41 protein-coding genes, 1 pseudogene and 1 riboswitch (1 of these 43 running past the window's edge) are annotated in these 57,671 nt (G+C 39.3%); of the genes and pseudogenes, 18 read left to right on the forward strand and 24 right to left on the reverse strand.

The window, feature by feature from the left end; translation table 11 throughout:
- Positions 1-60: 60 nt before the first annotated feature.
- The 3 genes from ADICYQ_RS22810 to ADICYQ_RS26360 form a co-directional block, all read right to left on the reverse strand.
- Positions 61-1,263 (reverse strand): GAF domain-containing sensor histidine kinase, encoded by a 1,203-nt coding sequence (locus ADICYQ_RS22810; protein WP_040417820.1) that lies wholly within the window; start codon positions 1,261-1,263, stop codon positions 61-63.
- A 440-nt stretch (positions 1,264-1,703) separates the two neighbouring features.
- Positions 1,704-2,111: a sensor histidine kinase gene (locus ADICYQ_RS26355; protein ID WP_020889223.1), complete on the reverse strand. Its 408-nt coding sequence runs from the start codon at positions 2,109-2,111 to the stop codon at positions 1,704-1,706.
- Positions 2,108-3,454: a PAS domain-containing sensor histidine kinase gene (locus ADICYQ_RS26360; protein ID WP_020889224.1), complete on the reverse strand. Its 1,347-nt coding sequence runs from the start codon at positions 3,452-3,454 to the stop codon at positions 2,108-2,110. The genes ADICYQ_RS26355 and ADICYQ_RS26360 overlap by 4 nt, the downstream gene beginning before the upstream one ends.
- Before the next feature lie 514 nt (positions 3,455-3,968).
- Positions 3,969-4,170: riboswitch (cobalamin riboswitch) on the forward strand.
- Positions 4,171-4,320: 150 nt separating this feature from the next.
- Here ADICYQ_RS26360 and ADICYQ_RS22825 point away from each other — a divergent pair.
- Genes ADICYQ_RS22825 through ADICYQ_RS26365 form a run of 3 tightly spaced genes read left to right on the forward strand, consistent with a single transcriptional unit; the run spans position 4,321 to position 9,097 of the window.
- Positions 4,321-6,369 carry a TonB-dependent receptor gene (locus tag ADICYQ_RS22825; RefSeq protein WP_051160326.1) on the forward strand — a complete coding sequence of 683 codons (2,049 nt, stop codon included), beginning with the start codon at positions 4,321-4,323 and terminating at the stop codon, positions 6,367-6,369.
- 3 nt (positions 6,370-6,372) lie between these two features.
- Positions 6,373-7,527 carry a YncE family protein gene (locus ADICYQ_RS22830; RefSeq protein WP_020889226.1) on the forward strand — a complete coding sequence of 385 codons (1,155 nt, stop codon included), beginning with the start codon at positions 6,373-6,375 and terminating at the stop codon, positions 7,525-7,527.
- Positions 7,528-7,549: 22 nt separating this feature from the next.
- Positions 7,550-9,097 carry a PKD-like domain-containing protein gene (locus ADICYQ_RS26365; RefSeq protein WP_020889227.1) on the forward strand — a complete coding sequence of 516 codons (1,548 nt, stop codon included), beginning with the start codon at positions 7,550-7,552 and terminating at the stop codon, positions 9,095-9,097.
- 70 nt (positions 9,098-9,167) lie between these two features.
- Here ADICYQ_RS26365 and ADICYQ_RS29115 read toward each other — a convergent pair whose 3' ends face one another.
- The 15 genes and pseudogenes from ADICYQ_RS29115 to ADICYQ_RS22905 form a co-directional block, all read right to left on the reverse strand.
- On the reverse strand, positions 9,168-9,323 hold the full coding sequence (locus ADICYQ_RS29115; RefSeq protein ID WP_235114868.1) for a hypothetical protein: 156 nt from the start codon (positions 9,321-9,323) through the stop codon (positions 9,168-9,170).
- A 95-nt stretch (positions 9,324-9,418) separates the two neighbouring features.
- The gene (locus ADICYQ_RS22840; protein ID WP_020889229.1) at positions 9,419-10,798 is read right to left on the reverse strand and encodes a hypothetical protein; all 1,380 of its coding nucleotides are present in this window, start codon (positions 10,796-10,798) and stop codon (positions 9,419-9,421) included.
- Between the two features lie 465 nt (positions 10,799-11,263).
- Entirely contained in the window at positions 11,264-13,255 is a 1,992-nt protein-coding gene (locus tag ADICYQ_RS22845; RefSeq protein ID WP_020889231.1) for an LruC domain-containing protein, read from the reverse strand.
- Positions 13,256-14,319: 1,064 nt separating this feature from the next.
- Complete coding sequence (locus ADICYQ_RS22850; RefSeq protein WP_040417832.1) at positions 14,320-14,763, reverse strand: hypothetical protein; 444 nt, start codon at positions 14,761-14,763, stop codon at positions 14,320-14,322.
- Positions 14,760-15,323 (reverse strand): hypothetical protein, encoded by a 564-nt coding sequence (locus ADICYQ_RS22855; RefSeq protein WP_040417835.1) that lies wholly within the window; start codon positions 15,321-15,323, stop codon positions 14,760-14,762. Before ADICYQ_RS22855 ends, ADICYQ_RS22850 begins: the two co-directional genes overlap by 4 nt.
- Positions 15,324-15,818: 495 nt before the next feature.
- Positions 15,819-17,048, reverse strand: a complete 1,230-nt coding sequence (locus ADICYQ_RS22865; RefSeq protein ID WP_051160327.1) for an alginate lyase family protein — start codon at positions 17,046-17,048, stop codon at positions 15,819-15,821.
- A gap of 118 nt (positions 17,049-17,166) precedes the next feature.
- Entirely contained in the window at positions 17,167-19,482 is a 2,316-nt protein-coding gene (locus tag ADICYQ_RS22870) for a discoidin domain-containing protein (protein WP_040417899.1), read from the reverse strand.
- A gap of 5 nt (positions 19,483-19,487) precedes the next feature.
- Positions 19,488-21,767: an FAD-dependent oxidoreductase gene (locus ADICYQ_RS22875; RefSeq protein ID WP_020889240.1), complete on the reverse strand. Its 2,280-nt coding sequence runs from the start codon at positions 21,765-21,767 to the stop codon at positions 19,488-19,490.
- 22 nt (positions 21,768-21,789) lie between these two features.
- Positions 21,790-22,179 carry a hypothetical protein gene (locus ADICYQ_RS29120; protein WP_235114870.1) on the reverse strand — a complete coding sequence of 130 codons (390 nt, stop codon included), beginning with the start codon at positions 22,177-22,179 and terminating at the stop codon, positions 21,790-21,792.
- Positions 22,131-23,468 carry a sodium:solute symporter family protein gene (locus ADICYQ_RS22880; RefSeq protein WP_020889242.1) on the reverse strand — a complete coding sequence of 446 codons (1,338 nt, stop codon included), beginning with the start codon at positions 23,466-23,468 and terminating at the stop codon, positions 22,131-22,133. The genes ADICYQ_RS29120 and ADICYQ_RS22880 overlap by 49 nt, the downstream gene beginning before the upstream one ends.
- A 76-nt stretch (positions 23,469-23,544) precedes the next feature.
- The gene (locus ADICYQ_RS22885) at positions 23,545-24,981 is read right to left on the reverse strand and encodes a sulfatase family protein (protein ID WP_020889243.1); all 1,437 of its coding nucleotides are present in this window, start codon (positions 24,979-24,981) and stop codon (positions 23,545-23,547) included.
- 14 nt (positions 24,982-24,995) lie between these two features.
- Positions 24,996-26,825, reverse strand: a complete 1,830-nt coding sequence (locus ADICYQ_RS22890) for an FAD-dependent oxidoreductase (RefSeq protein WP_020889244.1) — start codon at positions 26,823-26,825, stop codon at positions 24,996-24,998.
- 11 nt (positions 26,826-26,836) lie between these two features.
- Positions 26,837-27,937 carry a hypothetical protein gene (locus ADICYQ_RS22895; RefSeq protein ID WP_020889245.1) on the reverse strand — a complete coding sequence of 367 codons (1,101 nt, stop codon included), beginning with the start codon at positions 27,935-27,937 and terminating at the stop codon, positions 26,837-26,839.
- A 20-nt stretch (positions 27,938-27,957) separates the two neighbouring features.
- The gene (locus ADICYQ_RS22900) at positions 27,958-30,447 is read right to left on the reverse strand and encodes a hypothetical protein (RefSeq protein WP_040417842.1); all 2,490 of its coding nucleotides are present in this window, start codon (positions 30,445-30,447) and stop codon (positions 27,958-27,960) included.
- 26 nt (positions 30,448-30,473) lie between these two features.
- Positions 30,474-31,628, reverse strand: a pseudogene (locus tag ADICYQ_RS22905) (sulfatase-like hydrolase/transferase); the annotation flags it as partial.
- Between the two features lie 482 nt (positions 31,629-32,110).
- Here ADICYQ_RS22905 and ADICYQ_RS22910 point away from each other — a divergent pair.
- The 11 genes from ADICYQ_RS22910 (at position 32,111) to ADICYQ_RS22950 (ending at position 44,738) form a co-directional block, all read left to right on the forward strand.
- A complete protein-coding gene (locus ADICYQ_RS22910) occupies positions 32,111-32,392 on the forward strand; it encodes a hypothetical protein (RefSeq protein ID WP_020889249.1) in 282 nt (93 codons plus the stop codon).
- Positions 32,393-32,403: 11 nt separating this feature from the next.
- Complete coding sequence (locus ADICYQ_RS22915; protein WP_020889250.1) at positions 32,404-33,519, forward strand: DNA cytosine methyltransferase; 1,116 nt, start codon at positions 32,404-32,406, stop codon at positions 33,517-33,519.
- Entirely contained in the window at positions 33,516-34,577 is a 1,062-nt protein-coding gene (locus tag ADICYQ_RS22920; protein WP_020889251.1) for a DNA cytosine methyltransferase, read from the forward strand. Before ADICYQ_RS22915 ends, ADICYQ_RS22920 begins: the two co-directional genes overlap by 4 nt.
- The gene (locus ADICYQ_RS22925) at positions 34,574-34,960 is read left to right on the forward strand and encodes a hypothetical protein (RefSeq protein ID WP_020889252.1); all 387 of its coding nucleotides are present in this window, start codon (positions 34,574-34,576) and stop codon (positions 34,958-34,960) included. Before ADICYQ_RS22920 ends, ADICYQ_RS22925 begins: the two co-directional genes overlap by 4 nt.
- Positions 34,905-35,429, forward strand: coding sequence for an HNH endonuclease (locus tag ADICYQ_RS26370; RefSeq protein WP_152520518.1), 525 nt, complete (start codon positions 34,905-34,907; stop codon positions 35,427-35,429). The genes ADICYQ_RS22925 and ADICYQ_RS26370 overlap by 56 nt, the downstream gene beginning before the upstream one ends.
- A 130-nt stretch (positions 35,430-35,559) precedes the next feature.
- The gene (locus ADICYQ_RS22935) at positions 35,560-37,035 is read left to right on the forward strand and encodes an ATP-binding protein (RefSeq protein WP_020889255.1); all 1,476 of its coding nucleotides are present in this window, start codon (positions 35,560-35,562) and stop codon (positions 37,033-37,035) included.
- Positions 37,032-37,802 carry a hypothetical protein gene (locus tag ADICYQ_RS26375; protein ID WP_020889256.1) on the forward strand — a complete coding sequence of 257 codons (771 nt, stop codon included), beginning with the start codon at positions 37,032-37,034 and terminating at the stop codon, positions 37,800-37,802. Before ADICYQ_RS22935 ends, ADICYQ_RS26375 begins: the two co-directional genes overlap by 4 nt.
- Positions 37,799-39,184, forward strand: a complete 1,386-nt coding sequence (locus ADICYQ_RS26380; protein WP_051160330.1) for a Z1 domain-containing protein — start codon at positions 37,799-37,801, stop codon at positions 39,182-39,184. Before ADICYQ_RS26375 ends, ADICYQ_RS26380 begins: the two co-directional genes overlap by 4 nt.
- Positions 39,181-40,905 carry an endonuclease gene (locus ADICYQ_RS26385; protein WP_020889258.1) on the forward strand — a complete coding sequence of 575 codons (1,725 nt, stop codon included), beginning with the start codon at positions 39,181-39,183 and terminating at the stop codon, positions 40,903-40,905. The genes ADICYQ_RS26380 and ADICYQ_RS26385 overlap by 4 nt, the downstream gene beginning before the upstream one ends.
- Positions 40,906-40,916: 11 nt before the next feature.
- Positions 40,917-42,692: an AAA family ATPase gene (locus ADICYQ_RS22945; RefSeq protein ID WP_020889259.1), complete on the forward strand. Its 1,776-nt coding sequence runs from the start codon at positions 40,917-40,919 to the stop codon at positions 42,690-42,692.
- 12 nt (positions 42,693-42,704) lie between these two features.
- Positions 42,705-44,738 (forward strand): AIPR family protein, encoded by a 2,034-nt coding sequence (locus tag ADICYQ_RS22950; RefSeq protein ID WP_020889260.1) that lies wholly within the window; start codon positions 42,705-42,707, stop codon positions 44,736-44,738.
- A gap of 521 nt (positions 44,739-45,259) precedes the next feature.
- On the opposite strand, the gene ADICYQ_RS22955 is transcribed toward ADICYQ_RS22950, so the two are convergent.
- Positions 45,260-46,390 (reverse strand): DUF4221 family protein, encoded by a 1,131-nt coding sequence (locus ADICYQ_RS22955; RefSeq protein WP_051160332.1) that lies wholly within the window; start codon positions 46,388-46,390, stop codon positions 45,260-45,262.
- 312 nt (positions 46,391-46,702) lie between these two features.
- Between ADICYQ_RS22955 and ADICYQ_RS22960 the strand changes: the two genes are divergently transcribed.
- Both ADICYQ_RS22960 and ADICYQ_RS22965 read left to right on the forward strand, forming a co-directional pair.
- Complete coding sequence (locus ADICYQ_RS22960; RefSeq protein WP_020889263.1) at positions 46,703-48,109, forward strand: sulfatase; 1,407 nt, start codon at positions 46,703-46,705, stop codon at positions 48,107-48,109.
- A gap of 139 nt (positions 48,110-48,248) precedes the next feature.
- On the forward strand, positions 48,249-49,088 hold the full coding sequence (locus ADICYQ_RS22965; RefSeq protein ID WP_020889264.1) for a sugar phosphate isomerase/epimerase family protein: 840 nt from the start codon (positions 48,249-48,251) through the stop codon (positions 49,086-49,088).
- Positions 49,089-49,219: 131 nt separating this feature from the next.
- Here the strand turns inward: ADICYQ_RS22965 and ADICYQ_RS22970 are convergent, their stop codons facing one another.
- The 5 genes from ADICYQ_RS22970 to ADICYQ_RS22990 form a co-directional block, all read right to left on the reverse strand.
- The gene (locus tag ADICYQ_RS22970) at positions 49,220-50,686 is read right to left on the reverse strand and encodes a sodium:solute symporter family protein (RefSeq protein ID WP_020889265.1); all 1,467 of its coding nucleotides are present in this window, start codon (positions 50,684-50,686) and stop codon (positions 49,220-49,222) included.
- A 79-nt stretch (positions 50,687-50,765) separates the two neighbouring features.
- Positions 50,766-52,109 (reverse strand): Gfo/Idh/MocA family protein, encoded by a 1,344-nt coding sequence (locus tag ADICYQ_RS22975; RefSeq protein WP_020889266.1) that lies wholly within the window; start codon positions 52,107-52,109, stop codon positions 50,766-50,768.
- Between the two features lie 16 nt (positions 52,110-52,125).
- Entirely contained in the window at positions 52,126-53,166 is a 1,041-nt protein-coding gene (locus ADICYQ_RS22980; protein WP_020889267.1) for a Gfo/Idh/MocA family protein, read from the reverse strand.
- A gap of 401 nt (positions 53,167-53,567) precedes the next feature.
- A complete protein-coding gene (locus ADICYQ_RS22985; protein WP_020889268.1) occupies positions 53,568-54,290 on the reverse strand; it encodes an SDR family oxidoreductase in 723 nt (240 codons plus the stop codon).
- Positions 54,291-54,354: 64 nt separating this feature from the next.
- The gene (locus ADICYQ_RS22990; protein ID WP_020889269.1) at positions 54,355-54,633 is read right to left on the reverse strand and encodes a YtxH domain-containing protein; all 279 of its coding nucleotides are present in this window, start codon (positions 54,631-54,633) and stop codon (positions 54,355-54,357) included.
- Positions 54,634-54,991: 358 nt separating this feature from the next.
- Here ADICYQ_RS22990 and ADICYQ_RS22995 point away from each other — a divergent pair, with 358 nt between their 5' ends.
- A complete protein-coding gene (locus tag ADICYQ_RS22995) occupies positions 54,992-56,728 on the forward strand; it encodes an alkaline phosphatase (protein ID WP_020889271.1) in 1,737 nt (578 codons plus the stop codon).
- A gap of 155 nt (positions 56,729-56,883) precedes the next feature.
- Positions 56,884-57,671 carry the 5' portion of a lactonase family protein gene (locus tag ADICYQ_RS23000; protein ID WP_020889272.1) on the forward strand. The gene runs 298 nt beyond the window's last position, so the window shows 788 of its 1,086 coding nt (coding positions 1-788); the start codon lies at positions 56,884-56,886; the stop codon falls past the right edge of the window.

The raw sequence follows: 57,671 nt of genomic DNA on the forward strand, positions 1-57,671 counted from the left end.
TTTTATGACTAATGGATATAAACCGAATTGCCATTCTCTTTTGGCTTTTTGCATTCAATATCAAACAGGCAATTTTACTTCAAATTTGGAAAACTCACCTACTTTGGCATCAATTTTTAATTTTCCTTCCATTGCGTCTATCAAGTGTTTAACCAAGGGTAAACCAAAACCATAACCTTTTTCACCCGCTGTTCCGTCGGTGGTTTTACCCTCTCCTTTCATGATTTCTTCAATTTGCTCTTTAGTCATTCCTGCTCCGGTATCAGATACCTCAACCTTCAATTCCTTTCTATAATTTTTTTCAGTAAGGCTAAGCCCAATGCTTACAGTACCCCCTGCAGGAGTAAACTTGATGGCATTGGAAATCAGATTGCCCACTATTTGAAGGAGTTTTGCTTTTGGGAATCTCATTTCTAAATTATTACTGAGCACCTCAACTTTAAATTCAACCTTTTTCTGTTCGGCCTGAACCCCGTATAGATTTTTCAACTTTTCCTTTAAAATCAAGAGGGTATATTCACCTTCATTCTTTATAGCAGGTGCAAATTTCTGATCCTCGTGATTGGTCAATATTTGATCCGCTAATTCAAGTAATGATTGGCTACTGCTTTGAATAACTTTGATAAACTCCAATACGTCATCCAAACGGTTTTGGTCCCCTTGTTCTTTGATAATCTGTGCCAAACCTATGATTCCACTAATTGGCCCTCTGATATCATGGGCTACCTGCTCTTGCTTCTCTAATGAGTTCTTAACCTTGGATTTTAAATCACTTACAGATTTAATAATTCTCAACCTGTTCATGATCTCGTGAGCAATAATTTCCAAAAGGTCAATTTTCTCAGGACTAATAACCCTTGATTTCGTATCCAGGACACACAATGCTCCGAGATTATACCCTGTTTCAGTGGTCAATGGCACACCTAAATAATACCTTAGATTTGGATCTGCAGTCACATAAAGCTTATTTTTAAATCGCTCGTCTTTTGAAAGGTCTTCGATTTCAAGAGAATGGTTTTCCATAATGGTATACTGGCAAACCGACTCTTCTCTGGGCAATTGCATCACGGGTAATCCTTCACTAGCAACACTCCACTGAGTTACTGCATCAATCAAATTTATAAGTGAAATATCCGTCCCTGCCACCTTTGCGGCAAGTTTGGTAAGGTCTTTTAATTGGCCCTCTAATTCTTGATTGTCTAAATCGTAATCGGCCAATGCTAACAGTCTATCGAATTCATTCGAGGAGATTGGACTTTCCATAAAAATATAGTTTTAAAATTCCCGGAAAGTTAAGAGGAAATAAGGCTTTTACCTAAAAAAAATGAACATCAGATTTTCACCCATTAATAATATGGGTCCAATGTCTAAACCTAAAGTCAGGCATTAGTTTGCTTCACATGATTTAGGAAGTGTTATAATCAAAAAAACATCAATATTTAGATAGATTAAAGTCAAAGTATTGTACTAAAATTTAACTTACAAATGGTCTCATATTTTTTTTGATTAAACTCTTTTCAACTAAATCATTTTATTTATAAAAGGATTTAGTGGTATGTTATTTTAATGATTTATTGGCATCATTATGTTGTATGCTATTCTCGGATTTCAGTATAAGTATTTTATGTTTTGAACTTTAGGAAAGACTATTCTAAACTACATACACAAATGATTGACATTTTAATCCCTTATTGTTTCCTATGCTATGTTTTGGGTAAAGTAAAATAAAACCTACTACCAACACCAAGTTCGCTTTCCAAACCTACTTTCCCTTTGTGTTTTTCGATAAATTCCTTACACAGGATAAGTCCCAAACCAGTGCCTTTTTCGTTGTTAGTTCCTAAGGTAGAATAGGACGTGTCAATTCGAAATAATTTCTCAAAATTCACTTTATCAATACCAACACCACTGTCAGCAACAGACAATAAATATTCATTCTCTGCTTCTTCAACAGTAATAATTACTTCCCCTTTAAAAGGAGTGAATTTTATAGCATTGGATATAAGGTTTCTCAAAACCGTTTCAATCATTGCTTTATCGGCATTTAGTTCAAGCTTTAATGGTGCATTTAAGCTTATCCCTATTGCCTTTTCCTCTGATGAAGTTTTCAACAGTTCAATGATTGATTTTGTGTTTTAACAAGGTCAACCTTTTCTGGATTGAACTCCATTCTACCAGTTTGAGACCTTGACCATTCCATCAAGTTTGACAACAATGCCATGGCATGTCTCGAAGAGGAATTAATAATCGTCGCATAGGTATCAATACCTTCATAATCTTTTTCCCTAACTTGTTCACTTAGGATTTCACTTAAACCTAAAATGCCATTAAATGGACTTTTCAAGTCATGTGCAATAATTGAAAAAAACTTGTCTTTTGTTGAATTTAATTCTCTTAATGATGCTTCACTTTTTCGAAGATTAAACTCTGCTTGTTTTCTATTCGTAATGTCATTTATTACGGATATAACACATTTCACATTATTAATTTCGATGATTTCTGCTGAGATTAAACCATGAAATAATTCCCCTGATTTTTTACGAAACAAATATTCATCTTCGACCACTAACCCTTTTGACTTTAAATCCAAAGTAAATTTAAGCAGGTCTTCATTTTGTTTCCAAATATTCAAATCAATTGATTTTAACCCTATTAATTCATGAGGTTGAAAGCCAGAAATTGAATAAACGCTTTTGTTTACCTCGAAAATTTCTCCATCCTTAAGTTTAGATAAAAATATAATAAAGGGAGCTTTATGAAAGGCTTTTGAGAACTTCTCTTCCTGCTCATTAACATCATTAACCAGGCGTTTATTATACATTAAAAAAACACTATACGTCAAAGAGATAACTATGACTTCCCATGCCATTAAAAACAAGGATTCTGAACCTGTCGAGTTAAAGTAAGCATCCTGCACTGGTTGATTTTGAATGATGTAAATTATGTGAGAAATCTGAACAAAAAAAACCACCACAAATACATAACCAACAGGCCGGGTAACCCTTTGCATAGCAACCGGAGTCCTTCTTAACATTAAAAAGGCACCTTGAAAACTAATTAAGACAAAAGCCAATGCAAAATTAATTTTTCTGATGTATAAATCAGGATCTAAAAAAGTAAAATATGAGTGTATTGAAAAAAAGGTAAGTATTAATAAAATATTTTGAATTTGAGGTCCTTTTAACCTAAGGAATTTTTCTAAGCCAATTAATAATATTATAGTAGAAGAAACGATTAAGGTATTGGCAACAGGTATAGACAGCCAATCAGGAATATTACCTCGTAAGAATATCATAATATTCCCCAAAGTAAGTATAGAAAAACTAAGCAAAACTAAGAAAGTCCCGGGGAATCGTTTTTTTATCTGAAAATACAAAGAGACAATTAATATTAAATCAATAATATTAATTAAAATATAACTAAAATAAATTGTCTTAAAATCAAGTGGTGGCATATAAAAACAATCTATTCAACATAATAACCAATATCATTTTCTTAATAAACCCAATTATTATTTTAGCGTTAAGCATTTCAGCTCCATATCCCCCAATATAAATGAAGCACTGCTTCTCGATTCGCAAAATGAATGGTGAAAGCTCCTGTGTTTTTAAACTAGTTCTTTTGGTTTCACACATTTAATCCAAAACTTTTTATACGGATAATACTAAACCAAGAAGTTCGTTAAAATTGCTTCTTAATCTTAAATCACACCTTTTGTAAATTTTTACATTATAAGCTATGAAAAAAAATCCAAACCATCATTGAAAAGTGCAGTCTATTAGTACAATGCCTTGGTTAAAGTGCAAAATGCTCCTTTAATAGCTGTCCATTTCAGGTAGAATCCAAAGTATCGTCACCAAATATGCGGTGTACCTCAAGTTTCCTATAATTGAACCTGTATCTAAGGATTTACCCGGCTAGCAGAACTTTTAGTCCTAAAAGAAATTTTTTTATCGAAAATAGAATACTATCTTCGCCGCCGTAATGGTTTCCTCCTGGATGTTGTCCTAGAGAAATTAAATTGGAATCCGGTGTGAATCCGGAACTGTCCCGCAGCTGTAATCTCATAAAGCTATTTCCAAATTTTAATGATCACTTTCTGTATAATCAGAGGGGAAGGTCGGAAAATAGTGAGTAAGTCAGAATACTTGCCAATACGAAATATAAGCCGAAATATGCGATAGACATTCTATTAATTAATTCGGGTAAAATTGAAAGCTTTCGGGGATTGAAGCTTGAAAACAAATACGTCTTGCAACGCAAGATCTTGATTTCAGTTGGTTTCGTTGAAAGCTATTTGCCTTTAGACAAATAGTTTTAATGATCATTTACAAGTGGCTTCCTAAGCAGGAGGCGATTCTTCTTTTGTGCGCTTTACTCTTTATTGCTTGCGTATGCCAAGCACAGGAAAAGTATGTCCAAAATTACCCCTCCCCAAGGGATACAACTGCCGTTTACGATATCGATGGCGTTACCGTTGAATCCGATAGATACCAATCCCGTTTGCGCTCTCCAATGCCGGTACAGGCACTTAGGGGAAAAGAGCTTGAAAAACTCAATAGTTTTTCCGTAGCTGATGCTATCAGGTATTTCTCAGGAGTTCAGTTAAAGGATTATGGAGGAATTGGGGGACTGAAAACCATCAACGTCCGAAGCATGGGTAGTGCCCACACCAGTGTTTTCTACGATGGAGTTGTCATCAAAAATGCTCAAAATGGGCAGGTAGACCTGGGGAAATTTTCCTTGGACAATATTGAGGCTTTGGAGCTTTTTAATGGTCAAAAGTCAAATATATTCCAGCCTGCTCTAGGTTTCTTTGCCTCCAACACGCTCTTCATGCAGAGTAAAATCCCAGTGTTTGAAGACGAAGAACAAGAGCATGCTAAAATCTCATTCAAAACAGGATCCTTTGGCTTGATCAATCCATCCCTTCTTTATGAGCGTCGGATAAATGAGGGACTTTCTGTCGCCTTCAATACAGAATACATTACCGCCAACGGGAAATATAAATACAGGTACCAAAAAGAGAATGGCTACGATACCACTGCAACCCGACAAAATGGAGATATCGAATCCTTAAGGGCTGAAATCACACTTCATCAGGCGTTTAAATCAGGAGGTAAAGCATCACTAAAAGGCTATTATTACGAATCAGAGCGGGGACTTCCTGGAGCTATCGTTGCCAATATTTTTAGTCATTATCAGCGTCTTTGGGACAAGAACTTCTTTGTGCAGGGCATGTTGCACAAGTCATTTTTTGACAAACATGAGCTGTTGGTCAATGCGAAGTACAGCAGTGATTATAATCGGTACATAGACCCTAACTATCAGACGATTGAAGGTGCACTGGACAATCGATATTATCAAAGGGAATTCTACACCTCTGTAGTAAACCAATATATGCTAAATTCCTGGTGGGATGTATCGCTCGCGGCAGACTATTCCTTCAACACCCTGGATGCAAACCTATACCGGTTCACTTATCCTAGCAGATCATCCTATTATATTGCAGTATCCAGCGCAATACATCGGGACAGATTAGAAATACAAGCAAACCTTTTGGGTGCCTATGTAAATGATAAGGTAAAGTTTTACCAAAAAGGAAGCGATCAGCAAGTTTTCAACCCTGTAATATCAGTTTCCTATCAGCCTTTTACTTTACATGAAAATTTCAGAATCAGGGCTTTTTACAAGGAATCTTTTCGGATGCCTACTTTCAATGACCTCTATTACACCTTCGTAGGAAACACCTTTTTACGACCAGAATTCACAACCCAATACAATATAGGAGCCACCTGGCAGGCCAAACCCAACCATATTTTAGAAGCTTTTACCATTCAGGTAGACGGGTATTACAACCAAGTTAAAGACAAAATTGTGGCCATGCCATCTGCCAATCTCTTTCGGTGGACAATGATGAACTTGGGTGAGGTAGAAGTTAAAGGACTTGAAACCAACCTACGTGGCATTAAAGAAATAGCAAACGTATCACTCGAAATAGGAATGGGTTACACCTTCCAGAAGGCTATAGATATTACAGCTTCTAGCACAGTGTATGGAGACCAGATTCCTTATACGCCAGTTCATAGTGGAACATTTACCTCATCAGCCAGCTATCAGAACTGGCAAGCCAATTTCAGCTTCATCTATACCGGTGAACGCTATAGCCAAAAGGCAAATTTACCTGTCAACTATGTCCAACCCTGGTACACCAGCGATCTCGGATTAACCTGGAAGAATCGATATGGCAAGTACCAATACTCCATGGGATTGGAGACCAACAACCTATTTAACCAGTATTACGATGTGGTTTTAAACTTTCCAATGCCCGGAAGAAACTATCGACTAAAATTCAATATCTCCTTTTAAATTATGAAATACGCATTACACTACCTCTTATTCCTACTTATTCTATCCACTCTATCGAGTTGTAGGGAAGACGATTTTATTTCTTTACCCGATGCCGACAAGCTACCTGAGCAAGAAGCCTCAAATATTGCCGGATTTTATCTGCTTAATGAAGGCAATATGAACATGAACAAGGCTTCTTTGGACTATTACGATTACCAAACAGGGCTATATACCAGGAATTTATACGGAACAGCAAACCCAAACTCAACCCTTGGATTAGGAGATGTAGGTAATGATTTAGGCCTATATGGCTCCAAACTTTATGCTGTAATCAATGCTTCAAATAAAGTCGAAGTGATAGATGCAGAGACTACAGAACGTATAGCAGTTTTAGAAGTGAAGAATTGCCGCTATGTAACTTTTGATGGGGGATTTGTCTATGTGAGTGCCTATGATGGGGAGGTTTCTTTGGGGAATGATAAGCCAAACGGCTTCATAGCCAAATATGACACAATCAATTTTGACCTAATTAATAAAATAGAGGTTGGTCGCCAACCTGAGGAAATGGCTGTTTCCAATGGTAAACTATACATCGCTAATTCTGGTGGCTATAGTCCTCCTCAGTATGAAAATACGATTTCAGTCATTGACCTGGATTCATTTAAGGTCATCAAAGCGATAGAAGTTGCCATCAACCTGCACCGAGTGAAAGCAGATGGAAAAGGGAATATTTATGTCAGCTCAAGGGGTGATTATTACAATACGCCTTCCAACCTATTTGTCATCGATACGCAACTGGATCAAGTAATCGACCAATTTAACATCCCATGTTCCAACCTTACTATCAGTGGTGATACCGCTTATGTGATCGGTTCAGCATTTGACTATTCCCTGGGAGGTTTTAAAGTTGACTATGCGATGATCAACACCCAAACCAGGGAACTCCTCTCCCAGCCCTTTATTTCCCAAGAGTTAGTAGACAATATCAAAACGCCTTATGGTCTGGCAGTAGATGCTTATTCCGGAAATATTTACATCACAGATGCCGGAGACTATGTTTCTCCAGGCAAACTATATGCCTATAACCTTAAAGCTGATTCACTGCTTTTCGAACAAGTTACTGGTGACATTCCCTCCCAAATCGCATTTTTATTCAAAAACGCATATAAAAACTAACTATTAACTAAAATCTAAAAAGATGAAAAAACTATTACCATGCCTCCTTTTTATCACCCTATTAACATCCTGTCTGAAAGATGACCTTGAAGATTTACGAAAAGATGTTGACAGCCTTAAAGAACAAATGGCTCAATATGAAAGCTTATTGGATGCCCTTAATAATCGATTGTACATTAAAAGTTACGAAGACAATAGTGGCGCATACAGCATAGAGCTGAGTGATGGCACTATCATGACTGTCAATGATGCTCCTTCATTCATTGAAATAGGCGATAATGGAAATTGGTGGATTGACAACCAAGACTCAGGTAAAGCAGCCGGAGAATATCCTAATAGCATGCCCGAGATAGGCATTGGAGAAGGTAGAAACTGGGTTATAGATGATGTAGATGTAGGAATTTCAGCTCAAAATCAGCTAGCGAAGGAAGGATCAAACATCATTGCATTGGCACAGATTGCGGGGCAATTGTCTTTTGTTTTTGCTGATGGCAGAGCGATCAATTTTGATGCTTCAGCACCAGTGATTTCGTTCAATATTCCAGACGGAGGATTTGTATTTAATAAAATGACCTGGTTTAACGTAGAAACTGTAGTAAAACTCGATGCTGATGCCAATTATGAGTGGCTTTTTGACGGTAAAGTGCTCGCAAATACGAAAGACCTTACTTATGTTTTTGCAAAAGCTGGAGAACATATATTACAGCTCAACGCTAAAAATGAATTTGGCGTTAGAACTGTACAAGTTACCATTACCATTAATGATGCAGTATACACGAATAACCTGACCAAATTGTTTGAATTCAAGCCTGCACCGGGACAGCAAATCAACAAGCTTCCAGCCTGGTCAGAAGGTATCGCTGCAGATAGCGTATTGAAAACTGCCGAAAAAGCGCTGACGAACAATTCACTGATCAGTTTGGGTAGTTTTGGTGGTTATGTTACTATGGGCTTTGACCACACGATCGTCAATGGTGAAGGCAATGACTTTTTGGTAAAAGGAAATGCATATAGCAGTTGGGCAGAACCGGGCATCATCATGGTATCTGAGGATGTAAATAGAAATGGATTACCAGATGACGAATGGTTTGAGATCTATGGTTCGGAACATAGCAATTCCGAAGCGGTCAAAAACTACGAAGTCACTTACTACCGACCTGAATTGGAGCCAACCAATCCAAATGAACAAAACTACATCTTATGGAAAGACAATCAGGGTCAATCAGGGTATGTACCAAAAAATTCATTTAATAGTCAAAGTTATTATCCAGGATGGGAAACAGACAGTATTTCTTTCACAGGAACCCTACTTCCATCCAAAATCTATGACCAATCAGGCACAGGAACATTTTGGACCAACCCACCATACGATTGGGGTTATGCAGACAATATGTCTAATAACAATGAAGCTGCTCAAATTGACATCAGCTGGGCGCATGACAGTGAAGGCAACGCTGTTAAGCTCCACGGTGTAGATTTTATAAAAGTTTACAACGGAACACTTGCCGCAGGTGGCTGGCTTGGTGAAGTATCAACAGAAGTTTCAGGGTTTACCGACCTTAATTTGTAATAATGATTAAGTATCAAGGAGGTTGTCTCTACAAAGGAGACAACCTCCTTATTATATAAGAAAGTGACTATTAAAATTCCCCATCGATCAATGGCCAACTGTCATAAGCGCTGTCCATAGTTATTTCATCAACCCGTTTAATGACCCATTTGTCTTTAGGTGCATTTACATCATATTCAATCAAGGAACCATTAGGGAACTGAAAGTGAGACTTCAATTTTTCCAAATCAGGATTTACCCTCTCCAGCTCTTGCACTAATCTTTCGGGATCCTGAGACTGAAAAACCGTTAATAGACCAAACTTGTTAGAAGAATAAACAGCTATAAGCAGGTTTTCACTACTTTTAAAAATAGACCATGTATCGTTTTAAAAACTGGAACTTGCCCTTTAGGGATGGAAACAGGACCAGCTGCGCAGGCAAAATCTTTATAAACGCCTGTATTGTTCCACTCCATAAAATTTGTCCCTGGACCTGATAAATGAAATGTTTCCTCAAGTTCTTTGGCTTCGTCATTCATAAAAAGGGTAATTGGCCTAGCCACAATTTGCGATCTTTTGCCACGGTTAACCCCTCCGGCTGAAATTAAATAGTTTTTACCAGCAGCATATATCTCAGGACTGGCATTTTTACCATGTCCCATTTTCACAAAATAACCATCCCCTTTATTGAATAAAAGGGTTGTGATTTTATCTGCTGGACGGTAAGGCATGCAAGCTCCCATTAGTGCATGTACCCGCCCTTCTCCAATATCAAAGTTAGTTTTTGCTCCTGGCAAAAAGCTCATCCATGCTTTCATAAAAACAGCGTGATATCCTGTAGTCAACTTATGCCAGTTGGCCCGGTCGTACCTCCTTCTCATGGGAGGTAAATATTTGTAATTATAACTTCCTATTGCAAAGCAAAAATTCATGTAATCCAATACTTCACGGGCTTCCTTTCTTACATTATCTGATCCGTAAGCCTCCAGGTTTAGCAATGCCGTAATGGTATACCCCACATAAGGCATGGAGTTAAACTCATGGAGTCCATTTGTTTTCATTTCGGCTAAAAAGTCAACAATTTTTGACTCCATCTCATTGCTCTTATTGTCGTATTTTCGGGCTTTACTCCCATGAAGGGCCATCCACCTATTTTTGAGATAGCGGGATCCTTCAGTCATTAATATGTGATTTTCCGTTTCGGGGAATAAGCCCAGTGTCTTGGGCGCTGTTCTCCTGAAATTATTGCCCTCTTCAACCAATAACACATTAAGCAAATGGTCCACAGTTTGCGCATACAATATTTCCGGATTGTCTCCAAACTGCCATAAAATAGATGTGAGTACCGTAAATGTAAAGTCGTAATCACCAAGTTTATTTAATGCCCAGGATGAGCCGGCAACACCCCATGGCTTCATGCCCATTATTACTTGGTTGGTTTCATCGACGTTTGTTTGTGAATGGAGTTGAGCCAGTAAAATCCGAGGATTGTCTACTTTTCCTCGTTTTGGGCCATATTCCACCGTTTCATTAGCCCAAATTCCAACAATTGAATCATAAAAATCAGATTTAACCTCCCAATTTATTGTTCGTATATGGGGAACGGCAATGTCTCCGGGATTTAAACTTACCTTTTGGTTACTTTGCGAATTATTAAAAACAATAACTGCCAATAAAGCAATAACAATAACTCCTATCAGTTTAATTTTTGGGCTTTTCATTAACAGTGTATTTTCTACATGGAAAAAAAAAAGTGCAATCTCAATATTCGGGTACTTTACTTACTAATATTCAATAATAAGTAAAGAAATTAAGAATCACCCCTTACTCATAACAATCGGGTCATCTTCATTTAATGGGGTCAATCCAATAGCCAATATTTAGTGCTTATGAAATTCTTTGGTTGTACTTCTAAGATAGTAAATTATGCAAACAATTGTCATTACCTATACTTATAGACCTTTAAGCACCAATTAATATTGGTACCGACTTTCACCAAAATATTGGCCTTGTTGACAGGGTTACATTTCAAAAAATATTTTTACCAGCTATTCAGCCTTTATTATTACCAAGTACCAGGATTGCCATAAAAAAAGCAGCCCGAAGTGTGACTTCGGGCTGCTTTACTTTTGGGTCAAAAATTACCTGCAATGGGTAAAAATTTAACATTGTAATGGTGACTATTATTATTCCAATAAATCATCATTTCTATTCCCTGGATTATCTTTATACCAATCTACATTGGTTGTACCTCCTGATTCTGCCCAAGCACCAAAAAAGTTATATGCAGTAGTTATATTTGCTTTTTCTTTTGGAACCTTAAAATCATGAATGATACTTATTGCCCAGGGGAATCCATTGTCCGAAATGAAATCACCATCAGTATCTTTATTGTCCCCGGTAAATTCCAGACTAGAATTCCCTAAACTAGTGATCTTCATATAGGGTAGGTGAATTTCTTTCTCTCTCACTTTATTTACAATTATAAAAGGATTGAAAGGCGCAACACCTAAATCAGACGTACTTATAGGTGAAACAAACTTAATAGAAATCGTTGTTTCATTCAATATATTGTCCACATCATCAGCTAAAATAATAACAGCATTTTCTTGGCCTGACTCTGTACCATTGGCATTTAAGCTAATAAAATTCTCTGTTAACACAGGCCCTGAAACACTTTCAATTTGAGAAGGATCCAGGCCTTCTATTTCAATTCCAATTCCATTTGTATAACCTGCACCATTGGCTTTAATATTACATATTAAATCTAACCGTACAGCCATATTATCAGCATTTAAAACAGCAATGGCCTGATAACTTAAAACAGCATCATTGAAGTCATAATCCCCGGTCGATGGCCATAAATCTTCGAAAGCTATTGTTCCTTTACCATATTTACTTGGAGTAAATAACTCAAAAGCTGCCTCAGCGTCATCCGGGTAGGCATCATCTTGATCAAAAATACCATCACCATCCGAATCTGTCTCATCTATATTATCAGAATATACCCTAAAAGTCGTTAAATCGTGTATTGACCGCTTATAGGTAGTATTATTATTTGCTTTTACTCCATAATTGTATTGCCAACCACCAGTTTGAGTATCCATAATAACCAAATTGGCATAACCAGAAATATCTGCTATCCACAATTCTTGATTAGAATCAAACGTCATGGACGTTGGCGTAAAAGGCAAGTCATCTGCACTTATTCTGGTGCTTTGATAATTACCATCTGAATCTAATTCCATGCCATACAAACCAGAAGCTGAGCATAAAAACAGCTCACCCTCATCTGAAAAGGCCAAATCCCCTCCACTTGTATTGTGAAGGCCAATTATATTCCATGTGTCTAATCGGGCTCCAGTGGTAGGATCAAGTGTATATAGCTTGGCACCATTTGAAAAATACAACAAACCATCTTTTGAATTAAATTCTAATCGAGGGCCACCAAACCCAAGATTTGCCACAGTCTCCCAGGTATCTTCCTCAATGGAATATTTCATAATAGGATATGGGCTGCTTCTACCGATAGAATAGAGCAGCTTATTTTCCTGATCAATTGCACAAGTATAACTGCCCATTGGCATATTTGACAAATCTGTAAGCACACCCGTTAAAGGATCTATTTGAAATAATTGCCCTTCTCCGTTTACAGAATACAAATAATCCGTTACACTCTTAACGGACATGGATCTTAAATTACTTTTATTTTCCGAAGAATTGTAATTCACTTCTTGATCAACAATATCCTCGATTGAGGAAGAGAAATTGAGGTGCTCGTTTCTCCGTATATATACTTTGCTATAAAATTTAGGTAAATTAATGGTTTGCTTTAGCACACCATTTTTTGGTACACCGCTAAAAATCAGTTTATCCAAAACTTCTGATTTATAAACCGTTTCCGTAACAGTTTCGCCTGATTCATCTTCATAGGTTTCAGTTCCTGCATCGTATAATTCATCTGTATAGGCATAGACATCATATTTTGCATAACCTTCATTGTCAATAATATTGATTGTCACATCCTGATAAGTACTAAAGTCAAACCCTTCAGGTAAAGACAATGTATTGGCATCATTATCCAAATCATCAATGCCTTCTGGTGAGGATAGATTACAGCCATAAAGTAATAATATGGCAAAGCTCATTTTTAAAAAATCATATATTGTAGTTCTCATAGTTATGGTATTTTCTAGTTTGAATTAATCCGAAATCATTCCTAATTTCAAAAAAGTATTTTCGCCTAATGATTATTCCGAAAGCATTGAAAAGGGGTGTTTTTATTCGCAAATATTCAATTCACATTCTTTGAACTTTAAAGTCAGTAGACCGAAAAAATTAGTTTTCTATTTCCGACCTCATAAAAATAATGGTCCAAAGCTTCATTTATAATAGGTAGACAAGACAGCCAAATTGATGAAGTTCCAAAAGTCAAATTTTAAGATTTTCACCTTAAAATACTCATGCAAATGGTCGCCTGTTATTTTCTATCATTGGCTTTAAAAGTTGAAACATCTCCTTGATCAATGTCTTAATTTTTTAAGCCATCATTATTCCTTCAATGCTTGCCGATGGATTGGCTAAAAATTATTTGATATTTTTTAGAAAGGTTTAACAATAGTTTTAGTATGTTTTTAAATCATCTATTTTCAAATGTGAAAATAAATACCCAATAGAATTGCAGATGTGAAAAGAAATATTGCCTTTGTTGTACCAAAAAGACATAATAATTAAATCTAAAAATTAGAACATAAGTATTGGCAATTCGAAAACACAAGATTAATTAATGAATCAATCGAAACTGCAAAAAGAGTAATGAAAGTAAAAAAATTACTTTGATTGATGCTTTAAATTATGGTAGAGAGGTTAAAGTGATCCTCACTACAAATAAAAATCAAAAAGCGGTACTTGATATTAAATTTGATGAGCAACAAAATTAGTTAAATAATCAGAGATTTCAAAAAATCATCAAAGGTAGGTCAGGATTTATGCCTTTGCAGTAGCCCGTTTTATCTCCACTTACCGATGACTTCCTACAGTAAAAATAAAAAATTTGAATAGATGCATTAGGAGCGTATATCAATCTATAATTGGATTGAAGCCTTGAATGCTCGTACCCCCCTCTATTTCTTACAACCATTACCGCAGGCTGTTGGGTGATGTATTTTTTCGAATTCCAGAATTTTAGAGATTGATAGTTTAAATCTCGATTAAAGTAAATCTTGATCGCAAATGAAAAATATTATTTTTTAGGATTAAAAACCTTATTGCGTAGCCATAAGAAACTATTGGTCAGTTTATTTCTCTTTGAGAATACTACTGAGATTCCCATCGTCGAAAGCAAAGCGATCAAAGCCAATGCGCCAAGTGCCCCTCCATAACCTTCGTAAAAACCGCTATTATTGATATAAACTATACTGAATAGGCATCCTGCCAGGGCCAATCGAATATAACCACTCATGAAATCTGAAGAAACCATGCCTACAAATGAAGATCCAATAAACACAATCTGTATATTTTTAGTGAGGTACGGATTCAATAATTCAGGGAAGCTATAAAAAAACAAACCTACGATTAAGGACAGTAATGCCGATGCCCTTACCGCTCCTTGCTCGAACTGCTCGCTCACAAGAAATGTAAGTGTGGCTCCTATACCTCCGGTAATAATTAGTATTAGACTGTTCATTTTATAAACCAATAAATTAGAGAGACAATAACAACGCCGACAAAAGCTACAGTTCCAAGCTTTCCACCTATGCCCAAGAATAAATTCTTAGACAATAGCATTATTCCACTTCCAACCATACCAGCTGCCACCACAAAGCCAATGGATGGCGTGATTTTCAAACTAGACATCCCAATGAAAGCACCACAATAAATGGCTGCGGGAATTTTATTTATGTATTCAGATTTCTTATTTATCAAAGGCAAAAAAGAGGCTAAGGTGCCAGTGATCCCCGCAGACAATACACTTCCCAAGCCTACAGAAACATTTAATAGATAACAAATTACGGCTCCTACTGGAACCCAGAGAACCACAAAAATATTCTCGTAAGCATAAGCTTCATGATGTAAATCAAAATACCTGTATCCCAACAACATCGTTATTGAAATTAGAAGTAGCAAAGCAACAGCAACAAAGGTTTCTGATTCGTATTTTTCCAATACCATAAAGGCTAAAAATGAAATTTGGAGGAACAAAAAAATTGAAACCATAAAAAACCGAACGGTTTTGTGCTTCTTCATTAATCAAGTTTTATAATATTCTCAATCTAGGGTTTGGGTTAAAAAAGGTTATTTCAGGCGGGGGTACAGCATAGTCAGTAAATCGCTACTGTATTGAACTACAAATCTAATGGGTTTTCCTTCGCCATAAAAGAATTTGAAAACAACTTGGCTGTTTTTATTTTAATGGTTTTAAAAAAGTCACCAAAATTAAACTGCTCAAAAAATAACGCTTACTGTTGGCAAGTTACAAAAACACCATGAAGGATATAAAAGGCGTCCCAAAACCCAATTTCAAGAGGAGACATCGATTGAGGCTTAATTAAGAAGCACAAAACTTGAAAGCCTCTGGCGCTCTGCCAAAGGGTTTCATAAAAGCCATTAAATTTATTATCGGGAACCGAACATTCCACTTTTGCTTCAGGAGAAAACTTAAAGACTGTAGTGAATGGAAAAAAGAGGTAATTTTTAAAAAGTTTCAATCATAAATTGGATCCGCAGCTTCCACTTTTTCATTTATCTACGCAGCTGCTTGAAATTAACCAAGTCCCAGTAACTAAAATACCCCTTCTCTTTCCCCATATTATCTGCGTCTTTTTTATAGTCTTTGTTTTGGTACTTATAGGCCGCGATATTCAATTGTTCCTTTATCCTGGAATAATCAATTGCATTGATTTGTTCGTATGCCCACTCTATTTTAGCATCTGTGAAGGAATTTAAAAAATCCAATGCCTTTCCTATACTTCCTCCTTTTTCATTTTCCATACTCCAAAAGTCCATTCCCACTTTTTCACAGGCTTGGGCATAGTACATAATGGCCAGAAGGTTCATGGAACTATAATCATAAGAACGTGTTCTCGCCAATTCCGCAGGTTGGCTCCCATCCTTCTCAATCATTTCTTCCATTATCAAAGGAAGCCCAGCTTTTGCCAAACTATCCGCTCTATCCACTTGGCCCAAATGCAAAGTAAGCGGAATGATCTGAGCAAAATACCATGTAGTATGGTTGTTACCATGTACTGCCTCATCTTTGCCATGTTTGCTATTGACAAGCCAGGAAACATACGCGGCAAGCCAATCCTTCATTCCCTTACTTATTCCTCCGTCCCAATGTTCCGAAACTGAAAGTACATTTAATATATCAGGTAATTCTGCCAAATACCTTGTGTCAATGATACCGATCCCTCTACCTTCTGTTCTTCCGGGAATTCTCTGGGCATAATTCAGATTAGGATTCATCTTGGTCTCAGAATCAAGAAACCATGTATTGACCAATTGGATGGCATGTTGGGCATATTTTTCATCGTCAGTGAAATAAAAAGCCTGACTCAATATTTCTAAGGAATTCATTAAGGCTACAAATTCATTATGGTCTTTGTAATCATGAAATTCGGGGTTAACCTCACCATCTCTCCTCATATAGGGTAGTCCATCCTCTTTTTCCGGATCCGGCCACCAATAAGGCCCCATACTGGTGTAATCATGGATATCTCCACTTGGTGGCAATTGCTTTTTATGTATGACTGAAAATGGGCCGCTTCTTAAGGCTTGGTCAGCTTCCTGAATCAATGCCTTTAATTCAGGAATGTCTTGAGGAGATCCAGAACGAATCACTTCCTTGGCCTTTTCCAAAACAGTGCCTTCCAATAGAATAAATTCATCCTGCTGGGCCCAAAGCAAGCTTGGGGATATCAAAATAAACAAAAGAACAATAAGTGTATTGCGAAATTTTGGGTTAAAGCACATTTTAAAGATTTCGGGTTTAGTTACTTTCAGTCTTAAAACTAATCAGAAAGGAAACAAAACAAAAGGGTAGGAACACTAGGCAAAGAGTGCCTACCCTTTTTATTTCTTTTATCTATTCTTAATTGAAATCAGCTGCAGAAATAACCAAACTTCGCTGAAAAAAACCATAGCCGTAACTCAAGGTAAGGCTGTCATTTTTTCCAAAAGGCAATCGTTGGTTTTCGCAAAGGATGGCATCACCGGTAAATTCTATTTCACCAGTCAATTTTTCCGCTAGCGCTTGCTCATCTCCTAACTCCACTACAATTATATCTCCTGCTTTATTGGATATCGTAAGCGAGGCTTTTTCTATGGTCTTATAGTCGAAATTAATTGGGGCCGTCAGGGCGACCTGGTATTTGCCCTCAGCCGTTTTCTCCAATGCAATAGCTGTATAGTAATTGGCCATATAAGCCATGCTCAAATTAAAAGCAGTGTTGAACTGAACCCAACCTTCCGTCCATCCCAGGTCTCCGACTTCGGGGAAATTAGGATAGTGGAAAGATTTTGGAGAGCCATCAAATACAAACTGGACCTCATCCAATAAACCTATTCCTCCTCTATGCCTGCTGTACCAGCCCAGGTCTACGCCCTCTACTTCTTCAGGCCCTTTGTAAGAAAACTGTCTACCTGTTGGATTGCGTCCAAAAGCATTCTCAAAATGAGACCAAGCCAACATTTCCAAATCCTTGATTAAAGCCTTATCCTCCAAAATTCCATTTGCTGCAAAAACTGCTGCAGGGAATCCTAAAATATTTCCGGTTTCATTCCATCCGGGAGGCGTCCATTCTTCGGCACTGTATTTTCTGAAATCCCATAGATTATCTGAACGGTCCAACATCAGCTGTGCCCATTCCTTCACTTTTTCAGGAATACCCTTAGGTGCCCTGTCTGGGAATTGCTGGTAGAAATAAGCAAAGGCCCGCATGGTCATGTGCTCGGACATCCTTTGCCCTTTAGTGGTCATGGGATCTGACCAATCCAAATTTTTAATCATCCAATCCAACTGTCTATAAGCGGCCGAAAAGAATTTCTCAGCAGTTGCATCACCTTCCCGTAGGGCGACTTCATACAGCATCAAATTTGGAATGACAGAAAACCCTGGAGGCATCTCCCCTTTGGTCGTTCCCAATTGGGTCTTCAAGGAAAGTAAATTGTGCTCCTTGCTCAAATTGTACTGGGAAAGGGAATGGTCAGAAACAGTCTCTTTTTCCCAATTGTCTTTTACATATTGGTAAACAATGTCAAAGTTTTGTTGCGGCAGCCATTGCTTTAAATAAGGCCAGGCATATAAGAAATGTGCCAACTCTGCCTTTTGCATTTCATGATCCAGCTGTTGGCTAATTTTTACATCCGCATCCCAATGGATCAGCTGGACGATGTCAGGTGTCTCTGCTGCGAAAGGTTCTAACTTCCCCCAAAGCCCTTTGTAATTGTCAGGAAAACTATCGTTGGAAACATACCGACCTTTTCTTTCCATCCGCTCATAGGCTTCCGGATTGCTCAGGTACATGGCCACTAAACTTTGCATGGACCAGTTGAAAAAATCACCGTCTCTCCAAGCAAAACTGATACGCCGAATATCATCCACAGTCCCTACATAATGTCTTGCCCCCAACATAAAATCCACCATGTTCCGATAGGTTACCCGCTCTATCCAATTGGGTCCAATCCTAAATGGGAAGGATTCAAGTTCCTTGATTTTAATTAAAAACTCATCTTCACTTAGCGGGTTAAAATTTGAGAAATCTCCTTTCTCTCTCATTACCTTTCCGGTGAATTCTTCCTTTCCGGTTTTGACATTTACAACTGCAAAAGGAGTATGGTCATTGACATCAGGTGCAGTAAAACGTTTGCTTCGGTTGAGGTTGTATCCGCTTTGATTGACCAGCACAGGTTTGTTTTCCAAGCCACTTGCATCGGCATATTTTTGCCCCAATAAAAGCACCTCACTTACCTGCATCATTTGACCATCGGTAGCCAACAATCTGACCCGATCTATCAATTGAGGTTTCTTCAATTCCACCTCCACTTTTTGATCTTTATTGTTGGTGACTTTATGAAAAGTTCGCCAATTTCCATTGAGTAAATACTGCAAATGGAAGGCATCATTTGGAATGGCTTTTGGAGCAAAATTAATCTCAATTTTCACTACCTCTGTTGCTCCCGGAAACCGCAGAACCAACCAGGCATTTTCATCCTCGGACTGACTGCTCCAATAACTTTCGGGACTGTTATCAATGGCCAAATTTGCACCATTATTTTCTAATGCTGAACTGCTGGTGGCCCGTGCAGAAAAGGATAAATTATTTTGTGCATTCACAGCATAGGTACCACATAAAGTTAGCATTCCACAAACCCAAAATCCAAGGGTAAATCGTCTCCTGTTTTTCATCCCTTTTATAAACATACGATTCCAAATAAGGCCACCGGAACATGAACATTTTGCTGCTTAAAAGTAAGCAGCAGCTTGTCCGTTTGAACCGGGGTTTTGAATTTAATTGTTACTACTGTTTGGTGATTGTCCTGGATTTCAGCCAAGACTTTTCCACTACCGTCACTCAATTGAATGTCTTTTACACAAAAAGGAATCTCGGATTCCGGATGACCCATCAAGGTAGACTCCAACGCATGATCAAAATCAGTATCAAAATACATACTTAAACTATTAATAATCTGCACCTTATCCCAAACCATCTCAATGGTAGGTTTGGTGTCATTTAAGCCTGCTGCCCATGCATTTGTACCTTCTGTTGGTCGGAAAACCCCATTCGTTAAGAATTTTATTGAATACGGGTCAATAACCGTTAGCAGCTCGAATGCGAAGTTTTGTCCTTCAGGCCTTCTTTCCGGCAACCAGAAGTCAAAAGCCTCAATACCAATGCCTTTAGGGGGTTCCTGTCTACTCGTGGTGGCTACGGCTTTGTTGAATTTTTGGAAGACAGTCAGTAGTCCTGTGGCCCTGGTTTGAGTACTCCTGATAGACACCTTTTCGTTGGCTGAAAAGGCTACAAAATAATATTCTGTTTCGTCTATATTAACTTGTAAATCAATTGTTAAATACTGTTCACCTAAAGTTAATTCGAATTCTTTTTCAACTAATATAATCTCAGGACTGAAATTACCTCTTTTCTCACTTTTCAATAATGAAGCCACTATTTTAGTGTTTTCAGTTGCCTTAAACTGAAATTTCATGGCTGGTAATTTACCGGGCACAAGGGGTAACATTTGTGCAGCTGCAAAGGTCAGGGATTTCCATGGACCATCAAAGGCCAAGCCCGACAATTGCATCGTAGAAGAGGCAGAAATTTTCGCGTCCTGAGCCAAATCTTCTTTCAATCGAAGCACATGATTTGGGATGTATTGTCCTTGTAAAACCAAGGCATCTTTTAAAGCTTCTATCCTACCCTCCTTTAGGATTTCTGAAGGTGAAATTTGATCCTCTTTACAGAGCACTGCCGCCATGGCTACAGCCTGTGCATTGTGGGCACAAGTGGCCATTACACGGCTCGATCCAAAGGCCACATGACTGGCACTAATAATCCTTCCGGTCAGGAAAAGATTGTTAATATTTTTGCTATACATGGTCCTGTAAGGAATCTGATAAACACCCTTGGTATGCCACTGTGTACAGCCAGGTTTTTCACCATAAACACCATCCGCAGGATGAAGGTCAAGGGCCCATCCACCGAAGGAAATGGCATCGTCAAAACTGCGTTGTTCAACCAAATCTTTTTGAGATAAAATATAGTCTCCTTCAAATCTTCTGCTCTCTCTTTTGCCCGGAATTGTGCCTACCCACTCCAGGGTATGAGTATCTATTTCGGGATATTCTCCCGAGTTTTTCAGGTGATTCCAGATGCCATATATCACTCGCCAAAGTTCCCATTTTATCGTTTCTGATTCATGGATGGTATCTTTCCTTCCACCGTATTCTACCCACCAAAGTCTACAGCCATGGTCCTTCAAATTGAAGGATTTAAACCTTGGCAATTCATCGATTTCTGTATTGGCATATTTGGGAGCAACAAAACGAACCGGTTTGCCTGTGTCCTTGCTATAGAAGTATAGGCTGTGTCCTAACAGTTCACCATATTCATGATCCGGTGCAAATGCCTCGTCAAATTCATCTGCTGATTCTGCTCCCATTCTAAAAGCTGCCCCTGCCATAAAACTCATGATGCCATCTCCTGACCCGTCTACAAACAAGGGAGCATCAAGCTTGTATTGAGTGGAGTTTTGACTGCAAAAAGCCCACACATGTTCAATTTCATCCTGGCTTTTTTTCTCCAAATCATACATCGCTGTATTCAAAAGCAAGCGGATATTTGGCAACTCTGTTACTTTCTCGATCAGAATGGTATCCAATATCAAAGGGTTGCCTTCAGGGTTGCGGTAGAGGTTTTCCAATAAAATCTCATCCACTACTCCACCCTCTCTTGCCCAGCGGTTATTGTTTCCCATATGGGAGGTTGCACCAAGGATCCATAACCGAATCTCTGAAGAACCATTACCACCCAGAACCGGCCTGTCTTGCACCAATACTACATTGAGGCCCTCTCTTGCTGCCGTTATAGCGCAACAAGTTCCTGCAAGTCCTCCACCCACAATTACCAGATCTGAAGTAATTGATTCGGTTTTTAAAGACCGCTTTTCCTTAGTAAAATTTTCTTTAATCATTAAGATATACTGAATACACGTTTTATTTTAATACCTGAGCTTTAGCTTTGTTACTTGCATACCGCACCGCATAGGTTCCCAAAGCAAGGATCAAAAACCCCATTGTGAAGAGGTAAATTCCTCCTCCTCCACCCCAGAAACCAAGGGCAAAAAATAATAAAGCAATACTTATAAATGCCCAACCCATTACCTTATAACCGTAGGTATTTTGATCCTGACCGGAATTTAAACTTTCAGTCAATTCCTTTTGGGTAGGCTGGGCTCTAAGCGCATATCGATGGTATTGGGCGCTTTCAATGTTTTTATATTTGGCATAAAACTCATAAATAGCTAATAGAACTATCGGTAAAAAGACGCCAACAATCATTTCACTGCTTCGTCCGAGTGAAAAGGACAATAAGGTTGGGGACACGAATTTAAAAACACGTTGATCACCAGACTTACACTTGTAACTACTAGAATGGAATTACCCGTCTGCCTTTTTGAAAACAGCCCCCAGATAGCCGGTGCATACAAGGCACCTCCCGTTACCGCCCCTATACTTAAAACCACTTCTACAATTCCACCTGCCAAGGGCACCATAAATGCAACGCCTATAGTACCCAAGCCAAAAAGTAGGGTAGCAACTCTGGCCACTTTCATTAGCGTTTGTGGACTTGCTTTTGGATTTAGTGGTTGGTATACATCATTTGTCAAAACGGCTGCTGCCAGGTTTAAGGATGTATTCACAGAACTGGCCGTAGCAAAAATCATTCCTCCTAGCATAAGCCCAAGCATGCCAACTGGGAGTACGCTCATACACATCCTCAGGTAGGCACCTTCGGTTTCTAAACCTACCAAACTTGGGTCCAGCACTCGGTAGATCATAGGAGGCAACATCCATATCAGAGGACTTATCAGATATAAAACCCCAAATAAATACCCCACTTTTTTGGCTGATTTAGTATCTTTTACTGAAGTATAACGTTGAACATAGGCCCAGTTTCCACCAATAAAAATGGTATTGTAACCGACAAAGGCAAGGATAAACCAGAAGGTGTATTCTCCATTAAAGATGTTGAAAAAGGTATCTGGCGCTTCAGCTATGAATTGATTAATTCCACCCACCTTTTCCAATGAAAGCGGCAAAACGATTAAAACCGCTGCTGTCAGGATCACAAATTGAAGCACATCTGTAACTATAACTGCCCAAAGCCCTCCAACTGCTGTATAGACCATGATCATGCCTCCTAAAAGCAAAATGGCATAGTATATATCAAAGCCTGTTACCACATTCAGGATCTTAGCTACAGGATAAAGAAATGCCCCTGTATATCCCAGCGAAAGCACTAGAAAAATAAAGGTATAATACTGTTGAATATTTTTCCCAAACCTATTGGTCAAGTAGGCGGCAACAGTTATTGATCGGGTTTCTTTCCACTTTGGGGCAAGGTATTTACCAATGAGAAAGCCACTGATACACATGGCCATTTGAATGGTTATGGCTACCCATCCCCACTCGTAAGCAATGGAGCCCCAAACCACAAAGGTGCCTGCAGAGAAAAAGCTCATAAAAAGGGATAATCCACTGATGGACCAGGGAACTGCTCCTCCTGCAGCAAAAAAGGATTTCATATCCCCTCCTTGTTTTCCAAAAGACAATCCAGCACTAAGAATAATTAGCGTAAAAACAAAAATGGTTAGGTAATCTAGTTGATGCATAACAATTTTAAAAAGGCTAAAGATAAACTGTAGAAGCTTAAAGATAAGCGAATTTTTAATACTTTAAACTGTGTTCTCAGTTCATTAAAATGGGTCCTGGGTGATTGATCTGAGAAGCGTTTGTGGCATCTCCGGGCATTTCCCCTCGCGCCCATTTTAATAACTTTCCGTCCATGGTGGCTTTATGTGGGGTTGGATTATTGGGAATGTTATCCCCTGTTTGGTTGGTCCAGGTTGTAAGCAAAATCCTCATTTCGCTCAATACCTCCTTATTTTCAGGTACATACAGCACATTCTTAAGATTATGTGGGTCATTTTTAGTATTGTAGAGTTCTTCTGCGGGCTGGGGCAAGAATGTGATTAATGATTGAGCAGGTGTTAATTGGCCCTCTTCGTGCTTTTGCCACAATTCTTTAGCAGCAGGAAAGCCATGAGGATCGGATTCGCCAGAAAGATTCCTCTTGTTGGGCCAATTGTTTCTTATGTAAATCCAATCTCCCAACCGTACCATCCTTTCATGCATGCTGTACCTGTGCCAGTTTCGTTCAGCAAATGCTACTTCACGGGTAATGACCTCATGGTCTTGAAGAACTTTGGAGAAACTTACTCCCTGAATGGTTTCAGGAATGCTTAATCCCGCAAGTTCAAGAATTGTAGCAGATACATCTATAGCACTTACAAGCGCATTGGTTCTTCCCTTATTAACTTTTGGTCCGACAATTACCAAAGGTGTTTGAATTCCATTCTTATACAAGTAGGTTTTACTTCGGGGAAAAGGTCTGCCATTGTCAGAAAGAAAAATCAAATAGGTATTGTCGAGAATATCTTGCTTTTCCAGCTCATTCAAAATCACACCCACATAATGATCTAATCGGCTGATTTCATGATAATATCCTGTGAGGTCTTCACGGGTAAGTGGCCCGTCGTACAAATAGGGTTGTACTTCTACCTGAGCGGGAAGATAAGTACGCGCCTTATCATTGACCTGCCAGTCCCTGTGGGCATCATGAGAGGCCAACCAGAAAAAAAAAGGTTGGTTTTTGGGTCTGTTTTGCAAATGAGACAGCCAATTTTCACTGCCTGCCGGCTTACTGTCTGAATGTTCTAAAAACCCCAATTGATTCGGAGGGGCCATGTGGTTTTTACCAGATAAAACCGTGTGGTATCCGGCCTTGTTTAATTCATGTACAAAGGTTTTTTGACTGGTTGGCAGTTCAACATGAATCTCAGGTGCTCCGGTATTGTGTGGATACCGTCCAGTAATCATGGAAATCCTGCTAGGTGAGCAGGAACTTGTGGTCAAATAGGCATTGTCAAATACCAACCCCATCATCGCCAGCCTTTGTAGGTTCGGAGTATCAATTAATTGATTTCCATAAATGCTAAGGTCCTCTGCAGAAATATCATCCGTCAGGATAAACACAAAGTTTGGAGGACGGTTATCAGCGGAAACCTCAAATGCTCCCAGCAACAGCAGCAGCGATAAAAGGATTGGTATTTTAAAATAATTCATTTTTGAGGTTACCTCTATTTATTTGGTAATGTCGGGTAGTTGTAAATGTTCAAAGGTGATTCTATAATGCCCATAAATTCATCCAAATGACGGGTGTAAACCTCTCTAGGGCTGGCACCGTTCCTATTGGCCACATAGGCTGCATAGCCCACAGCCTCTCCCATCATGCCACAAGTACGCATCACACGAGTGCTACCAAAAGCTACGTGAGTGGTACTTATGTTTCTTCCCGCCATGTATAAATTATCGATGTTTCTGGAATATAAAGCACGGTAAGGAATGGTATAAGGCTTTACCCTAATGTGTTTGGTGGCAGCAAAGAATTCTTCCCCTTCGAAGTATTTGGAGTTCTTGGCATCTGGAAAATGAAGGTCAATGGTCCAAGTGGCTGTGACACTTCCATCAGGGTACATCACCCCATCTTGTATGTCCATTTGAGTCAAAACATGGTCTCCCATAAGTCTTCTTGACTCTCTTTTTCCTCCAATATAAGATACCCAAGCCAATTCATTGTTTTTGTACTTCTCGGCTTTCTCTTTTTTCAGATAGGACCAGTTACCAAAAATTGCACGAAGGTTGTGATCCCTGATTTGTTCCGCTTCATAGATCGTGTTGAAGTTACCAAACCCTGTCTCCCACTGCCAATCCGCCTTGTGGTCATCTATGTGGTACTCATCTGAAAACTGCAATGCCCAAGGTGTTTCTGGGAAATCAGAAGCGTATTCTTTTTCTAAAGAGGCCCATAGATTAGAGGTTCCTAAAGTAAAGTCATCTGCGGTATCAGCTGCCAGAGATTCTCCTGTTTCTTCCTTACTTTCCCGTCCCATTCGGTATTCGGCTCCTGCAAGATATCCCAATGTACCGTCACCAGTACAATCAGAAAAATAGGTGCTCTCAAATCGGTATTCCTGGTTGGTCGCTATGTCACGCCCTATTACCGCTTTGATGCTATTCCCATCCATTTCCACTTCATATACATGCGTATTGAGGTGAAGTGAGATATTAGGTTCTGCTCTTACTATTTCTAGCTTTCTGTCATCTCCATATCTTTTTTCATCAGGATTTCCGTTACCCGGATCGCCATTGTCCAATTCCCTAACAATTCGTCCTAGTTTTGGGTAGTGATTGACATCCACTCTCCCCATAAGGTGCACCCTAATTTCAGAACTATTGTTTCCTCCCAATACGGGCCTGTTTTGTATCAATGCTACCTTTAATCCCATTCTAGCGGCTGATATGGCAGCTGTCGTTCCTGCAATACCACCACCTACAACTACCAAGTCAAATTTACCAATCTCTTCAGGTCCATCTGTTAAGCCCAACAGTTCCTTGCGAAGCGTCAAAAGCTTTTTGTTGTCATTGGTTGGCTTATCAGCCTTAGACGTAGAAAAATAAATGGCATCAAATCTTCCGTTGAAACCGGAAAGATCCTTTGCGGTAAGGGAATTCTCCCCCTGCTTCATTTCGACTGCACCTGCATAATACCAGTCCCAATCCACAATTCCACTTTGGCCAAAAACCTGGTCGATTTCCTTGTTATTAATATCCAGTTTAAAAGCCCCAGGACCTATTGGATAAGGTGCCCAATCTTTTGTCCTTACCCACATATGGTAGGTGCCACCCTTTTGGAAGTTCACTTTCGTGCTGGCATCTTCCACCACACGTCCCATTCCATGGGCCATCAAGTAAGAGCTGTACAATACATCGAAGGATTGTTGGTCGATTACCCAGCCTCCAGTATTTTCAAACGATTCTGCTTCCACCAAAACCCTGTTCTGGGCTTGTGACGGGTTCATTTGGGTAAAGCCCAGCAGCAGGGCAAAGATCCATAGTATACGTTTCATTTCAGGTTTATTTATTTTGAGTGTTCAATTGTTTTTAACTTTTTATCTAATTTTTTCTGACTTTTCAGAAGGGCCTCCATTTCCGATTCCCACTTACCTTCATTTAGGTATTTTAGGGCCAGGAATTGTTCGGCTTTGTTAAGGTTTGACTGGTTTTGGAGCACAGCTAACATTTTCTTTTGCTGTGCTGGATTGGCTTCATTCAACCCATTTAACAATTTAGAATGAATTTCAGGGAACAAAGTCAATGCATTCAGTTTGTCTAAAAGATCCATTTGCAAGCGGTATTGACTATTTTCAAACGTCTCCCATAGCTGTAGCTGTCTTTCACTTGAAGAAAAAACTTCAATTGGCAAGACTTTTATCAAATGAGTAGCTAAGAAAATATTATCACTTTGCAAGATTTTCAACATTGCAGCGGCTATTTTATCGTCTTTCTCTAAGCCTTTAGCCAACACCTTTTCAATGGCCCAATACTGATAAGGGTAATGGCCACTTTCCAGAAATTTAAGCAACTGTTCCCCAGAATAGTTTTCGGTGGTATAAGCCTTAGCAATAGCTGCCATGTCCCCATGAGCCAAATGCCACAAGGTATAACAAGAGTATACCGCACCATAAATCACTTCATTTTTAATGGTTTTAAGTGTCGCACCCGTCACCGCATCCACCCCATTGGTTGCTGCTGTCTGGGTGCCGCCTACGAGCTCCTCAATTTTATAGTCTTTTAGTAGGGACCTCTCATTGCTAAGGATTTCCTGTAATTTGTCATGATCAGCAACATCAAAAGGAACATGATCCAATTTGGTCAGTAATTCACCCTCTGGAACATCATACTTTTGATAATTGCCTAGCAGGTCCCAATAAAAATTCACATAAACCGGGTAGCATTCGTTGGTATGACAAACTGGTGTGAAGATTTCAGCCATGTAGCCCTCTGGTTGACCATTGTCATCTTCCAATAGAAACATGTCATAGCGCAAAGAATCCGTCTCCAGACTTTCGATCAAAACCTTATTGCCCAACTTTACATTGCCTTGGAATCCAGCAAGGATCAAGGTGAGAATCAATAAAAATAAACCTTGGGTCAGGTATTTTGAATGATGTTCAGTCATGCCTATTGTGTTTCTAAAGCTTACTTGTAGGTGAATTGAGCAGTTGCTTTGCAGTTTTGGTTGCCTACCAATCTAACCCATCTTGCCTCAATGCCATCAGGAAATTGTTCCACATGCTTTTTACCTGCAGGTACCGTTACTTCTTTCCAATCCATCCAAGGACCATGTCCTATAGGCTCCATCTGAATGGTGAACGTAACATCTTCATCCGAATCGTGACTAAGTTCAAGAGAACGATCGTCATAGAATGCAAAAAGATATGGATCAGATGGCGTTTCAGCTTTGATTGCTGAATTGGCCCAAGGACCGCCTTTCCCCACAGGTTTACCTAACTGCCATAAATCGTCTATTGCCCCTGTCCATACGGCTACTGCTCCATCGTCAGACACCACTATATGTTCATTGGAAGCTGCTGCTTCAGGGTCAACCCCTGTTAACAATAACATCCCCCTATAAGAAGCATAATCGTTAATTTTCAATTCATGAGAAGCCACAGGTCTGATTTTGGCATAACCGTCCGCATTTTCTGCAGGCAATTCATAGAAGGTGCCGTGGCAATTGAACAAGTCTCTTTCAGTAGCCACTTCTCTACAGATACGAAGGTTTCCCGCCAACGATGGCTCGGTGTATAGGTCATTGCCTTTAGGCAAACGCCACCTTCTTCCCTGATCATCGATGACCAGCACTGAAGCTTCATCCACTTCAAATACGTTGGTTGGAATTTGAAAATTTTCATTGATGAATTCCTGAGTAGTCGGATCCTCCACTTTTACCAGTTGGAATTTATCATCCATTTCATAATAGCCCAAGTCTGTCGATTTCCCCGCTTTATAAGATTTGGCCACCAAGCCTAATTTTCTCCTGTCATCCCCTAATCCATACAAGAATCCTCCAGTAAAATCATTTTGTTCAATGGTATTGACCCCTTCAAAAATCCCTGCCTGCATCGCCTTCCTGGTTTCAGGATTGGCAAATGCCAGGTGGGCAGTGGCTGTGGTATTTTGGTTGGCAGTCAATCGAATCCATTCACCTTTTGTAGTTTGATCAAAATACTTTCTTGTGCTCTCTCCTGCTTTCACTTCCACCTCGTCCTTGGTTTCCCAATTGCCATCGCCTTTGGAATCAATTTCAATAGTAAAAACCACATCGGATTTGCCTTCATTTTTTATCCAAAGGTTTCTGTTCTCCCAACCTGCAAACAACATGGGATCGGATGCGAGGTTTGCTGTTACTTCTTCATTCAACCACAATGCGCCATTGGCAGTATTGGGCCCCAATTCATCAGGCAAGTCCATGCTACCAAACCATAAATTGGAGTTGGATTGTCCGGGACCTTGAATATTTCCTTTGGCACTTCTTTTATTCAAAAATTCTTTATTGGCAGAATCATCCGTACCAAATACCAAACCATCGTTCCAACGGGTAAAGTCACCAACTACTTTCAAGTAAGCAGATCTTGGTCGAATTCCTGCTGTATTGCCTTGGTTAAACGTTCCTGGAAATCTCCAAAACATACCATGCATGGTCATCAGATAGTCCGGCTCACCCTCTTTTCCAACGTTTCCGATTCTTGGCCATTCTGTATTCCACCCATGTGCACCGTCATAGCTGTGACTGGCTTTGGGAAGGCGATAAAATGACCAACCCGTCTCTGCATTTCTGGAAGCTAAGATTATAGACTTATGGTCCCAACCGGTCGCCCATATTGGGTCTGTTTCCGGATTGGCATTGCCATAGATCCCTCCCGGGCCAGTTACTTCTACGAATTGGTTTCTTCGCACAAGTTTCCAATCCTTGCCATCCCATTCAGAAAGTGAACCAGCTTCTATATCAAACTGCTTCAGTGCTTGACTTCCTGACTCTCCATTGTTTGAATAAACCGTAACACCTTGCCCAGAATAATAGCCCTTGCCATGCGCACCTTTCAGTAGGCTACCTGCAGGATTGGTGTCGGTGTCGTCTTTTTTCTTACTTCGTATATTCCCGTCTTCATAGAATTGTTTGACAGTCAAATCATGCACATCTACCTCATAGAATCCTTCTTCCATACTGGCATAATAAATCTTGTTGGCAGGATCTGTTAAGTGTCTGGCATTTCCGGTATGTCTTCCCGGCATATCTGTATAAGGAATGGTCCTTACATCTCCATCTTTTCCGATGGCATAGGGGCCTATGAACAATTGCTCACTTTCTTTATGGATCATCCTATTGGCTGGTGTACCGCCAATGCTTTCAGGTCTGATTTGCATGTTTAGGTCCTGATCAATCTCATAGAGCTTATCAGAAGAACCCAAGGGTAGATGGGGCCCGTAAGTGATCACCCAAAGCTTATCTGCCCAAGGCACCACGGCACCTGTTCCACATTCCCCTTCATTGTTATAATAAGCCAAATGAGGATAGACCCCACTGATAGAAGGATAATTCTCTGTCTGAACGACTTCCTCAGGTTGGCATGCTGAAGCCGCCAATATCATTAGCGATAACAAGTAAAGAAATTTATTGTTTTTCATTTCAAATGCTTTATGCTGCTATTAATTTATTGTTTTAGTATCCTGTTTTTATGTGCATTGATAAGTTTCTGGGCTTCGCCAACTTTTGATTTCACTGCTGCCGAACCCATTAAGTTATTTACTTCCAATGCATCATTGTTCTGGTCATAAAATTCCTGAAAAATAACCTTTTCCAAAGTACCGTTTTCGAATGTTTCAATATACCTAAAATCTTTGTTGATTACTGTTAAGTTCGGTAAAGCGCCGCCGTAGGTGCCCAGGCCTTCATACACAAAAGAACTTCTCCAATTCACAGTTTCCTGTTTTAAAAGCGGTAAAAGACTCTTACCATGGAGATTGTCTGGCAGAAGAACTCCTGCCATCTCTAAAATGGTAGGTGCAATGTCAATATTAACAACCATCTGATCCAAATCCAAAGGTTTCAAGTTGGGGCCAATTACAAATAGTGGCACCCTCGTAGAAGGCCGATAAGGCAATACTTTACTGGTAAAGCCATGCTCTCCAAGCATCCAGCCATTGTCACTCATGAAAAACACGTAGGTATTTTCTTTTAAACCCAGGTCCTCTATGGTTTGAAAAAGCAAGCCCAGGTATTCATCCATTTCCGTAATTACTGCATAATAATCCCGGGTATGCTTTTGTATCGCTTGTTCATCTGGATACCCATATACTTTTGCCTGGCTGAGGTTCCTTACAGATTTTAGGTATTCTGGCTTACCTGACAAGTCATCCAAACGGTTTGCGGCCACTGGCATTTCAGAAACTTCATACCTCTCCTTGGTCTCTTTTCGCGCATCCCAGATTAAATCGCCATTCATATGAGGCAATTGGGTATTGTGGAAAAGGAAAAATGGAGCCTCTTTTTTTACTGCCTCTTTAATAAAGTCTACAGACCTTTCAGCACAATAGAGGTCACAGTGTTCCTCCACTTTCCTTACAATTCCCTCATCGTTGATTTGTCTTCCATAATAGGTGCCATTGCTCTTAAAAAACACAGAAAAGTCAAACCCAGCGGCTTTTGGCTCCTTTCCAATATGCCATTTCCCTGACATTCCAGTTTGGTACCCTACATCTTTTAAATATTGGGCTATTGTTATTTCCCCAGCATTGAGATCACTACCCAATTCCAAAACTCCATTGGCACTTCCATACCTGCCTGTGAGGAGAGAAGCCCTACTGGGACTGCATAATTCCTGTTGTAAATCTTATGCCAAAATAAATCTGTACCTTGGCCCAATCAAAAAAAATTACCGAAAAGAAACCTGTTTTATTTTTAATACCTATGTAATAATCCATTTTACAAATTTTCAGAAAGCTTGTTGAATAAGGTGTCAACTCATGTTTACTACATAACGCTACATTTTTTCCATATCTTAGAATCCAGGTTGAAAAATAAGTTGGAATATTTAACGATCGACTAAATAATAGAGGTTGTATTATCTCAGTTTTTAATATATTTTAAAAAAACTTATAAGATTTCAACTGACAAAAGGTTTAATGAAAAGGTAATTTATGTCGATTGCTCATTTAGCAATGCTGTACTCAAGTTTAAACAATAAAGACCTAAGTACAAAATATGTAATAACTCAAAGCAAAAACATCAATAATTCCTATTACTTATTTAAATTATTATTTTTCATAGAACAAATTTTAAATAGAATTAATGATTGATTTCATAATTAATAGTCGTCCGAAAAATGAAAAGGAAAAAATAAAAGAAGTGATTAAGGATTTATCAAGAATTATTGATTTGGAAAATATCCCCACCAAAGAGCTAACAGATATTAGTCCTATTCCGAAAGAAATTCCTAGTAAAATTATCCAGTTTTTAGGTCCAGAAGCTATTAATGTTTACTCAACTATTTATTCATCAATACTATTAAAAAATTCTTCATTAACTACAAAATATAGCTTAAATAAAAAACAAAAAAAAATGATAAGTTAAATAAACCTAAAATGGCAGATTTTTTCTCGGGAGCCGGGGGGCTTAGTTTAGGAATGGAACAATCAGGTTTCAATCCAGTATTTGCTTCTGATTTTAATTTCAGTGCACTTCAAACTTATTATCTAAACCATAAACTAAGTCCAGATAAATATCATTTTGGTGACATGAGGGAATTCACTGAGGCACATAGTTATTACCAGAAAGCACTAAAAGATGCGTTTTTAATCACTGGTGGTCCACCTTGTCAAGGCTTCTCAACAGCAAACCGTCAACCGCTATTGAATGATCCACGTAATGAGTTGTATAAAGACTTTCTATTAATTTTAAAAGAAGTGAATCCTCCATTTTTCCTTTTGGAAAATGTAAAAGGTATGGCTAGAAAAACTAAAGAGATTAAAAAAGATATGAAGCGTATTCTCGGACCAGAGTACGAATACTGTTTTCTTATCCTAAATGCCAAAGACTATAACATACCGCAGAACCGAGAGCGGTTTTTTATAATTGGAAATCGGATTGGAGTAAACCCTGAAAATATTGCTCTTTCAATAAAATCTAAGGCTTCTGGGACAAAATTCTTATTGAGACATGCTTTAGAAAGTCTACCGGAAATAGAGGCCGGAACGGATTTTAATCAACCTTTTGTTGAGAATGAAAGTATTGGTTATAAAATCAGAAAATATAATATTCCTGAAACCGCCTACAGTAGATATATCAATGGAGAAAAGAAGCAGTACTATCTTTTTAATCACAAATCCCGCTTTAACAATGAGAATGATAGAGAAATATTCAGACGTTTGCCACAGGGAGGTGATTCAGGTCATGAGAGCATTCAAGACATTCTGAAATATAAGAACCGTGAGGAAATTTTTAAAGATAAATATTTTAAGTTAATACCTGATAGAGTTTGTAAGGCGATAACATCACATATGAGAATTGATTGTCATATGTATATCCACCCCTGGCAGGCACGAGGTCTGAGCCCCAGAGAAGCCGCAAGAATACAGACCTTTCCAGACGATTATGTGTTCATGGGCAGACCAAATGAATGGTATCAGCAAATAGGAAATGCAGTACCAGTAAAACTGGCAGAAATGTTGGGTAAAGAAATAATGAAATACTGGAAATGAAATATATAGAAATTTTTTCAGGCATCGGAGGCTTCCGTAAGGCATTGGAGCTACTCAATGAGGACTTTAATACAGGTTTTCATTGCAATGCCTTTTCAGAAATTGATCAGTTTGCTATCAACAACTATCAGGCGAACTATAACCTAAATGGAGAAATACACATGGGTGATATCAATGCTTTTACCTCACAAGAAGACTCTGTTGAGACAACTCCGGATTTTAGCCTGTTGATTGGGGGTTTCCCGTGCCAGACCTTTAGCCTAATGGGTAAACAGAAAGGCATGGAAGACGAACGTGGAAAAGTACTTTTCAGTGTGGACAAAATTCTGAAGGCCAAAAAGCCAGAATTCATCATCCTTGAGAATGTAAGAAATCTGGCCGTAGTTAATAAAGGAGAAACACTGAATTATATCAAACAGTTTTTCAGGGATCACGATTATAAGCACGTTACCCATGTATTGCTGGACACACAGAATTATGGCTTACCACAGCGCAGAGCTAGGATATTTATTGTATGCAGCAGAATTCAATCGCTGCCCGAGATTACAGAGAAACTCATCACAGAAAACTTTAATCAGATAGGCAACCACAGTTTGTGCACCTACGATAGTGTTCTGGATATTCTTGAAAAAAATGCTGATGCTAAGTACACGATCCGTCCTAAAACCAAAAGAATCATTCTCGCAGATGGCTCAAAAAACTTTTGGTCAAAATCAGAAATAGATCTACCGATAGCCCGTACACTGACAGCTACAATGGCCAAGATGCACAGGGCGAGTCAGGATAACTACTATTCTGAGGAATACATACAGAGAGGTATTTCGAACCAGGGAGTATCTAAGGAAGAAATAATGGAAAAACCCATTAGGAGACTGACCCCTGAAGAAGCTCTGAAACTACAGGGATTCACTAATGAATTCTGCCAAAACGCAAGACAAGCGGATCTAAGTGATTCCCAATTATACAAACAAGCGGGTAATGCCTTAAGTGTAAATACAGCCTATGCCTTGCTTCATTATCTTTTTGTAAAACATAAACTCTCTGAAATAACACAATGAAAAATATAACCTGGAAGAGAGAAGAGTTAATTCTTGCACTTGATCTATATTTCCACCTAGAGTACGGGCAGATAGATGGAAGACACCCCAAAGTGCATGAAATCAGTAATTTGCTAACCAGACTGAACGAAGAATATGGCATTGAAAGAAGTGTTAATAGCATTCCACTGAAATTAGCAAATTTCAAACGGTTTGATCCTCTATATGGAGGAAAAGGAATGAAAGCAGGCTCGAAACTGGAAGAACAAATCTGGAATGAATTTTCAAATAACAAAAATAACCTAAAAGAAACAGCCGATAAAATAAGGTTAAGAATACACAGAGAAAATGTACAAAAAGAAAAAAAGATTTGCCTCATGGTTGGAACAGACTGGGAAATCTGATGGGACAGCTTACCAGAAAAGAACGGTTAGGAATTACACAAATCAAATAGAACGATCTATTGAGAAGGAGTTTTCCTTGAATATTGAAGAAGAGGAAGGGCTGTATGGGGTTGTGGAGGTTGAAAAACTTCATGAGATAGAAAAGAAATTGGTAGAAGGTGGTGATAGTAAAAGAAGAAAAGACCTCCGCAGTGCCTTTAAGAGCTACGAGCGTTTTGTAAAAAATGAAACAGAGTTTAATGATCCGACAGAAATCCCAGAGGAATTTATCAGCCGTACAGAAGGAGGTCAAAAAGTGTATTTGTCAAGAAAAGCTGAACGGGACATCCGACTCAGAAATCAGGCTATAGCGATCCATGGTGCCATTTGTCAGGCTTGTGAATTTGATTTTGTATCGAAATATGGAGTCTGGGCAGATGGTTTTATAGAAGTTCATCACCTCATTCCACTAGGGGGTAAAAAAATATAGCAAGAGTGACCAGCCCAGCGGAAGACCTGACGGTACTTTGTGCCAATTGTCATCGCATGGTACACAGGAGAAAGGATATAGTATTGAGTCTGGAAGAACTAAAACAGAAAATACAAGCCGCCAAAATCTCATGAGCACACATGAAAAATATAAAGATGTAAGAAAAAGAGAAGCCTCTCCGTTGGCAGCTTCGCTGGTAGAGAGCCTTCGTGATCTGGGCTATACCCCTGAAACTGCTGTGGCTGATATTATTGATAACGCTATTTTTGCAGGAGCAAAAAAGGTATGGATTCAGTTTGAGTGGGACGGACTTCACTCTCGGATAACCTTTATGGATGACGGAGCAGGAATGGATGAGGAAGCTCTTGCGCAAGCCATGAGACCAGGAAGCCAGAATCCTACCGAAAAAAGAGCCCCCAATGACCTGGGAAGGTTTGGTCTTGGACTCAAGACAGCCTCTTTTTCACAATGCCGAGTTTTCACAGTGCTTTCCAAAACTCAGTCTGATCCTATTACTACCTGGCGTTGGGATCTCGATTATGTAGTAAGTGAAGAAGGTGGTTGGAATATTCTGGAAATAGCGGATGATGAAGACATTGCGACTGTAAACGATATTGGAACCGGAACAATGATAGTTTGGGAACACCTAGATCGCATTGTCGGAACAAAAACATCACCCAATACGGAAGACGATTTTCTTAGAGTAGGCGAAAAGGTAAAGCGTCATCTAGAACTTGTATTCCATCGTTACCTTGAGAAATCAAAACTTAAAATCACATTTAACGGAAACCCTGTGAAAGCATGGGACCCCTTTTTAAGGGGTGAGTCAGCAACACAACCACTTCCCGAAGAAACCTTTGAAGAAGGTCAGGTTGAGGTGAAACCTTACATCTTGCCTCATCGATCAAAATTGGGTGAAGAAAAGTGGATGGACGTTGAGTCTAGAGGAGGTTGGGATGCCCTTCAAGGATTCTACATTTATAGAAATGAGCGATTGCTACTCGCTGCTGACTGGTTGGGTTTTACACGGAAAAAGTCTCATTACAAACTGGCGAGGATAATGATTAACCTGCCTAATCATCTGGATCAGGATTGGCAGATTGATATTAAAAAATCGAGGGCAAGGCCACCGGTGTGGATGCGACAGAATCTCAAAGCCTTGGCTACTGCCACTATGGTGCAGGCCGAACAAGTATTCCGGCACCGAGGAAAGGAAGTACAACGATCCCTTCCGGAAGATTTTTCATTTGTATGGCAGGAAATGGTAAAGTACAACCGTTACTATTTCAGGGTGAACCAAGAACATCCTGCAATAGCTGCTCAGATGGCTAAATTCCCTGGAAAACAAAAAGAACTGAAAAGATTGTTGCGGATTTTGGAAGAAACTGTCCCTGGCCCTGCGATTATTGCAAGGGAAAATGAATACCCTGACAGTATGGTTCACCCTTTTAAGGAAACACCATCGGAAGAATTAACGGCTTTGATGATGGAACTTTTCACTGGATGGAGAACGGAAGGCCATTCAGATGAAACCATTAAAAAAAGACTTCTGATGACCGAGCCATTTAGCGATTATCCCGAACTTATTGAAACCCTTGAGCTATGACCGATTCGACTCTACTTGAACAAGCCCAGAAAATATGCAGAAATCTGCTGGACTTAGACCTTCCTGAAACCCCTGAGAAGATCAGAAGTGCTATTGAAAAGGTTGTCATGATACTGCCCGGAGCAGCTGCTGCTAGGGAGCATCTTTATGAAAGACTGCTCACAGTTACAGGAGTATCACAAGAAGCCCCCAGAATTCTCGACAATGACAAACTTCAGCCCTGGGTCATTGACAAATGGGCTGAAAATCCTGAAAACCGCAAATTCTGGAACCGTTATAAAAACTACCTAACCGATGAAAAGAAGTTTGCTCCTAAAATTATTTCCAGACTGGATGAACTGACCAACAACATTTTGGACAGGTTGGCAGACCCAGATACTCACGATCAATATGACAAACGGGGATTGGTGGTTGGGCATGTACAATCAGGTAAAACTTCAAATTATATCGGTTTGATAACCAAAGCAGCAGATGCCGGATACAAACTGATTGTCGTAATGGCAGGTATCCACAATAGTCTGCGTAGCCAAACCCAGTTGCGGATCGATGAAGGCTTTTTAGGTTATGATACTGAAACGAGCAGAAGCTTTAAGAGCGGGACTAACCGCATGGGTGTAGGACGTTTCGATCCAGATGTACCTGCTCATTCTTTAACTAGCAGCGCACCGAACGGAGATTTCCGTCAAGCTGTTGCCGAAACAATCAATCTAAACCTAAGAGGTACAGATCCAGTCGTTGTTGTGATAAAGAAAACAACGCAGTTTTGAAGAATCTTATTAAGTGGATCTCCGCAAAAATTGGAGAGGACTTAAACGGAGATGAAAGAATTATTAAGAAAATACCCTTGCTCTTGATTGATGATGAGGCTGATAATGCTTCCATTAATATCAGTCATGGAGGTGTCTCTGCTATTAATGGTTCCATTCGGGCATTACTGAAACTTTTTCAGAAGAGCGCTTATGTGGGTTATACTGCAACCCCTTATGCCAACGTGTTTATACCCACACCGGAGGATGACAGCGAAGAACCAAAGGGCTTGAAAGTAAAGGTGGGTAATCAAGAATATCCGGTAGGTGAAGATCTTTTTCCACGCAACTTTATCATCAATATTCCTCCACCATCCAATTACATCGGCCCCGAAAAAGTTTTTGGTATTCAGCGGGAAGATAAAATGTATGAGGAAGCCAGAGAAGAGGAAGCCGATGATGAAAGAGCTTCAGACCCTATTCACCTGTATAAACTGGTTAGAGATTATCAGCCCGGTGATTACTTTGACAGTAAGGAAGTAACAGAAAATATCAGGTCAGAAAACAGTCATTTTATACCTGATCGCCATCGTAAAGACGATACTAAACCTAATGATCTTCCTGATAGCCTTAAAACAGCTATCAAACATTTTATTCTCGCCTGTGCTGCAAGGCGTGTGCGAGGGCAGGTCAACGTGCATAATTCCATGTTGATCCATGTCACCCGTTTTGTAGACTGGCAGAACCACATTGCAGGACTGGTTGACGAGGAGCTTTCTAAATACAAGAACAGGATAGAATTTAACCAGCCAGCAATTCTGGAAGATTTCGCGGATATCTGGCTGAGAGAGTTTGAGCCTAAGACTCAAGAGATAATAAATCACCCTGGGGTCAAAGACCCGGATATTAAACCAGTGCCATGGAATGAAGTAAAGCTACACTTGCTTCCGGCAATAATGAAAATTCAACTAAGAGCAGTACATGGCTCAAAACTGTTGGGAGGGTTGGAGCCAGAGAATATTCAGGCGCTAGATTATTACGATTACCAGAAAAAAGGGCTTTCTGTGATTGCAGTTGGAGGCAACAAGCTATCAAGGGGGCTGACGCTGGAAGGGCTGACCGTGAGTTACTATCTGCGTTCCTCCAAAATGTATGATACCTTGATGCAGATGGGGAGGTGGTTTGGTTACCGACCAGGTTACCTCGATCTCTGCCGCCTCTTTACCAGTGGAGAACTCGTTTCCCATTACAAACATATTGCAGCAGCTACCGAAGAGATGCGGGCAGAATTTGATCGTATGTATTTACAGCGCAAAACTCCAAGAGAATTTGGACTTAAGGTAAGGGCGCATACGGGAGTACTCACGATTACCGCTACCAATAAGTTCCGTTACAAAAAATGATGTCTTTCAGCTTTTCTGGAGACCTAAAAGAAACCTGGCAGTTCGACCGTCATAGAAAAGACTTATTTCAAAAGAATTATCAGACTACTCAGACCTTTTTAGAAAAACTAGGTAGTCCTACAGGCGCATCGAACGATAGTTCCCATTTACAAAGCCAGAGGTTTGTTTGGTCTTTGAAAAATAATTCTCAGGAAATTATCAGGTTTCTGCTTGAATATCAGTCCACTCAGAAATCATTTTCCACAAGACTGCTTGCTGATTATATCAAATTGCAGGCAAATGCAAAATATCCAAAATTGACTGATTGGACGGTTGCGATCATCGAAAACACCAAGTCACGTGATGAGAATCGAGTACAATATTTCAATGAGGAAACAATTGGATTGTCTTTTAGAAGAGACAGCTCAGAGCCGGGTTCAGGTACCTACGACCTTGTCAAAGCACACATTATCGGAAACTTCCACGAATACATTGATCTCAGTGACGAACAGCTCGAAAAAGCACTAAACGAAACGGCCGAAGACCGGAAAAAAACTGGAGGCAACCCTGATATCGTTATTCATCCCAACCCACTAAGAATTAGAACCAATCGTCCTGAGACCAACGGATTGTTGCTTATTTACCTGCTCAATCCCGTTCCGAATGATCGAGACGAGGGATACAGCGATGTTCCTATTGTAGGACTCGCACTGAGTTTTCCACATATCGAACATGAGACCAAAGTAATCTATGCGGTAAATGAGGTTTTCCAGAAGGAGTTATTCGATTATCCGGAAGAACTGGACAATGATGAGTTTGCAGATGAAGAAGACGAAAGCAAGGCTCCTTCTATGGTACGGAATACCATGACACGGGAGACTTTTGGGGACTTGTTGAAGGAAGAGGCATCGCGGAATACCATGCTAAACGAATCCGAGTTGAGTGGTGGGGTCGTTCCCAATTACTGGAATAATCCTGTAATCAATCCGGTTGAATTAAGGAACCTGCAAAACCTAATAATACCATCAGAACATGCTCCTTCGGGTCCAAATATGAAGCCTTATTATGGAGCGGATGAAATTCGGCAGTTTTACCTGAACCCTGAATCAAACAACCGAATTGTCAATCCAGGCACACAATTTTTAGACATTAAAGCATCTGTAGTTGGGTTGAAAGAGTCCAAATATGTCATGTTCAGTTACAGTGATGGAGAGGCCGTATTTTCAGACAGTTGCTGGGTCATCCGCCCGTCTAGCTTAAATGCTAAATACCTTACGGCTGTATATAATTCTACTCTCTTCGGAGCATGGGTACGTGTCTCAGGCAAGCAGAAAAAAGACACCTATTACATTGAGCGGGAAGTACTGGAAAACTTTCCATTGATATCGCCTGAACTCGAGGACGTACAACTCTTTGAAAACCTATATGACCTGCTAGTAGCCGCTGCTCGCACAGAAGAGAAACAGGGTACAGGTACCATGAAATCCTATTACTCTAATATTCTGGACGCACTTGTATTCTGTTGCTATTTTGGGAAAAGCCTGGAAAGCCAAATGGAAATCCTGCGCCATGAACTTCACAAGCTTATTCCAGAGCAGTTACCTGAAGGCGAGACTCTTAACAGATTGGCGGAAGAAAACTTTGGGAAACTCTACCATAAAAAGCATCCCGTGCGTGAAGTGCTGTTTTACCTGAGCAATCAGAGTAAGGTCAGCAGAATCAAAGCAGTGTTCACCTCTTAACTCTTTCCGGCATGAGAATCTCAGAAATAATACTGAACAATTACCGGGCGTTTTACAATGAGAAAGGCAAGGAAAACACCAAACATAAGATTGATTTCGGAGGCAAACAAAATCTGCTCCTCTACGGTGAAAATGGAAGTGGTAAAAGTTCGGTCTTCAAAGGACTAAAAGATCTTTTTCAATCAAGTGTTGATCCAGACAGTCAAGTGGTTCAGAATGTTTTTTCTAAACAAATCGATTCCGACCATCAGCCTTTTGTTCGAACTACCTTCAAAGGTGAAGGAGACCCTGAAATCTTTACATTTTCTAACGATCCACATATTCCATATCCTGATCATGACCTGTTGAAATCTGTAGCTCGGATAAGGAGTTTTATGAGTTACCGAGACTTGATGCGGATACACTTTATCAATGACCCCAAGGTCAATTTGTTTGACTTTCTTTTTGGCAAAGAAGGTTTGCTCTCAGAAATGCCGAATCCTTCTGCATCACAGGCAGAGACGAATATCAGGATGTCAGAGTTATGGCAGAACGTACAAACTGCACCAGATGATACCAACCAAACGGATTTCAGAAACGGAGCTAATCAAATTCTGAGCGATCTTTCTACTTCTCTGAATGCGCTCCTAAAATACTTCGATCAATCCCTGACTGTCAGTTTCGAGCCTCTGAGTAAAGAAAAGGTCGAAGCAAATACCCCTTTCCTTCAATTGAATGTCAGTTATTTCGGAATCAACCTAAACGAGGAACCTGAGAACTATCATTACTTTTTGAATGAAGCAAGGCTCAGTGCTCTGGCTATCTGCATCTTTCTTGCAGCCCACCTTTCAGTGCCATCTACGGACTACGAATTACTTTTTTTGGACGACATTTTTACCGGGCTGGATACTTCAAACCGGATGCCGTTACTTGACATATTCACAGCCACAGAAATTGAAGGAACGGAAGGCGATACCTTTATGAATCACCAGATTATACTTACCACCTATGACCGTCAATGGTATGAACTAGCGAGGAACCATCTGGGTAACAGCAACTGGTTTTATCAGGAAGTTTATATAGATCATCATTCAGATGGGTTTGATCAACCTGCCTTAATTCCCGGAGAAGATAATTTTGAGAGAGCGGGATACTATTTCAAAATGAAACAATATCCCGCTTGTGCTAATTATCAGCGAAGAATATGTGAAAATCTTATCAAGCTATTTCTCCCTAACCATAAGAAGTACGATGCACTTCCAAATGGGGACATCAAACCAGTAGATAAATTGGCCTCGCTCATCGACAGGTTTGAGAGTTACCTTACTGAACACGATCTGGATTTTACTCCATTCAATAAACTCCGAAACTGTCTGCGAGTGGTGATGAACCCTCTATCTCATGATGATCTGGAAAGCCCCGCATATCGGAGAGAACTTGAATTGGTTTTTGAGATCATAGGCGAGTTAAAGCAACTTAAAAGAACAACCATTTTGAAAGCTGGAAAAAAGATTCATCTCAAAAAAGCACATGGGACTACTGGCATTGTTAGAGAATATGTCTGTGAATTGAAATCGAATATTGTAAAGCTGGAACATGGAACTGTAAGCAAATTATCCAGAATAGATATTTTACCTATCTCGCAGCAAGATACTGGCAGAGCTAAAAGAGTAATCAACTTTGAAGGAACTATTGAAGATATTTATAACAAACTCTGTCATTCACTTGAAATTGACGAGGCGGTCAATTTGCTAGAAGACTTTGAACTCACGGATGGGACTAACTTAAATAATTTCTTGAACGGATAAATATCTACGAGAATGAACAATCTTGAACTGACTCGTTTCAGAACTGAATTGCTACAAGATGTCACGGATTTTATCCGAACAGAGGAAACAGGCGGTATAAGGGAAGAAAAATTTACTGAAACAGCCTTAGAATACCTCGAAGAAGCAAGTGAAACAGAGGGTGCTCGCCCTTGTCGTGAAATCAGGGAAAATAGCATAGGCAATCGTATTCATAAAATCAATGGCTACGCCCTCAGTGAAGGTTATGAAACTATAGACCTGTTTATAACTGTTTTCAAAGGCACTACGGAGCTTAAGCGCTTGTATGCAGATGAGCTAAAAAGTGCGGTAAACCTCTCTACTCGTTTTGTGCAGAATATTTTCGGTGGAAAGATGGAAGTTATTGAAGAAACAGCGCCTGTTTTTGATTTTGCACAGACTATTAAGAAAATTGCCTCTGAGGTAGTTAGAATAAATATTTATATACTTTCTGACACACTTATTCCGCTTGATCCTCCACTTTCATCAAGTTATGGTGATATTATTATCAACTATCATCTTAGAGATATTGAATATCTGCATCGCATTTATGTCTCAGGCTCAGGAAGGGAACCTATTGAGATAAAATTTGAGGAGAGTTTTTCCGAAAGAATTCCATGTTTACCCATGCCAAAGGAAAATGCAGATTATGAGTCCTATTTGGCTGTTGTACCTGCCCGTATTCTCGCAGATGTATATCGGGATTTTGGGGCAAGACTACTGGAACAGAATGTGCGAACCTTTCTACAGTTCCGTGGAAATATTAATAAGGGAATCCGAGATACCATTCTGAAAGAGCCACACATGTTTATGGCTTACAACAATGGCATTTCGGCAACTGCTGAATCAGTAGAGTTGACAGATGATAAAAAAAGCATCATATCAATTAAAGACTTTCAGATTGTTAACGGAGGCCAGACGACAGCCTCAATATTCCAAACCAGGCGAAAATTCAAAGAAGCAGATATTGATAGCGTTTTTGTGCAGCTTAAATTATCGGTAATTAAGGATAATCAGAGGAAGGCTGAAATCGTATCCCTTATATCGCGTTATGCCAACACACAGAACAAGGTTTCAGAAGCTGATCTTACGTCTAACCATCCATTCCACATTGAAGTGCAAAATCTTTCTAGAAAAATATGGGCACCCGCACAGACAGGGGGAAGTCAGACTAGATGGTTTTATGAACGGGCACGTGGCCAATATAATGATGAGCTGTCTAAAATTGATACTCCAGGACAAAGGAAGAAGTGGCAAGAACGGAATCCTAAGAATCAGAGCTTTGCGAAAGAAGATTTGGCAAGGTTTTATAATTCTTGGGAAATGCTACCCTGGTGGGTAGTAAAGGGAAGGCAGCGGAATTTTATCGAATTAATGAAAACTGTTGATAATCTGGATACAGATCAAGTCTTTTACGAAGATCTAGTCGCCAAAGCTATTATCTTCCGTGCTTCAGAAAAGCTCTATGGAACTGGAAGCAGAGCAATAGGAGACTTAAGGTATATGGTAGTTCCTTATACCGTGGCCTGGCTCTATCTTTCTACTGAAGGTCAAATCAATCTCCATAAAATATGGAGGGGACAAGGATTGTCTGAGAGCTTGACTACGATGTTATTTGCAGCACTAAAAAAAGTTGATACTTTTATGCGCAACACTGCTCCTGGAGGACTTATCGGGGAATGGGCTAAAAAAGAAGACTGTTGGGAAAAGTTAAAAGAAACCGACCTAGATTTTGACCTTGCGGCATTAGAATCTGATTTATATACCAAATCAGAACTGAAAGAAAGATATAAAGGAGAAGCTGCAATTGAAGAAGTAGATCGAATAAGCATGTTCACAAAGATTCAAGGAATAACAGCAGAGGGGTGGTTAAAAATCGATCAGAGTGGCAGGGCTCTTGGGATAATTGATGCTCTTCAGTCAAGTTTCATTTGGAAGATTTCAAGAAAAATCGAGCGGAAACAAGAATTATCCTACAAGGAATTAAAAAGAGCAGAGGAGATTTTAAATATTTTTGGAAATGTTTAATGAAGTCTATTTAGTTTTAACAGAATTGATCAATAAAACACATATCCTCATACACACCATTATCTAAATAATCTCCTTTTAGAGGCAATCCTAGTACTTAGACAAGTATTGATTCGGATACCGGATCCAGATCATGTACGGTAGGGTTCCCCAATTAATCGATACGAATACTGTCAAGCTTCTCAAAAGTGACGGATTTAAGGCTAATTTCACCACTCTGTTTATCCACCTTTGTTCCGCAGGAATATAAACATAGCATTAAAAGAAGGAAGGGTCTCAGGTATTTCATTGCAATTAGGGGTCTTAAAGATTCAAGAAAGCCTGAAATACAAATAATGACAGTCTTTAACTAAGCTATTATTTTAATAATAATATTTAGAAAATCCCTAGCTTAAATTAAAAAAATCGAATTTTCACACTGCTTAAGCTTAGGGCTTAATAAAAAGGGTGCCGACATTCTCTATTTTGAATCTAAATTTTGAGTAGCATACTATAAAAGAATAAACGCTTCCGCCCCGCCATTAAACATCAACAACGATAAAACCCAATTCATCTGAAAAGTTTTGAAAAACCCATAGTTTTCCATCTTTAGCAAAATACTTGGCAAACTCATTATTCAACTCTGGAATAACCACTTCAGATACCAGGTTAAAATCAGCATCAAATACAGACAGGAATACATTCACCTCCTGGATTTCGGGTTGAGATGAATGTTGCTCCCTAGTGTCAGAATAAATTCTCATGGCAGATAAACGAAAATACCGCTTTTTCACCCTATCCCATACCGGCGGCCCAAACCTTACTTGTTCCAATAAGTGTTGGTAGGCTTCATCGACGTGTCCATTGGATGTAATATTTCCACTAAGGCCTTTGGCACGCTTTGGCGTGCTTTTAGGTTGGTAATTGACGGTTTTCACATGCGCCCCTTCAGCATTGAAAAGGTAGATTTCATTTGAAAATTGATGGCTAACCATGATAAAATCATTTTCAGACGAAAGGAAAACAATGGGATCCAGAAAAGTGTAGTATTCCGGATCATCTAACTTAATCACAAAATTATGGTAGGACTTTTCCGCATCTATTTCAAATCGCTCGACGGCATTATCTTTTACCGATAAAATGTCAAGCCAAATTTCACTCTTTCTGTTGTTATAGTTTAACCCAAATACCTTAAAGTCACTAGCACCGATACCCACTTCATTCCGTGGGATCTCTCCATACTTCATTCCCTTTGAATCAATTGCATTTAACCAGTCCATTTTGTTTATTAAGTGTCCATTTCTATCGAATACCGCAGACTCACTAAAGGATTTGATGAAAATTAAATCATCTTTTAAAATATTAATATAATTGACATGCTCACCAGTTCCATTAGGCCCTTCCGCCTCGAATGGATAATTGTTCACAACTTCAAGCTTATCCAGGTTTACTTCATCAATTGAATGATCAAAGCTGTTAAACAAAAAAATCGAACTTTCTTCATCATTTAAATCAGATATTAACAGACTTCTATTGATGTCTAAAAGCCGATCCTTGGAATCTATTAGAACTGTATCCACCGAATACTTTACATCATAACTCCCCTGATCATTATTTTTGGATTGACAGGAAATCAATACACTTACAATTAATAGAAATGTTATTTGTCTCATAAATTTATCCACTATATATAATCACTTTAATTAAGGTGAACACCCTGTGTGGAAGCCCATTTCTAAGCGCCGTTATTTGTTTTATTGGTGCTTTTGCCCATTGAAAAAACGCGCTATTAATTTGCAATTCCTCCATTAAATTTGTGGGGACACAATAATTACTAAAAATATCTCCTAGATTTAACCTCGTTCTAAGATAGCAGAAAAGGAATACCGATGTGTTAGAAAATAAGTCATTTTACCAATATTTAACTTCTTTTAGTAACTACATTAGACTTTATCTTATACCTAAAAAAATGTAAACCCATCCAAATGAAAAAGGAATTGACCCTATACTGCTTTTTGCTATTCATTTCATTACAAGTTTTTGGGTATCAAAAAACAGAAACTAATGATTTACCTAATATCATTTTAATCAATGTGGATGACATGGGATGGAGAGATACAGGTTTTATGGGCAGTCAATTCTATGAAACCCCAAACCTGGACCTTTTGGCCTCCAAGGGGATGATTTTTAATCAAGCCTACGCTGCAGCGGCAAATTGTGCCCCCAGCAGGGCCTGTATGATGAGTGGTGAGAACACACCCCGTCATGGCGTTTATACCGTTGGAACTTCTGAAAGAGGGCGTACCGAAAACCGCAAGCTTGTCCCGATAGTCAATAAGGAAACCATTGCTGACCATCACCTCCTGTTCCCGGAATTATTGCAACAAAACGGTTACATCACCTGCCACTCGGGCAAATGGCACATCAGCCAAGATCCTTTAACCAGGGGATTTAATGTAAATATCGGAGGATCTGATGCGGGAAATCCCGGTAGCTATTATCCTCCCTACAGAAATGTACCTGGTATTCAAGCAGAAAACGATGCCTACCTGACAGACTTGGTGATGGACAAAACACTTGATTTTATAGCCAACAACCAAAGGCAACCTTTTTTCCTCAATTATTCACCTTACGCCGTACATACCCCAATCCAACCGGTGACGAGCTTGCTGGACAAATACCTTGTAAAATCACCATCCAATGGCCAAAGCAATGCTAAATATGCTACCATGGTGGAGAATTTAGACAGAAATATTGGGCGCCTGATCGACTTATTGCACGAAAAAGACATGTTTGGCAACACCTTTATCTTTTTTATCACCGACAATGGTGGCCTTTATAAGGTAACCAAGCAAAGGCCATTGAGAGCAGGAAAAGGTTCATATTATGAAGGAGGAATCAGGGTACCTGCATTTGCTGTTTGGCCTGGTAGGATACGTCCGGATCAAGTTTCAGAAATACCGATTACAAACCTTGATATTTTTCCAACCCTTCTGGAATTAACCGGTATTAAACAACCGGAAAATAAAAATTTGGACGGACTTAGCTTGCTCCCCTTATTGACAGAAGACAAAAACCTTCCAAAAAGGCCTCTTTTCTGGCATTTCCCTATTTACCTGGAGGGAGGCAATGGGGAGAGCCAGGACCCTGTGTTCAGAACACGACCCGGTTCCGCTGTTCGGTATGGAGATTGGAAGCTCATCCAATACTTTGAAAACAATGCCAAAGAGCTGTATAACCTTAAAGAAGACATCTCCGAAAGCAATAACCTGGTGAATAAAAATACGCATAAAGCCGAAGAACTGCTAAGCTTACTCGAAAATTGGAGGGAGAAAACAAATGCTCCCATTCCGGAAACGTTAAACCCTTTATTTCAAGTGACTAGCCACTGAGACCTTTATCCCGAAATGAAGAAATGATTCATGCCAAAATTGATATAAAAATGGAATGAAATCTTTAGATTTCATTCTGTCAGCAAAAACAAGTAATTTTAGAAAGTTATTAACTAAACCTAACTAAACAAATCTACCTATGAATAATAAATCATTCAAATTAGGATTATTATCCTTTATTCTAATGCTATCCTTCCATGTTAATGCTCAGGAAGGGATGCCCAAAGGGTGGAAAGTGGGAAGTCAAGCTTACACTTTTAAACTTTTTTCGCTAGAGGAAACACTTGAAAAACTCAACAGTATAGGAGTAAAATATGTGGAACTGTATCCCGGACAAAGAATTAGTAAGACTGGTGACGCAACAACCGATTTCACAACCATAACAGCTGATGGAAAAGCAAAAATCAAAGCCTTATTGAAAAAATACGACATTGAAGCAGTAGGTTATGGGGTAGTCAATGCCAGCGATGAGGATTTGCCCAAATTATTTGATTTTGCCAAAGAGATGGGAATAGGAATACTCACCTCCGAAGCAAAGCCTAATCAATTTGACCAGATTGAAAAGCTTTGTGAAGAATACCAAATTAAAGTTGCTTTACACAACCATCCTGTACCCTCTTACTATTGGCATCCTGAAGTAGCTAAAAGATTGCTAGATGGTAGATCTGATTTAATGGGAGTATGCGCTGACATCGGTCATTGGGTCAGATCTGGGCTAAACCCTGTCGATTGTCTTAGACAATTGGAAGGTAGAGTTATAAGCCTTCATATAAAGGATTTAAACAAATTTGGCATCAGAGAGGCACATGATCTTCCTTGGGGAACTGGCAACAGTAATGTGGCAGGCGTGCTTCATGAATTGCATAGACAAGGATTTGAAGGAGCGTTTTCTGCAGAATATGAGCACAATTGGGAGAATAACCTTCCCGATGTAGAAGAAAGCATTGCTTATTTTAAAAGAGTAGCTGCCCAGTTGTAGTCATTGAAGGATTTGGCTTTATCAGGATTTACAGTTTAGCCCGTTTAAATAATACCAAATCAGCTATAAAAAAAGGGGGCCACTTTGCTAAAGTGGCCCCCTTTTTAATTAATAACCTAATTTTTTTATTGCTACTCGTGAGAAACATCTTCAAGCATTTGCTTTACCTTATCAGGCACATTGTCTCTTTCAATAAAACCAACCAGAATGTAAGTGATTGTAGAGCAGATTACCGGTAGGCCTATTTCCAGGGCCAGGCTTCCTACATCTACATTTTTGGTAATGACAAAAGCCAAAAGACCAACCAGAATTGATCCTATAGCGGCTTTAGGACCACAAGATTTGAACATGGGAATCAAGCCAAATAACATAGGTACAGCTATAGGCCCAACCAAGGCACCAAACCAGCTAATGATTAGTCCCAAAACCCCGCCAAATTTCTCAAATTGAAGGGCAACCAGAATGGTTCCAAGGGTGAAAAGGAAGGTGGTAATCCTTGCTGTAAACAATGAGGTTTTACCATGTTCGAATTTTTTATTAAGTGCAGGTAGTATGTCTCTTGTAATTACAGCTGATATCGTGTTTATATCAGAAGAAGTCATGGACATGGTATTGGCAAAAAGCGAAGCGATTACCAAGCCTATTAGGCCTACAGGCAATAATTCCATGGTCAAAATCCCATAAGACTGTGTTGGGTCTTCCAAGCCGGGGAGAATCACTGGAGCAGCCCACATCGGAAAGAACAATATCAATGGCCAGATGATGTATAGGATACCGGATAATCTCGCAGCCTTTGTAGCTTCTTGTTCTGAAGGTGAAGAAATGTATCTGGTAGCCAGGTTCCACTGTCCACCATTGTAAGAAAGGAAATTGATAAACAAGAACAAGAGTGCAAAACCAACGGTATATGGTTCATTAAAAGCATCCCCATTACCTTCTGGTAACTGGTCCCATACGGTAAACACACTTTCAATACCTCCTAATTTCTCGATCACCACATAAAACATTACAAGGCCTGCAATGATCTGAACGATAAACTGAGCAAAATCGGTAATAATTACTGCCCACAAACCTCCAAAGGTAATGTAAAGCAGAGATATACCTCCGGAGATCAAAATACCATAGGTAAGTGATATTCCGGTGAATACATTCAATAAAATTGCTATAGCAGCCCATTTAGCGCCTATATCAAATAATTTAAGGATGACACCACTCCATGCCATTAATTGCTGGGTCGCAAGATTATAGCGGGTAGCAAGAAACTCCAGAGGAGATTGGATTTTAAATCGTTTTCTCAAACGTACCCAATAAACTGGGAAAATCTTTGCTGATAAGACAACAGACAAACCAATTCCCAGGGCCCACCATATGTATAATGAAAACCCGTGAGTATAAGCTAATCCTGCATAGGCCACAAATACGGCTCCACTATATCCTGATACGTGGTGAGATATCCCAGATAGCCACCAGGGGAGTTTCCCTCCTGCTACAAAATAGTCCTCAGCATCATTGTTTCTAAAATAGGACCAAACGCCTATGAGAAGCATCAATAAAAAGAACACCCCGATTACGATCAGGTCAATGGTACTTAATTCCATGTAAGAAAATTTTGATTAATTATTAGTAAAAAGGCCAAACCAATATGGTTTGGCCTTACTGTTTGAATAAATACCAGAATTAAACGGTTGGTTCCCAACCCGGCTCATATTCCCTTTTCCAAAGCTCCATTGCTTTTGGATCGTATTTTATGTTTCCATTAGAAGAATCTACATGTAAAGTTCTTCCGATACGCTGAGAGATATTTCCTAACTGCAATAGCAAGGTACTTTGGTGAGCACCTACGATTTCAGATCTTACTTCTATGCCATTGGTAATTCCATCAAAGAAGTTTTGGATGTGAAGTGCATCCAAAGCTTGGGCTGGATTAGAGGTATTGGTAGGGTCAATTACTTGATCATTTTTAACCTCTTTTACCAATTCATCCTTAAGGTTGAAAATCTTGTATGAATTTCCACCTTCAATCAAAAGGCTTCCTTCTTCGCCATAAAACAAAGTTCCTACATTTCCACTCTCAATTTTTTTCCCGTTACAGCTTCTGCCTTCCCAGGTGATCATGGATTTGTTGTCAAATTCCATATTGATAACTTGTGTATCTGGAGTTTGCCAATCGTCTTCATACCTATATCTTCCACCTGAAGAGTTTACTTTGTTAGGGTATTCTACTTGTAATCCCCAACGCGCAAGATCCACCATGTGGGTACCATTGTTTAGTGCTTCACCAGTTCCCCAGTTCCAAAACCAATGCCAGTTATAATGGATTAAATTGTCTCTATAAGCTTCCCTTGGAGCCGGTCCTTGCCATAATTCAAAGTCCAACCATTCAGGAACTGGAACTTGCTTACCGTTACCGATGGGCGCTCTGTTGTTTGCGTACCAGGTTTTTGCCATATAAGGTCTTCCGATAACTCCGTTGTGAAGCTCTTCAATACCTTTGATTACATTTGGCCAGGAACGTCTTTGATTACCCACCTGAACTACTTTATTGTATTTCTTTTGTGCTCGCATTAGCAATTCTCCTTCATGAGGATTGTGCGCACAAGGCTTTTCTACATAAACATGTTTGCCTGCTTTCAAGCCTAAAATGGCTGCTGGTGCATGCCAGTGATCAGGAGCTGTTACCACCAAAGCATCAACATCTTTGTCTTCAAGGACTTTTCTTATATCCTTTTCGATTTTTGGCTTTCTGCCTTGAATATCATAAATAGATCCAGCAAATTTCTCAGCCGCCCTAACGTCTACGTCACAGCTATAAATCACATCACATTGCTTCTGGCTAGCAAAGTTAGTTCCAACTGCATGTCCTCTACTGACAACACCCATGCTGGCTACATTGATACGATCGTTTGCACCAATGATCTTTCCATAACTCTTTGCAGACATACCAGGTAGCATCCCTCCAACTGTCGCAAAGGTTGCTCCAGCGATGGCCTTTTTTACAAAAGTTCTTCTACTATTTTTCATATTAAATGGTAATTGTTTAAATTTTAATTTTTAGGGCATCTCTTTTACCTTTAGCTAAAACAGCTTCAAGGGAAACAGAACGGCCATTCATTTTCTTGCTTTCATCGGCAGCCTGCATAAAAGCAAAAATCTCAATGGTTTCCTCTTCACTGACAGGCGATATTCCTGAGTCAAAGAATTTGGCTATTTCTACTAATAATGGACGATAGCCACCATAGCCACCCATGTCCATGATACCTGTTTCACCAAAAGCTTTTCCACCGTAGCCACCTTTACCTGACCTTGTTCCTCTGAAGGTTCCGATTTTTCCACCTTCCCAAGTTCCTACTACTACATCTGCTCCTTCAGTATACGTTCTTTGGACAGTTTTACAACCAGCTCCCATTAGGCTATAAAGTGTTTCTACACCATGGATTCCATACCAAAATAAATCTGGATGGGTAACTTCATATTTAGCTGGGCTAAATGCATCTGCACCATAGACTTCACCAATTTCACCATTTCTTACAGCCACTGCATTCTCCATATATCTTAAAGAACTACTGGAAAAAACCGGCACATTGTATTTTTTAGCAGCAGCAAATATTGCTATTGCATCTGGCAAAGAAGCCGCTATCGGTTTGTCAATAAATACCGATTTGCCTGATTTGAAAACTTCCAATGCCTGCTCTAAGTGCAGTCTACCATCATTTGTTTCCAACAGAACAACATCCACTTTATCAAGAAGGGAAGCGATAGAGTCCACTATTTCAACACCAAACTTCTTCACTTCTTCAATATAGCCTGGAATCCTTTCTACAGAAGTTTTAATGTCTTTACTACCATGAGGATAGGCAGCAACTACTTTATAACCACCCAGATCTGATGCAGCATCAGAAGCATTAAAGGCTTTAACAAAGGCAATACTGTGCGAGGTGTCAAGTCCTATTATACCAACATTTTTTTTCCGTTTAACAGATGGGGCGCCAAATGAAAGGGTAGACGAGGCCAACCCAAGGCCTAATCCAGCCACAGCAGCTTTTCCCATAAAATCTCTTCGTTTAATCAATGTGTCCATAAATTGTATGTAATACTTAAAATAAATAGTTGACTTATTTTACGATTTTAAATTGAAAAGTTAAAATCTAATCAAACAATTTACTAAAAATTTAAAAAGGTTGGGATTGATTTTACATGAAATGCATATTATCGACTAATTGCGATTAAAATAGTACCCTCAACAATGGTAACCAAGTTATTAAAACACTAAAAATCAACATTTTACCGTGTATTTTTTAATCATGAAATAATCAGCATTATTTCATGAACGGAACTAAAAAAATGTGAATCACAAAAAAATACCGGCCATTTAGGAATGTTAGCCGGTATTTTTCTATGATTAAATATGATAATTAATTTGAAACTATTGGTCTTCCAATTTGCTCCAAAATTGTATCGAACCTCGATGAATTCACTGCCCTATTTATTTGGCGTTTGGGATGGCCTAACCTCAATTTTACTAGGAAGCGTTCTAGCATCTAATTGAAAAAGCCCTACAACCAATTCCCCGATATCTTCTTTTTGAATTTTCCAGGCATCCTTCTCATCCACTTGGTGGTCGTTAAAGCCCGTAGCTACTGAACCTGGCATAATCGTACTTACTCGTATTCCGTATTGCCTTAAATCCAGCATCACAGCTTGAGTAAATCCGGTCAATCCAAATTTACTCGCATTATAGGCCGATCCACTAGCAAAGAAGTTTGTGCCTGCTAAACTTGAAATCGTCAAAAAGAAACCTTTTGTTGCTTTCAATGCTTCAACAGACGCTTTTATACCATAAAATACGCCCGTTAAGTTGGTGTCAATCGTATCTTGCCACTGTTCTATACTCAAATCTTGTACAGGTGCAAAATGACCAACACCTGCATTGGCTACAAAAAAGTCCAATTTACCCCATTCTTTAAGTACCTGAGCCACCACATTTTTCTGGGCGTTAAAGTCCTTGACATCCATTTCAAAAGCCAATATTTCTCCTTTGGATCCATCCATTTTTCGGATTTTTTCCGCAGCTTCTTCCGCCCGGCCTAAAGACCGACTGGTAATCGCCACATTTACCCCTTCGGCTACCAATGCTTGTGCAATGCCAAATCCAATTCCTGTATTGCCACCCGTAATAAGGGCAGTTGTGTTTTGTAATTTCATGTTTTTAAAATTTTAGTAAAAAAAAAGGCCAATGTTAACCATTGGCCTTATAACAATAAAAAATTTACTTGGTTTTATCTTTCGCATCTGCGATCAAACTTTTTCCTTTAGTCTTCGTTTCCTCGGCTACAGAGGCTATATTTTTATTCATTTTATCCAATTTTTCGTTCATTCCTTTTACAAAATGGTCAAATTGTCCGTTGATATCTTTCAAATAACCTTCACCTTTCTGAGATAGTTTTTTTCTTGTTGTTTTGCCTTTTTCAGGAGCTATCAACAATCCAATTTGTACCCCTATCGCAACTCCTGCCAATGTCCCTAAAATTATCTTCGCTGATTTCATAATGTCTTTTTAATTGTGGTTTAAAATTTAAAAGCTTAACACCTTGTACTAAGATGCTATGTGTAATACAATACAAGTTTTATACCAAAGTGATGTTTTATCAAAAAAAATGAAGAATTATAGAAAATAAAACTCATGCCTACAATTTAAAAACCAGAAAGGCATCCAAAACTAAAAATAAAGCTGATTTTAATCCTTAATTCGGCTCATTAACTTTAATTTAGGGTTAAATTTTAAAACCTCCCTAAGATGCATTCAAAAAAGGAAAAGACAGTTTTAAAAGCTTTTATTGGCTCTATTTTAATACTATTGATTCCAATGACAAGCTTTGGTCAGGAAGCAAAAATCCACAGCCATAATGATTATCTTCACAAGGCACCTTTTTTGGGAAGCCTATGCCAATGAAGCAGCATCAATAGAAGCAGATGTAATACTTCAAGGGAATACCTTGTATGTAGCGCATGAAAAAGAGAGTATAAAAGAAGGCCAAACCCTTACCACTCTTTACTTGGATCCAATGCTAAAAGCCAAAAACCTTGGGCTGGGCACATTAAAACCAACGCTACTTCTGGTAGACATTAAAACCGAAGCTTATTCCACATTAGACAAAGTAGTGGAAGCCATCAAACCTTATGGAGCCCTTTGGGAAGATCAGGAAAATCCTTTTGTGAAAATTGTTATCTCAGGAAACAGGCCAAAAGTAGAAGATTACCCTAAGTATCCTTTTCCGATATTTTTTGACTACCAAAGTATTCAGGACACCTCCAATCTACCATTGGAGAAAATTGAACTTTTCAGTTTAAGCTTCAAAAACTTTTCACAATGGAATGGAAAAGGCCGGCTTGTAGATGAAGACCTCACCAAAATAAAATCAGTCCTCGACCTTGTACATGGTTTGGGCAAACCATTCCGTTTTTGGGCTACCCCGGACAGTAAAACATCATGGAAAGCACTGAGTGAGTTAGGTGTGGACTTTATCAATACAGATCATCCTTATGCGGCCAATGCCTATTTAAGCAACCTGAATGACCGCTATTACCAAACCCCAAACTTACGCAAGATCTACAAGCCTACGTTTGAAAGAGATGGGATCAGCGGCCCTGTTGACAATGTAATCCTACTTATAGGTGATGGAAATGGGCTTGCCCAAATATCTGCCGCTATGTATGGCAATGGCAATCAATTGACCTTAACACAGCTCAAAAATATTGGATTGATCAAAACACAGGCAGCGGATGATTTCACTACTGATTCTGCAGCAGCAGGGACGGCATTGGCTACAGGAAATAAAGTAAAGAACAGAAGTGTGGGGGCACTTCCTGATGGAAGTCCTGCAAAAAACCTTCCTGAGATTTTGAGTAGCCACGGTTTTGTAACTGGAATTGTTACCACTGATAACTTAACCGGAGCTACACCAGGGGCATTCTATGCACACAGGACGGAAAGGGACATGACCGAGGAAATTGCCAGTGACCTGGCCAAAAGCCCTTTGAATTTATTTATTGGGGGAGGGAAAAACGATTTCACAAGATTTGAAAAAGATGAAACCATAAACCTATCCCAAGCTGGATTTCATCTCACAAGTTCATTGGATGCGTTAGCAAAAAGCAGTTCAGAAAAAGTTGGCTTTTTTGCTTCAGAAGATGAATTGCCAAAAGTCATGAATGGCCGCCAAGGCTACCTAAGAGATGCTACAAAAGCCAGTTTACAATTTCTAGAAAGCAAAAACAAACCCTTTTTCCTAATGGTAGAGGGTGCTTATATCGATTCAGGAGGACATATCAATGACAGTGAAACGGTAATAGAAGAAGGAATTGACTTTGATCAAGCGATTGCTGAAGCCCTTCGGTTTGCTGACCAGAATGGGCGGACATTGGTAATCATCACTGCTGATCATGAGACTGGAGGAATCACCCTCCCACAAGGAAATTTAAATGACCGAAGGGTAGAACTTGAATTTACTACTGAAGATCATACGGCCATCATGGTACCCATTTTTGCCTATGGTCCTCAGGCTGGTCTTTTCCGTGGGATATATGAAAACACAGCCGTCTTTACTAAAATCAACGAGGTGTTAAGCCCCTATTTAAAGTAAACGGTAGATTTTTCTTAAGCTTAATATTACCAATTGATGTTTTAATCTTATATTCCGTTATGATTTGTAAAACTGGAAACTTGCTATTTACCTCACTGGTAAAGCGGATATCTTTTATATTGTTATTTATTTTAATGTGTTCACCAATCACCCTTATGGCCCAAAAATCCAAAGAAATTATCTACGTCGGCACCTATAGCCAAAACAACAGTAAAGGAATATATGTACTGGAATTTGACAGAGAAAATCTAACCACCACTACTGTTCAGACCGTTCATGACAAACAAAACCCTACCTTTTTGGCTTTGCACCCTAACAAACAGTTTCTTTATGCTGCCTACAGGGAAGGGAAAGATGAAAAGGATGAAACTGGGACAATAGTTTCCTATTCCATCGCACCTGATACCGGTAAACTCAGCAAAATCAATGAGGTATCTTCAGCTGGAGTTAGTCCATGCCACATTAGTGTAGACCCGACTGGAAATGTCGTTTTCCTATCCCATTATCAAGGTGGAAATTTGTCTACATTTAAAATCCTGGAAACAGGAGGACTAAGCGAGGTGGCTTCTTTTATTCAACATACGGGTAAAAGTGTGCATGCCAATCAAACCAAAGCCCATATGCACTCCATGATACCGTCTGCAGACGGCGAATGGGTTTATGCTTCAGATTTAGGAATTGATCAAATCTTGAAATACAAGGTCAATCTGGAAAAAGGAACGGTGGATGAAAATCCAGTGATTATAAAAACAACCCCTGGGGCTGGACCAAGACATTTTGTATTCCATCCCAGTCTTCCATTTGCTTACTCCTTAGAGGAGTTAAGCAATACAGTGAGCATTTATAGCCTGGATCAGACAAATGGCGACCTTAGCCCTATTGGCCGAATCAACATGCTAAATGATAAACTTCATAGTGACTATAATGCGGGAGCAGACATTCA

The sequence above is a fragment of the Cyclobacterium qasimii M12-11B genome (assembly GCF_000427295.1).
Classification (GTDB): Bacteria; Bacteroidota; Bacteroidia; order Cytophagales; family Cyclobacteriaceae; genus Cyclobacterium; species Cyclobacterium qasimii.

What these genes read in the sequence shown, in the direction of transcription:
- ADICYQ_RS22810 (WP_040417820.1), bottom strand. Translation starts at nt 1,263, where the DNA reads ATGGAAAGTCCAATCTCCTCGAATGAATTCGATAGACTGTTAGCATTG.
- ADICYQ_RS26360 (WP_020889224.1), bottom strand. Translation starts at nt 3,454, where the DNA reads ATGCCACCACTTGATTTTAAGACAATTTATTTTAGTTATATTTTAATT.
- ADICYQ_RS22825 (WP_051160326.1), top strand. Translation starts at nt 4,321, where the DNA reads ATGATCATTTACAAGTGGCTTCCTAAGCAGGAGGCGATTCTTCTTTTG.
- ADICYQ_RS22830 (WP_020889226.1), top strand. Translation starts at nt 6,373, where the DNA reads ATGAAATACGCATTACACTACCTCTTATTCCTACTTATTCTATCCACT.
- ADICYQ_RS26365 (WP_020889227.1), top strand. Translation starts at nt 7,550, where the DNA reads ATGAAAAAACTATTACCATGCCTCCTTTTTATCACCCTATTAACATCC.
- ADICYQ_RS22840 (WP_020889229.1), bottom strand. Translation starts at nt 10,798, where the DNA reads ATGAAAAGCCCAAAAATTAAACTGATAGGAGTTATTGTTATTGCTTTA.
- ADICYQ_RS22845 (WP_020889231.1), bottom strand. Translation starts at nt 13,255, where the DNA reads ATGAGAACTACAATATATGATTTTTTAAAAATGAGCTTTGCCATATTA.
- ADICYQ_RS22850 (WP_040417832.1), bottom strand. Translation starts at nt 14,763, where the DNA reads ATGAACAGTCTAATACTAATTATTACCGGAGGTATAGGAGCCACACTT.
- ADICYQ_RS22855 (WP_040417835.1), bottom strand. Translation starts at nt 15,323, where the DNA reads ATGAAGAAGCACAAAACCGTTCGGTTTTTTATGGTTTCAATTTTTTTG.
- ADICYQ_RS22865 (WP_051160327.1), bottom strand. Translation starts at nt 17,048, where the DNA reads ATGTGCTTTAACCCAAAATTTCGCAATACACTTATTGTTCTTTTGTTT.
- ADICYQ_RS22870 (WP_040417899.1), bottom strand. Translation starts at nt 19,482, where the DNA reads ATGAAAAACAGGAGACGATTTACCCTTGGATTTTGGGTTTGTGGAATG.
- ADICYQ_RS22875 (WP_020889240.1), bottom strand. Translation starts at nt 21,767, where the DNA reads ATGATTAAAGAAAATTTTACTAAGGAAAAGCGGTCTTTAAAAACCGAA.
- ADICYQ_RS22880 (WP_020889242.1), bottom strand. Translation starts at nt 23,468, where the DNA reads ATGCATCAACTAGATTACCTAACCATTTTTGTTTTTACGCTAATTATT.
- ADICYQ_RS22885 (WP_020889243.1), bottom strand. Translation starts at nt 24,981, where the DNA reads ATGAATTATTTTAAAATACCAATCCTTTTATCGCTGCTGCTGTTGCTG.
- ADICYQ_RS22890 (WP_020889244.1), bottom strand. Translation starts at nt 26,825, where the DNA reads ATGAAACGTATACTATGGATCTTTGCCCTGCTGCTGGGCTTTACCCAA.
- ADICYQ_RS22895 (WP_020889245.1), bottom strand. Translation starts at nt 27,937, where the DNA reads ATGACTGAACATCATTCAAAATACCTGACCCAAGGTTTATTTTTATTG.
- ADICYQ_RS22900 (WP_040417842.1), bottom strand. Translation starts at nt 30,447, where the DNA reads ATGAAAAACAATAAATTTCTTTACTTGTTATCGCTAATGATATTGGCG.
- ADICYQ_RS22910 (WP_020889249.1), top strand. Translation starts at nt 32,111, where the DNA reads ATGATTGATTTCATAATTAATAGTCGTCCGAAAAATGAAAAGGAAAAA.
- ADICYQ_RS22915 (WP_020889250.1), top strand. Translation starts at nt 32,404, where the DNA reads ATGGCAGATTTTTTCTCGGGAGCCGGGGGGCTTAGTTTAGGAATGGAA.
- ADICYQ_RS22920 (WP_020889251.1), top strand. Translation starts at nt 33,516, where the DNA reads ATGAAATATATAGAAATTTTTTCAGGCATCGGAGGCTTCCGTAAGGCA.
- ADICYQ_RS22925 (WP_020889252.1), top strand. Translation starts at nt 34,574, where the DNA reads ATGAAAAATATAACCTGGAAGAGAGAAGAGTTAATTCTTGCACTTGAT.
- ADICYQ_RS26370 (WP_152520518.1), top strand. Translation starts at nt 34,905, where the DNA reads ATGTACAAAAAGAAAAAAAGATTTGCCTCATGGTTGGAACAGACTGGG.
- ADICYQ_RS22935 (WP_020889255.1), top strand. Translation starts at nt 35,560, where the DNA reads ATGAGCACACATGAAAAATATAAAGATGTAAGAAAAAGAGAAGCCTCT.
- ADICYQ_RS26375 (WP_020889256.1), top strand. Translation starts at nt 37,032, where the DNA reads ATGACCGATTCGACTCTACTTGAACAAGCCCAGAAAATATGCAGAAAT.
- ADICYQ_RS26385 (WP_020889258.1), top strand. Translation starts at nt 39,181, where the DNA reads ATGATGTCTTTCAGCTTTTCTGGAGACCTAAAAGAAACCTGGCAGTTC.
- ADICYQ_RS22945 (WP_020889259.1), top strand. Translation starts at nt 40,917, where the DNA reads ATGAGAATCTCAGAAATAATACTGAACAATTACCGGGCGTTTTACAAT.
- ADICYQ_RS22950 (WP_020889260.1), top strand. Translation starts at nt 42,705, where the DNA reads ATGAACAATCTTGAACTGACTCGTTTCAGAACTGAATTGCTACAAGAT.
- ADICYQ_RS22955 (WP_051160332.1), bottom strand. Translation starts at nt 46,390, where the DNA reads ATGAGACAAATAACATTTCTATTAATTGTAAGTGTATTGATTTCCTGT.
- ADICYQ_RS22960 (WP_020889263.1), top strand. Translation starts at nt 46,703, where the DNA reads ATGAAAAAGGAATTGACCCTATACTGCTTTTTGCTATTCATTTCATTA.
- ADICYQ_RS22965 (WP_020889264.1), top strand. Translation starts at nt 48,249, where the DNA reads ATGAATAATAAATCATTCAAATTAGGATTATTATCCTTTATTCTAATG.
- ADICYQ_RS22970 (WP_020889265.1), bottom strand. Translation starts at nt 50,686, where the DNA reads ATGGAATTAAGTACCATTGACCTGATCGTAATCGGGGTGTTCTTTTTA.
- ADICYQ_RS22975 (WP_020889266.1), bottom strand. Translation starts at nt 52,109, where the DNA reads ATGAAAAATAGTAGAAGAACTTTTGTAAAAAAGGCCATCGCTGGAGCA.
- ADICYQ_RS22980 (WP_020889267.1), bottom strand. Translation starts at nt 53,166, where the DNA reads ATGGACACATTGATTAAACGAAGAGATTTTATGGGAAAAGCTGCTGTG.
- ADICYQ_RS22985 (WP_020889268.1), bottom strand. Translation starts at nt 54,290, where the DNA reads ATGAAATTACAAAACACAACTGCCCTTATTACGGGTGGCAATACAGGA.
- ADICYQ_RS22990 (WP_020889269.1), bottom strand. Translation starts at nt 54,633, where the DNA reads ATGAAATCAGCGAAGATAATTTTAGGGACATTGGCAGGAGTTGCGATA.
- ADICYQ_RS22995 (WP_020889271.1), top strand. Translation starts at nt 54,992, where the DNA reads ATGATTATCTTCACAAGGCACCTTTTTTGGGAAGCCTATGCCAATGAA.